This is a genomic window from Trichocoleus sp. DQ-A3 (genome assembly GCF_039961975.1).
In the GTDB taxonomy this organism is placed as follows: Bacteria; Cyanobacteriota; Cyanobacteriia; order Cyanobacteriales; family FACHB-T130; genus FACHB-T130.
On the sequence record NZ_JAMPKC010000025.1, the window covers coordinates 1 to 57,154 of the forward strand.

Annotated in this window: 55 protein-coding genes and 1 pseudogene; 31 read left to right on the plus strand and 25 right to left on the minus strand. The window is 47.3% G+C overall.

All coding sequences use genetic code 11. The features are described from left to right. Positions 1–152, minus strand: a pseudogene (locus tag NDI44_RS23685) (IS701 family transposase); the annotation flags it as partial. A gap of 526 nt (positions 153–678) precedes the next feature. On the opposite strand from NDI44_RS23685, the gene NDI44_RS23690 reads away from it, so the two are divergent. The 4 genes from NDI44_RS23690 (at position 679) to NDI44_RS23705 (ending at position 4,841) form a co-directional block, all read left to right on the plus strand. Continuing rightward, a complete protein-coding gene (locus NDI44_RS23690) occupies positions 679–1,566 on the plus strand; it encodes an MnmC family methyltransferase (protein ID WP_190414700.1) in 888 nt (295 codons plus the stop codon). Positions 1,567–1,929: 363 nt separating this feature from the next. After that, a complete protein-coding gene (locus NDI44_RS23695; protein WP_190414701.1) occupies positions 1,930–2,973 on the plus strand; it encodes a two-component system response regulator in 1,044 nt (347 codons plus the stop codon). A 152-nt stretch (positions 2,974–3,125) separates the two neighbouring features. After that, positions 3,126–4,505 carry a bifunctional UDP-N-acetylglucosamine diphosphorylase/glucosamine-1-phosphate N-acetyltransferase GlmU gene (glmU, locus tag NDI44_RS23700; RefSeq protein ID WP_190414702.1) on the plus strand — a complete coding sequence of 460 codons (1,380 nt, stop codon included), beginning with the start codon at positions 3,126–3,128 and terminating at the stop codon, positions 4,503–4,505. A 6-nt stretch (positions 4,506–4,511) separates the two neighbouring features. Continuing rightward, complete coding sequence (locus NDI44_RS23705) at positions 4,512–4,841, plus strand: YnfA family protein (protein WP_190414703.1); 330 nt, start codon at positions 4,512–4,514, stop codon at positions 4,839–4,841. 52 nt (positions 4,842–4,893) lie between these two features. Here the strand turns inward: NDI44_RS23705 and NDI44_RS23710 are convergent, their stop codons facing one another. Next, positions 4,894–5,853 (minus strand): isoaspartyl peptidase/L-asparaginase, encoded by a 960-nt coding sequence (locus NDI44_RS23710; RefSeq protein ID WP_190414704.1) that lies wholly within the window; start codon positions 5,851–5,853, stop codon positions 4,894–4,896. 107 nt (positions 5,854–5,960) lie between these two features. Continuing rightward, positions 5,961–6,122, minus strand: a complete 162-nt coding sequence (locus NDI44_RS23715) for a DUF2256 domain-containing protein (protein ID WP_190414705.1) — start codon at positions 6,120–6,122, stop codon at positions 5,961–5,963. 113 nt (positions 6,123–6,235) lie between these two features. On the opposite strand from NDI44_RS23715, the gene NDI44_RS23720 reads away from it, so the two are divergent. The 5 genes from NDI44_RS23720 (at position 6,236) to NDI44_RS23740 (ending at position 12,552) form a co-directional block, all read left to right on the plus strand. Beyond that, positions 6,236–7,069, plus strand: a complete 834-nt coding sequence (locus tag NDI44_RS23720) for an RNA methyltransferase (RefSeq protein WP_190414706.1) — start codon at positions 6,236–6,238, stop codon at positions 7,067–7,069. Between the two features lie 199 nt (positions 7,070–7,268). Further along, positions 7,269–9,077, plus strand: a complete 1,809-nt coding sequence (locus NDI44_RS23725; RefSeq protein ID WP_339380771.1) for a serine hydrolase — start codon at positions 7,269–7,271, stop codon at positions 9,075–9,077. A 1,117-nt stretch (positions 9,078–10,194) separates the two neighbouring features. Next, positions 10,195–11,652, plus strand: coding sequence for an ATP-dependent DNA helicase RecQ (locus tag NDI44_RS23730; RefSeq protein WP_190414765.1), 1,458 nt, complete (start codon positions 10,195–10,197; stop codon positions 11,650–11,652). A gap of 79 nt (positions 11,653–11,731) precedes the next feature. Continuing rightward, a complete protein-coding gene (locus NDI44_RS23735) occupies positions 11,732–12,274 on the plus strand; it encodes a GNAT family N-acetyltransferase (protein ID WP_190414709.1) in 543 nt (180 codons plus the stop codon). A 95-nt stretch (positions 12,275–12,369) separates the two neighbouring features. Further along, positions 12,370–12,552 carry a hypothetical protein gene (locus tag NDI44_RS23740; protein ID WP_190414710.1) on the plus strand — a complete coding sequence of 61 codons (183 nt, stop codon included), beginning with the start codon at positions 12,370–12,372 and terminating at the stop codon, positions 12,550–12,552. 64 nt (positions 12,553–12,616) lie between these two features. Here NDI44_RS23740 and NDI44_RS23745 read toward each other — a convergent pair whose 3' ends face one another. Both NDI44_RS23745 and petN read right to left on the minus strand, forming a co-directional pair. After that, positions 12,617–12,784 carry a hypothetical protein gene (locus tag NDI44_RS23745; RefSeq protein WP_190414711.1) on the minus strand — a complete coding sequence of 56 codons (168 nt, stop codon included), beginning with the start codon at positions 12,782–12,784 and terminating at the stop codon, positions 12,617–12,619. Positions 12,785–12,791: 7 nt separating this feature from the next. Next, on the minus strand, positions 12,792–12,881 hold the full coding sequence (petN, locus tag NDI44_RS23750; RefSeq protein ID WP_190414712.1) for a cytochrome b6-f complex subunit PetN: 90 nt from the start codon (positions 12,879–12,881) through the stop codon (positions 12,792–12,794). A gap of 149 nt (positions 12,882–13,030) precedes the next feature. On the opposite strand from petN, the gene NDI44_RS23755 reads away from it, so the two are divergent. After that, a complete protein-coding gene (locus NDI44_RS23755) occupies positions 13,031–13,474 on the plus strand; it encodes a hypothetical protein (protein ID WP_190414713.1) in 444 nt (147 codons plus the stop codon). Here the strand turns inward: NDI44_RS23755 and NDI44_RS23760 are convergent. After that, positions 13,461–14,138 (minus strand): SDR family oxidoreductase, encoded by a 678-nt coding sequence (locus tag NDI44_RS23760; RefSeq protein ID WP_190414714.1) that lies wholly within the window; start codon positions 14,136–14,138, stop codon positions 13,461–13,463. The genes NDI44_RS23755 and NDI44_RS23760 overlap by 14 nt on opposite strands. 101 nt (positions 14,139–14,239) lie before the next feature. Next, on the minus strand, positions 14,240–14,866 hold the full coding sequence (locus tag NDI44_RS23765; protein WP_190414715.1) for a class I SAM-dependent methyltransferase: 627 nt from the start codon (positions 14,864–14,866) through the stop codon (positions 14,240–14,242). A gap of 78 nt (positions 14,867–14,944) precedes the next feature. Here NDI44_RS23765 and NDI44_RS23770 point away from each other — a divergent pair, with 78 nt between their 5' ends. After that, positions 14,945–15,649, plus strand: coding sequence for a class I SAM-dependent methyltransferase (locus NDI44_RS23770; protein ID WP_190414716.1), 705 nt, complete (start codon positions 14,945–14,947; stop codon positions 15,647–15,649). A gap of 206 nt (positions 15,650–15,855) precedes the next feature. On the opposite strand, the gene NDI44_RS23775 is transcribed toward NDI44_RS23770, so the two are convergent. Together NDI44_RS23775 and NDI44_RS23780 are read right to left on the minus strand one after the other, a co-directional pair. After that, positions 15,856–16,968 (minus strand): acyltransferase, encoded by a 1,113-nt coding sequence (locus tag NDI44_RS23775; RefSeq protein WP_190414717.1) that lies wholly within the window; start codon positions 16,966–16,968, stop codon positions 15,856–15,858. A 296-nt stretch (positions 16,969–17,264) separates the two neighbouring features. Continuing rightward, positions 17,265–18,209, minus strand: coding sequence for an ABC transporter substrate-binding protein (locus tag NDI44_RS23780; protein WP_190414718.1), 945 nt, complete (start codon positions 18,207–18,209; stop codon positions 17,265–17,267). Positions 18,210–18,333: 124 nt separating this feature from the next. Between NDI44_RS23780 and NDI44_RS23785 the strand changes: the two genes are divergently transcribed. The 3 genes from NDI44_RS23785 to rpsD all read left to right on the plus strand — a co-directional run bounded on the left by NDI44_RS23785 (position 18,334) and on the right by rpsD (position 23,029). After that, positions 18,334–21,876, plus strand: a complete 3,543-nt coding sequence (locus NDI44_RS23785) for a PAS domain S-box protein (RefSeq protein ID WP_190414719.1) — start codon at positions 18,334–18,336, stop codon at positions 21,874–21,876. Next, positions 21,873–22,313, plus strand: a complete 441-nt coding sequence (locus NDI44_RS23790; protein ID WP_339380773.1) for a response regulator — start codon at positions 21,873–21,875, stop codon at positions 22,311–22,313. Before NDI44_RS23785 ends, NDI44_RS23790 begins: the two co-directional genes overlap by 4 nt. Before the next feature lie 107 nt (positions 22,314–22,420). After that, the gene (gene rpsD, locus NDI44_RS23795; RefSeq protein ID WP_190414721.1) at positions 22,421–23,029 is read left to right on the plus strand and encodes a 30S ribosomal protein S4; all 609 of its coding nucleotides are present in this window, start codon (positions 22,421–22,423) and stop codon (positions 23,027–23,029) included. A 61-nt stretch (positions 23,030–23,090) separates the two neighbouring features. On the opposite strand, the gene moaA is transcribed toward rpsD, so the two are convergent. Then, entirely contained in the window at positions 23,091–24,077 is a 987-nt protein-coding gene (moaA, locus tag NDI44_RS23800; protein ID WP_190414722.1) for a GTP 3',8-cyclase MoaA, read from the minus strand. A gap of 45 nt (positions 24,078–24,122) precedes the next feature. After that, positions 24,123–25,517, minus strand: coding sequence for an MFS transporter (locus NDI44_RS23805; protein WP_347276914.1), 1,395 nt, complete (start codon positions 25,515–25,517; stop codon positions 24,123–24,125). An 826-nt stretch (positions 25,518–26,343) separates the two neighbouring features. Here NDI44_RS23805 and NDI44_RS23810 point away from each other — a divergent pair. Together NDI44_RS23810 and NDI44_RS23815 are read left to right on the plus strand one after the other, a co-directional pair. Continuing rightward, positions 26,344–27,558, plus strand: coding sequence for a pentapeptide repeat-containing protein (locus NDI44_RS23810; RefSeq protein WP_190414724.1), 1,215 nt, complete (start codon positions 26,344–26,346; stop codon positions 27,556–27,558). Positions 27,559–28,379: 821 nt separating this feature from the next. Then, positions 28,380–29,594, plus strand: coding sequence for a pentapeptide repeat-containing protein (locus NDI44_RS23815; RefSeq protein ID WP_348235323.1), 1,215 nt, complete (start codon positions 28,380–28,382; stop codon positions 29,592–29,594). Positions 29,595–29,691: 97 nt separating this feature from the next. Here the strand turns inward: NDI44_RS23815 and NDI44_RS23820 are convergent, their stop codons facing one another. The 3 genes from NDI44_RS23820 to NDI44_RS23830 form a co-directional block, all read right to left on the minus strand. Continuing rightward, a complete protein-coding gene (locus NDI44_RS23820; RefSeq protein WP_190414726.1) occupies positions 29,692–29,913 on the minus strand; it encodes a hypothetical protein in 222 nt (73 codons plus the stop codon). Between the two features lie 94 nt (positions 29,914–30,007). Further along, a complete protein-coding gene (locus NDI44_RS23825; protein ID WP_190414766.1) occupies positions 30,008–31,504 on the minus strand; it encodes a DUF4157 domain-containing protein in 1,497 nt (498 codons plus the stop codon). A 498-nt stretch (positions 31,505–32,002) separates the two neighbouring features. Continuing rightward, a complete protein-coding gene (locus NDI44_RS23830; protein WP_190414727.1) occupies positions 32,003–32,335 on the minus strand; it encodes a hypothetical protein in 333 nt (110 codons plus the stop codon). Between the two features lie 124 nt (positions 32,336–32,459). Between NDI44_RS23830 and cbiD the strand changes: the two genes are divergently transcribed. Further along, positions 32,460–33,620 (plus strand): cobalt-precorrin-5B (C(1))-methyltransferase CbiD, encoded by a 1,161-nt coding sequence (gene cbiD / locus NDI44_RS23835; RefSeq protein WP_190414728.1) that lies wholly within the window; start codon positions 32,460–32,462, stop codon positions 33,618–33,620. A 238-nt stretch (positions 33,621–33,858) separates the two neighbouring features. Further along, on the plus strand, positions 33,859–35,406 hold the full coding sequence (guaA, locus tag NDI44_RS23840; RefSeq protein WP_199292247.1) for a glutamine-hydrolyzing GMP synthase: 1,548 nt from the start codon (positions 33,859–33,861) through the stop codon (positions 35,404–35,406). A gap of 200 nt (positions 35,407–35,606) precedes the next feature. Here guaA and NDI44_RS23845 read toward each other — a convergent pair whose 3' ends face one another. After that, positions 35,607–36,539, minus strand: a complete 933-nt coding sequence (locus tag NDI44_RS23845) for a cation diffusion facilitator family transporter (protein WP_190414767.1) — start codon at positions 36,537–36,539, stop codon at positions 35,607–35,609. Between the two features lie 145 nt (positions 36,540–36,684). Here NDI44_RS23845 and NDI44_RS23850 point away from each other — a divergent pair, with 145 nt between their 5' ends. Continuing rightward, positions 36,685–37,026 carry a hypothetical protein gene (locus tag NDI44_RS23850; protein WP_190414730.1) on the plus strand — a complete coding sequence of 114 codons (342 nt, stop codon included), beginning with the start codon at positions 36,685–36,687 and terminating at the stop codon, positions 37,024–37,026. Between the two features lie 247 nt (positions 37,027–37,273). Further along, positions 37,274–37,666 carry a hypothetical protein gene (locus NDI44_RS23855; RefSeq protein WP_190414731.1) on the plus strand — a complete coding sequence of 131 codons (393 nt, stop codon included), beginning with the start codon at positions 37,274–37,276 and terminating at the stop codon, positions 37,664–37,666. 421 nt (positions 37,667–38,087) lie between these two features. Here NDI44_RS23855 and NDI44_RS23860 read toward each other — a convergent pair whose 3' ends face one another. The 4 genes from NDI44_RS23860 to NDI44_RS23875 all read right to left on the minus strand — a co-directional run bounded on the left by NDI44_RS23860 (position 38,088) and on the right by NDI44_RS23875 (position 40,961). Further along, positions 38,088–38,330 carry a DUF4327 family protein gene (locus NDI44_RS23860; RefSeq protein ID WP_190414732.1) on the minus strand — a complete coding sequence of 81 codons (243 nt, stop codon included), beginning with the start codon at positions 38,328–38,330 and terminating at the stop codon, positions 38,088–38,090. Between the two features lie 295 nt (positions 38,331–38,625). Next, positions 38,626–40,296 carry a glycoside hydrolase family 3 N-terminal domain-containing protein gene (locus NDI44_RS23865; RefSeq protein WP_190414733.1) on the minus strand — a complete coding sequence of 557 codons (1,671 nt, stop codon included), beginning with the start codon at positions 40,294–40,296 and terminating at the stop codon, positions 38,626–38,628. 5 nt (positions 40,297–40,301) lie between these two features. Beyond that, on the minus strand, positions 40,302–40,703 hold the full coding sequence (gene rbfA / locus NDI44_RS23870; RefSeq protein WP_190414734.1) for a 30S ribosome-binding factor RbfA: 402 nt from the start codon (positions 40,701–40,703) through the stop codon (positions 40,302–40,304). Between the two features lie 51 nt (positions 40,704–40,754). Then, positions 40,755–40,961, minus strand: a complete 207-nt coding sequence (locus tag NDI44_RS23875; protein ID WP_190414768.1) for a DUF751 family protein — start codon at positions 40,959–40,961, stop codon at positions 40,755–40,757. Positions 40,962–41,323: 362 nt separating this feature from the next. On the opposite strand from NDI44_RS23875, the gene NDI44_RS23880 reads away from it, so the two are divergent. The 3 genes from NDI44_RS23880 to NDI44_RS23890 all read left to right on the plus strand — a co-directional run bounded on the left by NDI44_RS23880 (position 41,324) and on the right by NDI44_RS23890 (position 44,249). Beyond that, the gene (locus tag NDI44_RS23880) at positions 41,324–42,157 is read left to right on the plus strand and encodes a DNA adenine methylase (RefSeq protein WP_190414735.1); all 834 of its coding nucleotides are present in this window, start codon (positions 41,324–41,326) and stop codon (positions 42,155–42,157) included. Positions 42,158–42,315: 158 nt separating this feature from the next. Then, the gene (locus tag NDI44_RS23885) at positions 42,316–42,984 is read left to right on the plus strand and encodes an SOS response-associated peptidase (protein ID WP_190414736.1); all 669 of its coding nucleotides are present in this window, start codon (positions 42,316–42,318) and stop codon (positions 42,982–42,984) included. A gap of 173 nt (positions 42,985–43,157) precedes the next feature. Then, positions 43,158–44,249, plus strand: coding sequence for a DUF3616 domain-containing protein (locus NDI44_RS23890; RefSeq protein WP_190414737.1), 1,092 nt, complete (start codon positions 43,158–43,160; stop codon positions 44,247–44,249). A gap of 195 nt (positions 44,250–44,444) precedes the next feature. Here the strand turns inward: NDI44_RS23890 and NDI44_RS23895 are convergent, their stop codons facing one another. Further along, positions 44,445–45,485: an SGNH/GDSL hydrolase family protein gene (locus tag NDI44_RS23895; RefSeq protein WP_242037147.1), complete on the minus strand. Its 1,041-nt coding sequence runs from the start codon at positions 45,483–45,485 to the stop codon at positions 44,445–44,447. Positions 45,486–45,766: 281 nt separating this feature from the next. Here NDI44_RS23895 and NDI44_RS23900 point away from each other — a divergent pair, with 281 nt between their 5' ends. Then, entirely contained in the window at positions 45,767–45,964 is a 198-nt protein-coding gene (locus NDI44_RS23900) for a hypothetical protein (RefSeq protein ID WP_190414739.1), read from the plus strand. 201 nt (positions 45,965–46,165) lie between these two features. Here NDI44_RS23900 and NDI44_RS23905 read toward each other — a convergent pair whose 3' ends face one another. Beyond that, a complete protein-coding gene (locus NDI44_RS23905; protein ID WP_190414740.1) occupies positions 46,166–47,548 on the minus strand; it encodes a cytochrome P450 in 1,383 nt (460 codons plus the stop codon). A 217-nt stretch (positions 47,549–47,765) separates the two neighbouring features. Here NDI44_RS23905 and NDI44_RS23910 point away from each other — a divergent pair, with 217 nt between their 5' ends. Both NDI44_RS23910 and NDI44_RS23915 read left to right on the plus strand, forming a co-directional pair. Then, a complete protein-coding gene (locus tag NDI44_RS23910; RefSeq protein ID WP_190414741.1) occupies positions 47,766–48,398 on the plus strand; it encodes an AAA family ATPase in 633 nt (210 codons plus the stop codon). A 5-nt stretch (positions 48,399–48,403) separates the two neighbouring features. Next, a complete protein-coding gene (locus NDI44_RS23915) occupies positions 48,404–49,063 on the plus strand; it encodes a hypothetical protein (RefSeq protein ID WP_190414742.1) in 660 nt (219 codons plus the stop codon). Between the two features lie 305 nt (positions 49,064–49,368). On the opposite strand, the gene NDI44_RS23920 is transcribed toward NDI44_RS23915, so the two are convergent. After that, the gene (locus tag NDI44_RS23920; RefSeq protein WP_190414743.1) at positions 49,369–50,490 is read right to left on the minus strand and encodes a site-2 protease family protein; all 1,122 of its coding nucleotides are present in this window, start codon (positions 50,488–50,490) and stop codon (positions 49,369–49,371) included. Between the two features lie 270 nt (positions 50,491–50,760). Between NDI44_RS23920 and NDI44_RS23925 the strand changes: the two genes are divergently transcribed. The 3 genes from NDI44_RS23925 (at position 50,761) to NDI44_RS23935 (ending at position 52,667) form a co-directional block, all read left to right on the plus strand. Continuing rightward, complete coding sequence (locus tag NDI44_RS23925) at positions 50,761–51,258, plus strand: 2TM domain-containing protein (protein WP_190414744.1); 498 nt, start codon at positions 50,761–50,763, stop codon at positions 51,256–51,258. Between the two features lie 366 nt (positions 51,259–51,624). Beyond that, entirely contained in the window at positions 51,625–52,104 is a 480-nt protein-coding gene (locus tag NDI44_RS23930) for a hypothetical protein (RefSeq protein WP_190414745.1), read from the plus strand. A 131-nt stretch (positions 52,105–52,235) separates the two neighbouring features. Next, on the plus strand, positions 52,236–52,667 hold the full coding sequence (locus NDI44_RS23935) for a hypothetical protein (RefSeq protein ID WP_190414746.1): 432 nt from the start codon (positions 52,236–52,238) through the stop codon (positions 52,665–52,667). Positions 52,668–52,770: 103 nt separating this feature from the next. On the opposite strand, the gene NDI44_RS23940 is transcribed toward NDI44_RS23935, so the two are convergent. Beyond that, the gene (locus NDI44_RS23940; RefSeq protein ID WP_190414747.1) at positions 52,771–53,175 is read right to left on the minus strand and encodes a DoxX family protein; all 405 of its coding nucleotides are present in this window, start codon (positions 53,173–53,175) and stop codon (positions 52,771–52,773) included. A 201-nt stretch (positions 53,176–53,376) separates the two neighbouring features. Then, the gene (locus tag NDI44_RS23945) at positions 53,377–54,585 is read right to left on the minus strand and encodes a NupC/NupG family nucleoside CNT transporter (protein ID WP_190414769.1); all 1,209 of its coding nucleotides are present in this window, start codon (positions 54,583–54,585) and stop codon (positions 53,377–53,379) included. 157 nt (positions 54,586–54,742) lie between these two features. Here NDI44_RS23945 and NDI44_RS23950 point away from each other — a divergent pair, with 157 nt between their 5' ends. Together NDI44_RS23950 and NDI44_RS23955 are read left to right on the plus strand one after the other, a co-directional pair. Further along, positions 54,743–55,573, plus strand: a complete 831-nt coding sequence (locus NDI44_RS23950; protein ID WP_190414748.1) for an N-acetylmuramoyl-L-alanine amidase — start codon at positions 54,743–54,745, stop codon at positions 55,571–55,573. 144 nt (positions 55,574–55,717) lie between these two features. Then, positions 55,718–56,362 (plus strand): molybdenum cofactor guanylyltransferase, encoded by a 645-nt coding sequence (locus NDI44_RS23955; RefSeq protein ID WP_190414749.1) that lies wholly within the window; start codon positions 55,718–55,720, stop codon positions 56,360–56,362. Positions 56,363–56,434: 72 nt separating this feature from the next. Here NDI44_RS23955 and NDI44_RS23960 read toward each other — a convergent pair whose 3' ends face one another. Then, positions 56,435–57,082 carry a hypothetical protein gene (locus NDI44_RS23960; RefSeq protein ID WP_190414750.1) on the minus strand — a complete coding sequence of 216 codons (648 nt, stop codon included), beginning with the start codon at positions 57,080–57,082 and terminating at the stop codon, positions 56,435–56,437. Positions 57,083–57,154: the final 72 nt, after the last annotated feature.

Consider the following 57,154-nt stretch of genomic DNA (forward strand, 5'->3'; position numbering starts at 1 on the left):
TGAGACAGGTTTTTTCGTTCACTTTCCCCCAATAATCCGCTTATATAGTTCCTAAACTCCCGTTTTTGGGCTTGATGCGTCAATATATCATCAAAGCGTTTGCACCATCTATTGAAGCAAGGGGGCATGGCGGCGGGAGTTGTCTCTTTCATTTATCACACCATAACGTGAAATGGTTGCCATGCCTGTATTATACCTTTTTAGAGTCTTGTTTTTCGTTTAAGCACCGTTAGCTGAGTATTAGAACCAATAAAATAGATAGCAAGACACGAAATTATCGCTAAGCTGGAAAGGTTACATTTTGACCAAAACTAAACCAGTTTCACCCAATAAACTGCAACCCGTTGGTAATGCATTTAATCAGCGGTATGATAAACTTTTGATTTGCTTATTAGAAAGATTTCCCGAGCGGTTTTCAAGAATAAATGACCGAAAATTTCTCACTTTAGAGCTTCCATAGAGCAGCATCTTGGTAATCAGGGCTTCATGTTATCTCGTATTAAAGAGGCTGAAGTGATTGATGCATTATGTAAAAAGTGGGTTCAGGAGTGGGCAAGCGTAGCCGAAGTCGTGCAGTTTGCCTAAGAGTCACTCGTCATCTGGAAAAATTAAATTTAGTTTCAACTGAGCTTAAGCAGTTTTTGCAGTGCTTTATTAACCTGCCTTCCTCTCTAAAAAATGCAAGACATGGGCATCTTCACACCTCAACTCACCGCTGATGGCTCATTCACCTTCTTTTCAGAAGAGTTTGGCGAAACTTTTCATAGTCAGCAGGGTGCGAAGAAGGAAGCCGAACTTAAGTTTGTCGAACCGACTCAACTTAGGCAGAAAGCACAGCAACCAACATTACATTTGTTGGATATTTGTTATGGTCTGGGCTACAACACCGCGGCGGCTTTGGAAACGATTTGGGAAGTGAATCCAAATTGCCGAGTGGAGTGGGTGGGGCTGGAATTAGATGCATCGGTACCAAAAGCAGCGATCGCGCATCATCTTTTGAACCACTGGAATCCAGAAAACGCTCAAATTTTCCACCAGCTAGCCACTTCTGGCAAAGTTCAGACCGAACGCCTCAATGCTCAGCTAATAGTGGGAGATGCCAGAGCCACAATTCAGCATATATACCACTCAAACTTCCGGGCAGATGCGATTTTTCTCGATCCTTTTTCACCCCCCCGATGTCCGCAATTGTGGACGGTGGAATTCTTAAGCTGGGTTGCCAAGTGCTTAAAACCCGATGGGAGACTTGCTACTTATTCTTGTGCGGCGGCGGTGCGGGCTGCTTTAATCGCCGCTGGGTTACAAATTGGTGCGACATTCCCGGTGGGAAGGCGATCGCCTGGAACGGTCGCTAGTTTTACAAACCTAGATATAGCGGCGCTTTCAGTACAAGAACAAGAGCATTTGCACACCAAAGCTGCCATTCCCTACCGCGACCCTCATCTGTGCGAACCTGCTGATGCGATTTTGCAGCGTCGTCAAATCGATCAACAAGCCAGTGCTTTAGAGCCAACCTCTCATTGGAAAAAGCGTTGGTTATTTCAATCTCAGCTCAGAATTCAATAGCTCTACAAGCAAGTGCTTTAGAACAAACCTCTGCTTGCAAACAGTGCGGGTTATTACAGTCCGCGATCGGGATTGAATGGGATCGCCGCAATGGTCTAGGTCTCAAACGGCGGTGTATAATCGTAGCATTCTTTGCAATCGCTCAAGTGAAAGATTATTAACTTTTAAGAACTGCCTGACCGAACCCGGACAGATAAAGAATCTCCGAATTTTGTAGGTTATCAGAAGATTAAATCGATGCCTGATGCCAGAAGACGGAAGCTGCAATCAAGATGTCTGCTAAGTGCTGTTAATATCCGTGAAAAACCCGATTCCACGGTTAAGCTATTCGCTCATACTAAAAACAAATTTATGTTATAAATCATGCTCAATTTATCAACGGCTGCTTCTTCTCAAACAAGGTTGTCTTCAGTGAGCTTTCTAGGTTCGGAGTTGCCCAAAATTCTGGTGGTTGACGATCATCCCTCCAGTCGGATGACGGCGGTAGCACTGCTATCGGTGGAAGGCTACGAAGTTTTGGAGGCAGAAAGTGGGCCAGATGCATTGAAGCGTGTAGTCGAGTGCAACCCAGATTTAATTCTGCTGGATGTAATGATGCCGGGGATGGATGGGTTTGAGGTATGTCGGAAGTTAAAACAAGACGAACAAACCCGCCTGATCCCGGTCGTTTTTATCACGGCGCTAAATGATAGGCGATCGCGCATTCTGGGCATTGAAGCAGGTGGAGATGATTTTCTGACCAAACCCTTCGATCGCTTAGAACTCTCTGCCAGAGTCCGGTCTCTCGTCCAGCAAAAGCGTTTGAATGAAGACCTGGATCACGCCGAACAAGTCCTGTTCTCGATTGCCCGTAGTGTTGAAAGCCGCGATCCGGCGACAGGCGATCACTGCGAACGGCTGGTGGAAATGGGTAAAGCTTTTGGTGAATTTCTGAATCTTTCTCGCAACGAAGTTCGGGATTTGATGTGGGGCGGTTATCTCCATGACATCGGTAAAGTGGGCATTCCCGACGCCGTGCTGCTCAAAACCGGGAAACTCAACGACGAAGAATGGGTAATTATGAAGCAGCACGTCCTGATTGGTGAGAAAATTTGTCAGCCGCTGCGAACCATGCGGGGCGTCATTCCAATTATTCGCAATCACCACGAACGCTGGGATGGAACGGGTTATCCCGATGGTTTAGCTAATGAGGAGATTCCCTTTTTGGCGCAGGTTTTTCAAATTATTGATATTTACGATGCCCTGACAAGCGAACGTCCCTACAAACGCGCGTTTACATCAGCACAAGCCTTAGAAATTTTTGCAGAAGAAACGGCAAAAGGTTGGAGAAATCCTCAATTAGTAGAGAAGTTTACTGAGTTTATTCAATCAGCTCGCGTTGCTGAGGCGATGCCAGAAGCCGTGTAGGGGCAAGCTCGGATTGACTCAAAAATTTAGTCGGATGCTGGCGTCGGCTGACTGAGCCAATGTTTCACCCGGAAAGAACCACGAACGCTCTTTCATGGTTCATGCTTCATCCTTTATTCTTTTAGCTGGTCTGATAACGCGAAAAGCTGAATATGGTAGCAGTAGCAATTCTTGCAGCGGGACGTGGGACGCGGATGAAATCGGATCTGCCCAAGGTCCTACATTCCTTGGGAGGGCGATCGCTCGTCGAACGGGTTCTCCATAGTTTGTCTGAAGTCGAACCATCGCGGTGCCTCGTCATCGTTGGGTATCAAGGCGATCGCATCAAAGATGCCTTGATAGAAGTCATCGATCGATTGCCCCCACTTCCCAATCTGGAGTTTGTCGAACAAACCCAGCAGTTGGGCACGGGTCATGCCGTCCAGCAATTACTCCCCCATCTGGAAGGCTTCACCGGCGATTTGCTGGTTTTAAATGGGGATGTCCCTTTGTTGCGATCGCAAACGCTCAAAAATCTGCTGCAAACTCACCAAGAGCATCAGAACGCCGCCACCCTCCTTACCGCCCAAATGCCCAACCCCAAAGGCTATGGGCGGGTTTTTTGTAATGGTCAAAATCTGGTCAAAGAGATTGTAGAAGACCGGGACTGCTCGCCTGCTCAAAAGCAAAATCGCCGGATTAACGCAGGAGTTTACTGCTTCAATTGGCCTCAACTGGAAAAAGTATTGCCGCAACTGGTACCCAACAATGACCAGCAGGAATACTATCTAACCGATGCGGTTAAATTCATGGAGCCGGTGATGGCTGTGGATGTGGAGGATTACCAGGAAATTCTGGGAATTAACGACCGCAAACAACTGAGTAATGCTTACGAAATTTTACAAGAGCGAGTCAAGGATGCCTGGATGGCGGCGGGTGTGACTCTCGTGAGTCCAGACACGATCACCATTGATGACACGGTAGAGTTGCAACCGGATGTAGCGATCGAACCGCAAACTCATCTACGGGGAAATACCACGATCGCATCTGGGAGTCGCATTGGCCCTGGTAGCTTGATTGAAAATAGCCAGATTGGGGAAAATGTGACGGTGGTTTATTCTGTGGTGACTGACAGTGTGGTTAAAAAGGGCACCCGGATTGGCCCCTACGCTCATTTGCGCGGTCATGTAGAAGTCGGGGAATCTTGCCGCATCGGAAATTTTGTGGAACTGAAAAATAGCACCTTGGGCGATCGCACCAATGCGGCCCACCTGTCCTATTTAGGCGATGCCACTTTAGGAAATAAAGTGAACATCGGGGCGGGGACAATTACTGCTAATTATGACGGCGTGAAGAAGCATCGTACCAAAATCGGCGATCGCACGAAAACCGGCTCCAACAGCGTTCTGGTTGCGCCAGTGACACTGGGAGAAGACGTAACCGTTGCCGCCGGGTCTGTGGTCACGAAAGACGTTCTAGATGATTCTTTGGTAATTGCCCGTGCCCGTCAAGTCGTCAGAAAAGGCTGGCGCTTAAAACCCCAGCAGGAGTAAATCAAGATGCCAATTATCAAGTCTGTATTCTATTTCGTCTTAGCCGGGTTATGCGAAATAGGTGGAGGATATCTGATATGGCTTTGGCTGCGGGAAAATAAGAGTATTTGGTTTGCTTTCTTAGGAGCGATCGCAATGATTCTCTACGGAATCATTGCGACGCTGCAACCTGCCAATTTTGCGAGAGTTTATGCAGCTTATGGAGGTGTCTTCATCGTTCTTTCTATTCTTTGGGGATGGCAGGTAGATAAGATAGCTCCAGACAAATTTGACTTGTTAGGAGGTTGGATTGCTCTGCTTGGCACGCTGGTCGTTATGTATGCACCTAGGGGTTAATATTTTTACACCATAACTGCAAGTAGGCTGCAACCTGCCACCCTACTTGCACTTAAGAAATGAAGCCGGATAGGGTGTCACCCGTCCATTCCAAGGTATCGCCCATCTGTTCGCCAGTGTGGAAAGCAGCGAGGAGGACTTCGCTCGTTTTCCCAAATGCGATCGCTCCAGTTGCATCAATCCCAATTGCCCCAAAATCTCGCTGACGCCCACGCGCTTCGGTAAAGGAGCGCTCGAAGGCATCTGCAAGAGACAAACCATCCGTCACCCGCACCACAATCCGCGCTGCCAGACATTCATCAATAATGTCTTCTCCAATTCCCGTACAGCTAATTGCCGCTTGAGCGGTGGCGTAGTTCCCCGCAGGCATTGCGGAATCGCTGACTCGACCAATCCGCTCGAAACCCTTGCCTCCCGTCGAAGTGCCTGCGGCTAAATTTCCCTGACCGTCCAAAACCACGACTCCAATCGTGCCGCGTCCAGCCTCTGGGTCATCCACCAGCTCTTTTTCCGCTACCACCCCAGCGGCTTCTTTAATAAAATTCTCGCTCCGCTCTTGCAGCCACTCTTGCAAGCGAATCTCGATCATCGGATTGTAAATCGGAACCTGCAATTCCCGCACGAGTTCTGCCGACCCGTAATCTGATAGCACGCGATCGGGTGAAGCTTGTAAAGCTTGGGCCAGATCGATGGGATGTTGAATGCGGGATACATTAATCACGCCACTCAAGCGCTGAAATGCCCCATCCATCAGGGAGGCACTCATGCGAATTTGACCATCTGATTGCAGTACCGAACCTGTTCCCGCATTAAAGCGGGGATCGTCCTCCATCAAGTGGCAACCATGCACGACTGCTGCTTGGGCAGTTGCTCCTGCCAATAGTAGGGTATACACTTCTTCCACGACTTTGTAGAGTGATTTGCGGACTGCGTCAGCCCCCTCTTGACTTTTGAGGGCGCTACCGGCACCACCGTGAATAATCACCTTGGGTTGCACCTGATTGAGTGACATATTTCAATCCTTTGTAATTTTTAATAAATACCAAGACTCAGCCTTGATTTCAGATTTTAGATTTGTGATGTTTTCAATCCAGTATCGAAAATCTAAAAATTGGGCTTTTACGCGGACTCATTGGCTTGGTTGCGGCGGCGGCGACAGCGCTCCGAACAGTATTTCACATCATCCCAACAATCAGCCCATTTTTTGCGCCAGGTAAAGGGACGCTGACATACCGGGCAAATTTTGCTGGGTAAGTCGGACTTGGATCGAACGCGCTTCATGTTAATTTGACGGTACATTACCAATATTCAATTTTACGAAATAGATCGGAAGTCAGGTAATTATGTCCGCCCATAGAGAGATGCGCTTTTAGACTATTTTATTCTTTTTACTTATGGATGAGACTAGATTAGCTAAGGTGCGGATTGTATTGGTAGAGCCAGCAGGCCCGCTGAACGTAGGTTCTGTGGCTCGCGCGATGAAAAATATGGGGTTGCGGCAGTTGGTACTGGTGAATCCCCAATGCGATCGCCTCTCGAAAGAAGCAACGGATATGGCAGTTCATGCCATAGACGTACTGGAATCGGCTCAGGTAGTCGCGACGATCCCAGAGGCATTACAAGGGTGCGTGAAAGCGATCGCCACCACTACCCGCTCCCGAACGTTAGACACGCCGCTAGAAAATCCCAGAATCGCTTTACCTTGGTTGCTGGAAGAACCGCTGCCATCAGCCTTGCTCTTTGGCCCAGAAGATCGCGGGTTAAGTAATGTGGAATTAAACTATGCTCAGCGATTTGTACGCATTACCACGAATCCGGAGTATCCTTCATTAAATCTGGCTCAAGCAGTTGGGATTTGTTGTTACGAGCTTTACCAAAATTGGTCAGCACTCAGCAGTCAGTCGCAAACTACTGACAATCAACAGTACGGGCATGGCAGTACCGTGCCTCTCCCAACTGAAAACCCACAACTGACCATTGACCCTGCCTCATTAGAAGTTTTGGAGGGGTATTATCAACAGATGGAAGCCGTGTTATTAAAAATGGGTTATCTCTATCCCCACACCGCTGGCAGCCGTATGGAAAAATTCCGGCGTCTGTTCAATCGAGCCAATCCCAGCAAAGCAGAAGTGGCAATGCTCCGAGGCATTTTCAGCCAGATGGACTGGGCGCTACAATTTTTGCCACATTCTGTTGCTAATGAACCAGAACAGCAAGACGCACCATAAAATAAGCAAAAGTTGCTAGGAACGTTAACGTTAACGCTCTTTTGTCCGTTAGCGGTGTTGCGATACGCAAAAGCATTCGTTCCCTGATGCAAGTGATAGACCCTGGAAAAGTAAAGCCAAGGCTTAGCCGGTACAGTGGTTAGTCACTCTTTTTAACAGCTAACAATTAACAATAACCATAGTGGTGGAGGAGTTAGGAGTGACTCAGCAGTCTGAAACTCAGTCAGTTGTGTCAGCGGTATCAGGAGGAAGTACGTTTAAAGATAATGGGCAAAGCCCAAATAGTTCATCCTCACCGAACCAACACAATCGTTCTGACATCCGCGAACGTCGGCGGGAGCAACAAAAAAGACAACCCGCGTCGCGGAATCGACGCGACGCACTCAAAACTATACCCTTGAGCGTGAGCCGTGAAGTGGCTGCGACGCCGCGAGGAAAGAATCAAAGTTCAGCAAGGATGGGTTTCGGTTTGAAAAATGCGCCCCTAGACACAGAACCAAAAAAATCTTCCCCGTCCCTACGTACTCGAAACTCCTCCCGCGCCAGTCTGTCACTGCGACAGGTGCAGTCAAATTCTGCTCCCAATCGTTCCTTAAGATCCACCACGCCAATGAGGAAATCACTCTCGCGATTCGCTTCCGATGTGAATCGGGGAAGGCAGGGGATAGAAGCACCTGCACCCCAAACAAGCCGCCGCGATCGCTCGCGTCAAGGCGGTTCAATCCCCAATCAAAGTCTGCGCGAGGCAGTGCGCCCTTACCCCGTCCCGTCACAGGGGAATGTGAGGCGCTTCCAGAAACGCCCTCCTGCCCAGCCAGCTCAGCCCACAGGCACGCATAAGAGCGGGGGAACTTTACCTCAGCGCCGGACGCGATCGCCCGGACGCCCGGTTTCTCCCTGGCTGTACGGTGCCCGTCTGCTCATCTTGGGAGTGGGAATTGGTGCGATCGCGGGAACTGTTTTATCTGCTTGGGACCCGGCAACCCGCCAGCTAGCAGGCGCTGCTAACAAGGAGTCTCTCCATCAGCAGTCAGCAGTCGGGGCGATTGGTCAAGCGCCGGGACAAAAATCACCAGCTCAAGCTGACGCGGCGATGGGTACGGCGGCGGGTACTTCTGTTCTGACGCTGAATCAAGAAATCCCAGCGCTGAAAGCACACGTACAGGCGCTGGTGACACAAAATTCCAAATTAAATCCAGGCGTCTTTTTAGTAGAGTTGGAGACGGGTGCCTATCTCGACTTTTCGGGTAGCGAAATCTTCCCAGCTGCTAGCACCATTAAAGTGCCAATTCTCGTCGCCTTTTTCCAAGATGTGGATGCTGGAAAAATTCGTCTGGATGAACCGTTAACGTTAGAGAAAAATCTGATGGGTTCTGGTTCCGGCGATTTGCAGTACAAAAAGCCAGGGACAAAGTACACCGCCCTAGAGGTGGCAACGAAGATGATTGCGATTAGTGACAACACCGCTACCAATATGCTGATTCAGCGTTTGGGCGGTGCTGAGGCGCTGAATCAGCGGTTCCAATCTTGGGGATTGACGTCAACTGTTATCCACAACGCCCTACCGGACTTGGAAGGAACGAACACTACGAGTCCTAAGGAGTTGGCAACAGTGATGGCAATGGTCAATCAAGGCAATGTGGTCTCGGTGCCATCGCGCGATCGCATCTTGCATATCATGCAACAAACGGTGACAGATTCGTTGCTGCCACGGGGACTGGGGAAAGGCGCTAACATCGCCCACAAAACCGGCGATATTGGCTCTCTAATCGCGGACGTTGGCTTGATTGATATGCCCACTGGCAAGCGCTACATTGCCGCTGTGATGGTGCAACGCCCCCACAATGACGCTAAGGCCTCAGAGTTGATTCGCCAGATATCTCGTACCGCTTATCAACACTTCAACCAACCGGCGACACCACCCAGTTCGACGGAAGCGCCTTCAGGCATCTCTAGCCCAATTCCCAAGCCGATTACGGCGGGAAATCCTACCAGTTTTATTAATTAGCTGAAGTTAAGCAGAGTGGTGAAAATAAACTGAATTTGTTGGGGCTGGTAATGGGTAATTGATAATCAGAAATTGTCAATAGTTAGCGATTAATTGCAACTGACCACCGACTTTGAGGGAAGCACAACAAACTGTGCTTCCCTCAAAGTCTTAATTGCCTTTTTTACATGAAAAATGTAGTCATGTTTAACTAGGTTTCGTAGGGAGAGATAAAAGAGCGATCGCTCTGAAGAATTACCGCTTTTTCACCGGACACTCTTCTTAATTTATCTGTGTCGCTCTAACCGCTCAATCACAATATCTTTCCCTATCATATAAAGGATTAATGAAAATAAAAGAAATTGCCCAAATTGTAAAACTGGATCTAAACGCCAACCTTGCAAAAATAAAATTATCCCGGAAATTAGCAGCAAACTTCTTATAATTACAGATACAAATTTATCTAATTTTAAAACTGAGTCACTCAAGTTATTTGTTCGTCTCGATGCTGCACTTCTAATTAAACTTAGGTAGGTGATAGCCAGAATAATATATAGTAGTCCTAAAATCGATGCTGAATTTAAACCAAAATTTATCATTTCATTAACTCCTTTATTATTTTAAATAAAATCAATATAAATTATCTTTAATAATTATGCAAATAATGACCCCTGTTAAAAGAAATTGTTCAAATTGAAGGATTGGATCTATACGCCAACCTTGAGACAATAACATTAAGCCACACCAGAACATTATTATTGGTAAAAGTAAAACTTGAATACCATAAAAAATTACCGATAAAGGCCTCATCTGTCTTGAACGTTCAATTATTAAAATTATAGTCATTATTGGATAAATAAAAGCAATAACCCAATACACTAAACCGAGTATCGAGGCTAAATTTAAACCGTAGTTAACCATTGAGGGCACTCCTTTTTAAGAAAAAACTAAAACAAACTACGTTATATTGCGCTAAAGCTTAATATATCTTATTGCTAAGATCAGCCACTAGAATCAATCCTATTTGAGCTGTAGATGCTAGCCTTTCAGATTCCCAATTTCGAGAAAGAAGTCGGGGATCTCTTATTCATGAATCATTTAGGATTGCTATAGAAGCGATAGCATCTACATACGAATGATGAATAATTCCGAAACAAAATCCTGGGAAGAAGTCCGCATCGCCTTCAAAAAAATCTGGGGATATGATGATTTTCGACCTCCACAAGGAGAAATTATTCGCAGCTTGTTGCAAAAGCAAGATGCTCTAATTGTGATGCCAACGGGCGGGGGAAAGTCGATTTGTTTTCAACTCCCGGCGCTACTGCAAACGGGACTAACGTTAGTGATTTCGCCCTTGGTGGCGCTAATGGAAAATCAAGTGCAGGAATTGCGCGATCGCAATTTACCCGCTGCCTTGTTGCATAGCGAAGTGCCAACTCCCCAACGACGGCAAACGCTGCAAACTCTCGAACATTTGAGATTATTGTACTTATCCCCAGAAACGCTGCTGAGTGCCCAAGTTTGGGAAAAGTTGTGTCAACCAAAACTAAAAATTAACGGCTTAATTCTCGATGAAGCGCATTGCTTAGTGCAGTGGGGAGAGACATTTCGACCAACTTATCGACGGCTGGGAGCAGTGCGACCGGCGCTGCTAAAATTAAAGCCATCTGGGACAAAAATCGCGATCGCTGCTTTCACTGCCACTGCCGATCCCGCAGCGCAGCAAACCATCCAACAAGTCTTACAACTCCAACAGCCAGCGGTTTTCAAAAATAGCCCCTATCGGCAAAATCTACACCTGAAAGTGCAAACCATTTGGACACCTAGAGGACGCCGCCAAGGGTTATTGAAGTTTATTCAGGAAAGACCCAAACAAGCAGGGTTAGTCTACGTCCGCACCAGGCGAGATAGCGAAGAATTAACTCAGTTACTAAGCGATCGCGGTTGTGCAACAGCAGCTTATCACGCGGGGCTGAGTCCAGAGGAACGCCGCTCAATTGAAGCAAGCTGGCTGAGTGATGAAATGCCTTTTGTCGTGTGTACCTGCGCCTTCGGGATGGGGATTAACAAAAGCAATGTTAGGTGGGTTGTTCATTTTCACTCGCCTTTACTACTTTCCGAGTACGTGCAGGAAGTAGGGAGAGCTGGACGAGATGGTAAATTATCTGAAGCTTTAACCTTGGTGAGCGAACGGACGGGGTGGCTGAACCCGGAGGATAAGCAAAGACGGGAATTTTTTGCGGGAAAGATGCGATCGCAATATCAAGAAGCTCAGCAACTCGCATCCAAACTCCCACCAAAAGGGGAAGTAACCGCCGTAACCAAACAGTTTCGAGACGGTGCTATAGCGCTTGCTCTCCTCCACAGTGCTGGACAATTGGAGTGGCAAGATCCCTTCAATTATGTTCGGCGTTCGGTTGGAAAATCTCGCTCTTTTGGGGAACTCAGTAGCCAGCAGCAGCAAGTTCAGTCCCAGATGGCTCAATACCTGAACACACGACAGTGCCGTTGGCAGTTTTTGTTACAGGCTTTTGGCTTCACCCAAGAGGCAGCTGGCTGGCGGTGCGGACACTGCGATAATTGCGCTCGACGCTAATCTTCGGAGTCCGTATCAGTCGTTAACCCCCTGCGAGCAACGTTGAAGATGAAGTAGGTTTTCACTTCGGAATGGAGCCATGTTTATTCAAACTCATCGTCTGCTGCTGCGGGAATTTACGGAAGCCGACTGGTCTGCCGTTTTAGCTTATCAATCCACGCCAGCATATCAACGCTTTTATCCAGAGGTCGGGCGCACTGAGGCAGACGCTCGCGCCTTCGTTAATCGCTTCCTCCAGTGGCAGCAAGAAACGCCCCGATGGAGGTATCAATGGGCAGTCGTCCGGAGACAGGACGGACTGATTGGTAATTGCGGTATTCGCAAAAGCGATCGCGATGCCTCAGAAGCAGAAATTGGGTGTGAATTGGCTCCCGAACACTGGGGGCGAAATTATCCTGTTGAAATGAGTCGTCCGCTACTGCAATTTGGCTTTACAGAGCTTGGACTGCATCGCATTTATGCACACTGTATCGCTGAAAATAGAGGGGCGGTGTCATTAGTGCAGAAGCTTGGAATGACCGAAGAAGGTCGGTTGCGAGAGAATGTCAGCATCCGGGGACGGTGGCATGACACGCTCGTATACGGGATCTTGAAGCAGGAATGGGCGGCGATGGTTGAATAACACCGGAACACGGACTCAGTTAAACTTCTTGACGCAAAAGTTTTTTCTTCTTCTTCATGGCTAGAGCCAAGGGCTTGAAACCCTGTCTGCTGAGGATGCCAACTTCTTTTTTACTGAGTCCTCAGTCCTCAGTCCTCAGTCCTCAGTCCTCAGTCCTCAGTCCTCAGTCCTCAGTCCTCAGTCCTCAGTCCTCAGTCCTCAGTCCTCAGTCCTCAGTCCTCAGTCCTCAGTCCTCAGTCCTCAGTCCTCAGTCCTCAGCCCTCAGTCCTCACTCCTGAAGAGTTTTTCGCTCAAAAGGCAAAAGGCAAAAGTAAAAATTTTTACTTTTGCCTTTTATAGACCCTAGACTTTAGTTGAGCGACGACGAGAGGGCTTATTTTCTCGCCTCTCCCGATCTTGGCGACGGCGATCGCGCCATTCGATCAGCGTCAGATAGATAATACCCCCAGAAACCAATATCAACAGGCCGAAGGTAGAAAAAGCCAGAACAGTCAGAACAGAAGTTTCCACAATGCTTCTAGAAGCCGTTACGACCCCAAATGACCATTGAAATCGACCAAGTAAACAGAACCAAAACTGAAACCCAACCCAGCGTCAAAATATCCATAGTTGTATGTAAAGATAAATGCCCAATCATCACTCCAGCGCCTATCATAATTCAATTTGAGGCATCTATGGCAGACCTCGGCGAATGACGAGGTTGCCAAAAAAACCTTTAACTGAACTAGGAGCGATTTTCACAGGATATTGCACGAGATGGTTGATCGGCTTGAGCGAATAGAATCTATCAAGGCAGGAACTGTTGCTGCTTTGTCTTTTTTCCTGGGTTATGGCATTGCTACCCTGAGCAATATTCTCGTGCTGTCGGAGCAGTTTGAGACACTTGCCAATCTAAAAGTCACGAATGGCGTTCACTTTCTAGTGAGTATGGCGATCGCTCTTTTGAGCGGTTTTCTGTTTGGCGTCACCTACCGCTATATTATTCGAGAAGACCCCAATCCACACCTCAGGACTGGCGCAGTGTTTGCCTTTGGGTTGGTGCGGGGATTAGGGCAAGTGGAGGCTGGGTTAAATTTCCCCGATGCCTTCTGGTCTTTTGGGATTCTGGGAGGAGAGAGTATTTTGCTATTTGCGATCGCTCGTCTCCTCCTCGACTGGACAATTCAGCTAGGCTGGGTAAAACCGTTTAAGTCAAGCTAAATTCCGCAAACTCTGGTTGCCCATACATCATATTTCGGTCAACCGCTGAGAGGATTTTCTGGTTCGCAGCATCAGAAATAAGACACTGGCAAGTCAACTGCGCGACATCCGCGCGATGAATCGTCCCCGCAACTCGCGGATCTTCCGTCAAAACTCCATTGCCAGTTGCCGGTTCAGACTTCAATCCGCCGGGGCGGATAATAGTGTAAGTCAATCCGCTGTCAATCAGATACTTCTCGGCTTTCTCCTTTTCAATTAACACTGGCTTCAGCGTTTCTAAAGCTTGTGGAGGGATAGCCCCGACACTATCTCCACTTCCAATCGAAGAAATGAGAATAAACTTTTTTACCCCTGCTTTCACAGCAGCGTCAATAAGATTTTTGTTCCCCAAAAAATCAGCTCTTTCGCCGTCTTTGGGTAAACCGCCGATGGTGCTAATCGCAGCATGAATCGGTTCATCTCCTAAGATTGCCTGCTCAACTTCGGCAACATTTAAAGCGTCTCCCATCACTCCTTTAATTCCCATCGCTTCCAATTCGGCAGCAGATGCTGGCGATCGCAACAATGCCTTCACCTTCTGGTTTTCCTGTATTAAGTAGTTGGCAATTTCTCGACCAACGCCCCGACTGGCACCCGCTAGAAAAATATAGGATTCACTTGTCATCTTAAATTTCTTACTGTCCTAACTTGATATTTCATATTTTGCCGTAATTAGGGCGAAGAAAAAATGTAAAATTCCCAAACCTATTCTTCAATTTTGCATTTTTAATTTTTAATTTTTAATCTTCTCCTTGCCACCATCACCAGCCAAGATTGAGCCTCACAGGGCAATCCTGGGGGACGATAGTAGTGGTGGAGAATCTCAAAATCAGCTTGTTCTAGACAAGGTGCTAAAGTTTCATATTCCCACCCGGAAACAAAGCGATAGCCGGTTGGACGAACGCTATATCCCTCGCTATCTCCACGACAAATAGAAATAATAATTGCGCCGCCAGGAACCAGCGTTTGATGCAAATCCTTCAATACCTTCACCATTTGGGAATGAGGAACGTGAAGTAGCGATGCATTCGCAAAAATCCCATCAAAGGTTTCTGGCGGCAGATCGAGATTGAAAAACGACTGCTGCCAAACCTCACAATCCGCAGCCTGTCGTGCCATTTCCACAAACGCAGGCGTTGCATCCAAGCCAATCACAGTATGCCCTTGGCGTTTGAATACCAGCAAATCTCGTCCGGGACCACAGCCTAGATCGAGGATTTTACCCGGATTTTTAGGCATCGCCGCTACCAAGGCATCACGATTTTGGGAAACATCGTGATCCCAAGTGCCCTCCCGAAACGATTCTGCTGTCGCTTGGTACTCTGCAATAGTCAGTTGCTCGTGTTCCTGCATCCTTCGCCTTGCTCAAACTTACTAGAATCTTACTATTCTCTATTTCCTCGTATTCTCTGTACCTCTGTGGTTTAAATTATGTTTCCTGGAGAAGTATTCGCTAACACCGCCGATTTTGACACTGGGATTCGCCATCTGTTGCCACGCTATGACGAAATGCTGGATGCGATTGCCTTTTGTCTACCCTCTACAACCAAAGCCATCCTGGAACTCGGCTGCGGTACCGGCGAACTCAGTTTAAAAATCCTCAACCGCTGTCCTGATGCCCAACTGGTTGCCGTAGATTACTCTCCTCGGATGATTCAGTTTGCACAAAAGAAAATCCACGCAGCAGGCTATGCAGACAGGTGGACAGGAATTGAAGCCGACTTCGGAGACTGGGCAAATCATGCGCGATCGCTAGGAGAAAGTTTTGATGCCTGTGTCTCATCCCTGGCAATTCACCATCTCTCCGACGAAATGAAGTTGAAATTATTTCAGCGGATTGGTGAAAGCCTCAACCCAGGCGGCGTCTTTTGGAACGCAGATCCCATCCTGCCAGAATCACCAGAGATGCAGGAAATTTACCAAGCGGCGCGGGAAGAATGGACATTGCAGCAAGGAACAACGCTGGCAGAAATTCGCGACAAAATTGGTAAGAGCAATCCTCAAGGTTACTCTAGTCAAGATCAATTAGCGACTCTAACCTCCCACTTAGAAATGCTGACAAATTCTGGGTTTACTACAGTGGCTATTCCTTGGAAATATTACGGTTTAGCCGTATTTGGCGGCTTTCTAGGATAAGCTTTTAACCCCAATTTATCGTTGGAAATCCTTATCTAACCCTGTGAATGTGAGAAAAAAATATGGTAAATCATGCCAATTCGGCAGCATTTTACCTTCTCGTCTTCGTGGTTTTAAAAACAATTTTTGAACTACGAAGACACAAATCACGCGAAGAAAACCCTCGTCTTTCAACTCGCACATTGAGTGCGGTAGCAATCCCAATCCTACTGCTGTAATGCTTGAGTGCCTTTCTCTGCCAAAATTGCTGAAGATAGGGCTGAACGTTTACTTAAGGAAAATAGGTAAGGAAATTTTATCTTTTTTGTTAGCTCATACAACAGGATTGGTAATATTAGACTAAAAATAGTTACCAGAATGATATGTAAAACCACATGATTGATGTGAAGACCTTTTTGGAGGAATATTCGAGTCGCTCCCATTGCTAACATATGAGCTAAATAAATGGGCATCGATAAAAAACCCAGGTAGCGAATAATATCTAATTTTTTGGTTTCTGCTAAGTAGAAAGATATGCCTAGGGTAACTATGATTCCTCCAGATGCCATAAAAAATCTAGTTCCTGGTTGTTCGCTTAAACCAAATTGTAAAAGTGTCATTTGAAAGATGACAAATATCAGCGCGATCGCGCCAATTTGTTGCTTGTTCAATTTATACAAGGTACTCGGAATGTTTTTCAAGTCATTCTGCAACCAGCGTGCCACAATTGCCCCAATGACGAAAAATACAAACATACTCATGAATTTAGTCAGAATTTCGCTAGGTGCATAGGGATTTAGCAAGTAAAGTAAAATAGAAAGAGAAAACAATACATATAAATTGATAAATTTTTGAGCGATCGCAAAGACTAAATAAGACGCAAATAAAACATATAAAAACCAAAGAGTAATTAAAGGAATGGGGTTAAAAGCCATGTAAAATGGTAAATTTTTAAACTGCAATTTAATGGGATTATTCGTGTAGGTTGACATCAAAACCAAAATACTACCTTGGATAACAGACCAAAGTAAGTAGGGATACACAATTGTATTGAATTTATCCCCCCAGAATTTCTTGTTACCCTTTAATAAGCTTTTTTCTACAAATAAACCGGAAAGAAAAAAGAAAAGTGGCATATGAAAGCTAGAAATAAAATTAAAAGAGTAATCATGAAATAAATCATGCATTCCCATTCCAGCATTTTTTAAATTGGTCAAAACATGGACATAGACAACTAAAATGATGCCAATGCCTTTAGCATAATCAATCCAGTCAAGTCTACTGCTTGATAACGGTTCCGGCTTGCTTGGTAAAATTTGTAATTCTTCGACAGGCTTCATAATCTTGGTAGTTCCCCTTAATTGCAGTGCTGCATGATTAGTGGAACCAGCGATGCCTGTTTTATAAAGTCAAGGATATAGCTTCCGTAAAGACTACAGAAATCCGATATTTCCGTTGTCATGCTACGTGCAACTACTTTGCAAGTTCCGCAGCGAGTCAGACGAAAAAATCAACCCTTAGCTAGATTTGGGCAGACACACCTTCAGGTAGCAGCACTTCTAAACTACTATCTTCATCTGGATAGTAGAGAGAGGTCAGCCCAAAGATAGATTTTTTTGCGAAGGAAGTATGTAACTTATAACGTGGAACGAGCCAATAAGCACTCCCAGCCAGTACCCTCGTATCCAAAATGGAAGCTTTCGGGATGCAGAATTTCGGCTAAGATTTCCAGGGAATCTACCAAACGGGGGCCGGGACGGTTGAAGTAGGCGTTGCCATCGGTGATGTAAACCCTGCCGGTTTGTACCGCTTGCAAGCTTTGCCATTCGGGACGTTGGAGTAGCGGCATTGCCTCAGCACGAGTGCGGTTTAAATCGAAGCCACAGGGCATGAAGATGATGGCGGTGGGGTTAGAGGTGGCGATCGCTTCCCACTTCAACCACGGCGAATGTTCACCCTCAACACCGAACAGAGATTGACCTCCAGCCATTTTGACTAATTCAGGAATCCAATTTCCCGCTGCCATCAGGGGATCGATCCACTCGATACAGGCAACTGTAGGACGGGCGCTGTCAGGAAGTGCTTGCGTCTTTTGCACGCAAGCGTCGATGCGAGACTGTAACCCAGCTAGCACGGGTGGCGCAGCGATACCCAAGGCATCAGCGACTCGTTGAATATCTGCCCAGACATCGCTTAAAAAATTAGGCTGTAAGGAAATAATCTGCGGCTGAGAGTGCGTGAGCGTAGCAACCGCTTGCTCGACTTCTGAGAGGCTGACAGCACAGACTTCACACTGAGCTTGAGTCAAAATATGGGTGGGTTGCAGCTGTTCCAGAACGTCGGTTTTGACTTGGTAAACGCTCAACGCAGATTGCAACAAATCTGTAACGCGATCGTGAATTTCCGGACTGGTGCCTTCGGGGTTAAATTTGGGCTGGGTGCAGACGGGCAAATTTTGGATTTCTGGCGGATAGTCGCATTCATGCGATCGCCCGACAATCGCCTGAGTTAGCCCCAAGATCGCTAAAATTTCCGTAGCGCTGGGAATCAGAGAGACAATTTTTAGGTTTGAATGAGTCACTTTTCCAACTCCTTTAGCAGCCTCGATCGAGAACTCATCATCAATTCTTGCTATCAAACAGTTCCAGGATGGCGCTGACGCCGTTAAAGAAAACAGCTCCTTTGGTTAGGGCTAAACCACGAATATGCCTCAATCTCATTCTCGTCTACTTTCTTTCCTGCAAATCGCGTCTCCAGCTGCGATCGCGATCGCGTTTCCACTTGGCTGTTTGGTGATGCTCGATTGGCTGTTCGAGCTTCCTTTCCTCAAGAATGTATTTCCACAGCACTCCCACAGCGACATCGGACTGGCAATCCTTGGAGTGATGAACGCGGTGGTTTTTGGCATCCTGGTTTGGTGGAATGCGAAAACATTAAAAACCATAGACTCCCAACGGCAACAAGCAGAAGAAGAACTGCGCCAACTCAATGCAGAACTGGAGGAGCGAGTCGAGCAGAGTACGGCACAATTGAGGCAAGCCAACGAACAATTGGCAAGCGAAATTGCCGAACGCAAGCAAGCAGAGGAGACACTCTCTCACCGCCAGCAGGAATTCAAAGCCGTGCTTGAAAATGCGCCCGATGCGATGATGCGTCTTGACAGACAAATGCGTTATGTATATGTCAATTCATTTGTCGAGCGGAGCACGGCAATGCCAGCGCAGGCATTCATCGGCAAGACTCCCGAACAAGCCGGCTCACCAAAAGAGTTGTGCCAGCTTTGGGAAGATACCCTGCGGATGGTTTTTGAAACAGGTCAAGAACAAGCGATTGAATTCCAGACTGTCACGGTAAACGGATTCCGCAACTTTCAATCGCGTGTGGTTCCGGAGTTTAACCAGCAAGGTGAAATCGAAACTGCCTTGGTTGTGAGCCGCGACATCAGCGATCTCAAACGCGCCGAGGCAGCTCTCCAAAAAGAACGAGAATTCTTAAAAGTATTGCTAGATAACGTAGAAGCCGGAATCGTTGCTTGTGATGCCAACGGTGTCCTGACTCTGTTTAATCAGGCTTCACGAGCCTTTCATGGCTTGCCAGAACAACCGCTTCCGGCTGAGCAGTGGGCAGAATACTACGATTTATATCTGTCCGACGGCAAAACGCCTATGAAGCGGGAAGATATCCCGCTGTTTCGAGCGTTACAAGGGGAGCATGTCCGCGATGTAGAAATGGCGATCGCCCCAAATTCAGGCAAATTTCGCACCTTACTAGCGAGCGGACAAGCATTTTTTGATTCGCAGGGAACAAAGCTGGGTGCGGTTGTTGCCATGCACGATATTACTGAGCGCAAACGAGTAGAGGAGGCACTGCGAGAAAGCGAGGAACGGCTACAGGCGATCGTAGATAATTCCACAGCGCTGATTTATCTAACGGATACTCAACACAGAATTCTGCTGATCAACCGCAGGTGTGAAGATTTGTTTGACCTGAATAAAGAGCAGACGATTGGTAAAAGCTTGTACGATATCTGGTCGAATGCGATCGCCGATGCCTTTGTCAAGAATAACCAAAAGGTACTCGCAGCCCAAATTCCGATAGAAATTGAAGAAGTTGCCCCTCACGACGATGAGTTACACACCTACATTTCAATCAAGTTTCCCCTTTATGACGCTAGTGGCGTTGTTTATGCCGTTTGTGGAATTTCCACCGACATCACCGAACGCAAGCAGATAGAGGAACACATTCGCACCCTGAACGCCGATCTTGAGGAGCGAGTGAACGAGCGGACAGCAGAGCTAAGGCTGATCAACCAAGCATTGCAAAGTGAAATCAGCGAGCGTCAGCGCGCAGAAGAAGAACGCGCCCAACTCTTGCTCCGCGAACAGGAAGCTCGTGAATTAGCCGAAGCAAGCGAACAGCGCTATCGCTTTCTCGCTGAATCCATCCCGCAGATAGTCTGGACTGTAGACTCAGATAGTGATTTCGATTACGTCAATCAGCGCTGGGTTGATTACAGCGGATTAACCCTCTCACAAAGCCAGGGTGACGGATGGTTCTCTGTCCTACATCCGGACGATCGGCTGGTGTCGATACAGCGGTGCCATCAATCTGCGGAGGCGGGCGAGAGTTACGAAATCGAAAATCGCTTCAAACGGGCTGCGGACGGACAATATCGCTGGCACCTAACTCGCGCAGTGCCGATGAAAGATCCTACCGGACGAATCGTTAAGTGGTTCGGCACCTGCACAGACATCGACGACCAGAAACATACGGCGGAGGCGCTGCGAGAAAGCGAGGCGCGGTTGCAGGCGATTCTAGATAACATTCCGGCAGTTATCTATCTCAAGGACACTGAGGGCAAGTTTATTTTTATTAATCACCAGTTTGAAATTCTTTTTCATATTGATGGAGAAAAGGTTAAAAGCAAGACTGATTACGATCTCTTCCCCAAAGAAATGGCGGATGTATTTCGGGCGAACGATCGAAAGGTACTCGAAGCCAGAACTGCTGTGGAGTGGGAAGAAGTTGTGCCTCAAGATGACGGACTACACACGTACATTTCGACTAAGTTTCCCCTGTGCGACGCGGCTGGAGTTCCTTATGGAGTTTGCGGCATCTCCACCGACATCACCAAACGCAAACGAGCCGAGGAGGCATTACAAGAAAGCGAAGCTCGGTTTAGGCGCGTCGTTGAATCCAACATGATTGGGATTCTCTTCTGGGATGTGTCAGGTAACGTTACAGAAGCCAACAACGCCTTCTTAGAGATGGTCGGGTACACGCGGGAGGATCTGCTTTTAGGGAAAGTGGATTGGAAAAAGATGACTCCTGTGGAATATAACTATCTCGATGAAAAGGGCATCCAGGAGCTAGCCGTGACTGGGATTTGTAGCCCCTTTGAGAAGGAATATCTTCGTAAAGATGGCAGCCGTATCCCTATTTTGATCGGCGGTGCGACCCTGGAAGGACATCAAGATAAAGGTGTGTGCTTTGTCATTGACATCACTGAGCGTAAGCGGATGGAGGAGGCTCTCTTCAAACAAGCACAGGAACTCGCTCGTTCTAATGCGGAACTGGAACAATTCGCTTATGTAGCTTCCCATGACTTGCAGGAACCGCTGCGAATGGTTGCCAGCTACACCCAGCTTCTGTCTCGGCGCTACAAAGGGAGACTGGATGAGGACGCCGACGATTTTATTGATTTTGCCGTCGATGGTGCGAACCGGATGCAACGGCTGATTCAAGATTTGTTGGAGTATTCGCGCCTGGGAACGCGAAGTCGGGAATTTGAGATGGTGGATTGCGATCGCTCTTTTGAGGAAGCGATCGCCAATCTGCAAATTGCGATCGCCGAAAATAATGCCACCATTACCCGCGATCCCCTACCCTCGGTGAGGGGGGATGCGACTCAAATCGGGCAGCTGTTACAGAACTTAATTGGGAATGGAATCAAGTTTCGTAAAGATGCCCCCCCCCAGGTTCACGTTTCCGCTCAAACAAGCGAAAATGAATGGGTCTTCTCAGTCCGCGATAACGGTATTGGGATTGCCCCAGCTCATCAAGCACGAATTTTTGTCATTTTTCAACGTTTGCACGCACGCGAAACCTATCCTGGTAACGGAATTGGTTTAGCTATCTGCAAAAAAATCGTCGATCGACACGGTGGGCGGATCTGGGTGGATTCTGAATGGGGACAGGGAAGTGTATTCTACTTTACAATTCCCAGAACAGGAGAGAACCCAAGGTGAATCTGGGTAATAGACCCGTAGAAATCCTGCTAGTTGAAGACAATGAGGGTGATATTCGGCTCACCCAAGAAGCATTTAGAGACAGTCAGGTTGGGAATCACCTGAATGTTGTCCGGGATGGTGTTGAAGCGATCGCTTTCCTCAAAAGAGAAGAAAAGTATGCCAATGCCGTTCGTCCCGATATTATCCTCCTTGACCTCAATTTACCGAAGCGCAACGGTATTGAAGTGTTGGCAGAAATCAAGCAGGATGACCAGCTTAAAAGGATTCCTGTCATTGTTCTGACCTCCTCCCAAGCCGAACCAGATATTCTCAGCAGCTACGATTTACATGCCAACTGTTTCATCAGTAAGCCGATTGACCTAGATCGGTTCCTGCGGGTGGTGCAGTCAATCGAGGACTTCTGGCTCACCATCGTCAAACTCCCCCCAGAATAGAAAAAGCGAACCAAAAAATATTTTTCTGCTCACTTTAAATTTCTCCTAGATTGGGCTTACAATGATAGTTTTGGTTAAAGTCTGAAGGGTACACAAGAGGAAGCTATATGTCCCGATATCGAGGCCCACGCCTCAGAATTGTGCGTCGCTTGGGCGATCTGCCCGGTTTAACTCGCAAATCAGCCCGCCGTGCATATCCACCAGGACAGCATGGTCAAGCCCGGAAGAAGCGCTCAGAGTATGCTGTCCGCCTAGAGGAAAAGCAGAAACTCCGCTTCAATTATGGCTTAAGTGAAAAGCAGCTGCTGCGTTACGTGCGGAAGGCACGTCGCGCCACGGGTTCCACGGGTCAAGCACTGCTGCAACTGTTGGAAATGCGTCTGGATAACACCGTTTTCCGGATGGGGATGGCTCCCACGATTCCTGGGGCGCGTCAGCTAGTCAATCACGGTCATGTGTTGGTGAATGGTCGTGCGGTGAATATTCCCAGCTATCAGTGCCGTCCGGGAGAGGTCATCAGTGTCCGCGATAAGGAAGGATCTCGCCGGTTAGTGCAACAGAACCTGGAATATCCAGGTTTGGCAAATATGCCCAGCCATCTAGAGTTTGACAAAACCAAGATGACTGGCAGAGTCAACGGCGTGATTGAGCGCGAATGGATCGCGCTGCAAATCAACGAACTGCTGGTGGTTGAGTACTACTCACGCCAAGCTTAAGATAGTTTTGAGTTTTGAGTTTTGAATAATTCAGGACTCATTCAAAACTCAAAATTATTTTTTAGCCCCCAATTTGCGACATGGTGCGGCTATACGCACCAGTCGTGCCAGCATCTCTCTGCTTATAGTTAATCTCTGGTTTCATTAACAGCAATTGCTGCACTTGATTGCGGAGTTCGGCTGTATTAACACTGGCGCGGAGGGCGGTTTTTAGGTCAATTTGACCCGTCTCATTCAGCAGACAGGGACGCAACCAGCCATCCGCAGATAGACGCATCCGGTTACAGCGATCGCAAAAACACTCGGACATCTGACTAATAAATCCTAGCGTCCCTTTGGCTCCGGGAATCTGGAAGACATCGGCGGGACCGTTACCCCGAACAAAAGATTCTGTCAAGCCAAAGATGTCGTGGATGCGTTGGCGCAAATCGGCGGATGCCACCCAACCATTTCCGACAAATAATTGATCGTTGCCAATTGGCATAAACTCAATAAACCGGACGTGCCATTGCCGGTCAATTGTTAACGCAGCCAGATCCAGCACTTCTTGGTCGTTCACGCCGGGAATGACCACCACATTCAGCTTCAGGGGATCGAACCCGACGCGATGGGCGGCTTGAATTCCGTCCCAAACTTTCTGCCACTGAGAACGACCGCGATTGCCGATAATTTTGTCAAAGGTTTCGGAATTGAGCGAATCCAGACTGATATTCAGGCGTCGCAACCCGGCGTCGTAGAGTTGTTGGGCGATTGGGGCGAGTAAAAACCCGTTGGTAGTCATTGAGAGGTCTTGCGTTTCCGGCAGGGACGCGATCGCCTCCACCAACTCCACCACCCGCGGACGCAGTAGCGGTTCGCCCCCAGTTAGACGAAATCGAGTAAATCCTACCGGGATAAATACCTCTTCGATCAGGGTGAGCAATTCTTCATCAGTTAACAGCTGTTGCTGCAAAATGTAGTCAAGCTCAGCACCCTCCGGCATACAGTACTGACACCGGAAATTGCAGCGGTCAATTAAGCTAATCCGAAGGTAGTCTACCTGATTCATGTTTTTTTTGGGGTTGATGAGAACACCAACCCCTAACCCCTACCCTTATTCTGATCCATTTGTCAGTGGATCTACAGTAATTGGGGCCCGAAGCGGTACAAGTTGCAGTTTCGGCGAAATGAGCGATCGCCAAACCTTCCGAATCGGATGACTGCGATGCTCCTTGACAAAGACTAAAGGCAGGATAGCCACAAGTCGTAAAACAGCAGACAGAGCAAACACGGTTGGCAAGCCACCGAAATTGTCCAACTCAGCCAGAAATCCCCCGACAGTCGTTCCCAGTGCGCCACTGACACCCGCAACCGCCGCAGCGATCGCAAAGTAAGCAGATTGATGGCGTCCTGCTGCCACAGCCATTTGCAAATTGTTGGTACACAAGTCAATCGCTGCCCAGGTGCCACCCATGAACAGGTGTAAAAGCGGGAACCAAACCCAAACCGAAACTGGGTCAGCTCCCAGCCCCAGCCAGAGTAAAGGTGTCAGTGCTGCCAACACCCCCACAAATACCAGAAGTGGACGATTCCCAATTCGGTCTGCCAGCTTCCCCCATACCACCATCATTACCAAGGTAGCCGCCGCCGTTAAGCTGCTATAGAGCGTTACCCAGCTGACATCGATATTCAGGTTGTCCAGCAGATAGAGACCGAAGAAAGGAGTGCAGATATTAACCGCAAATGCCCAAAAGCTAAAGTAAAGCAGAAACCTGACAAAATTGCCATTTTTGAGCAGAGCGATCGCAGTTCCCCAACGCTCAGTTTCCCCTGCCTCGTCAGCAGTGCCGTGCTGCGTCTGGGGATTCACATCCACCATGAAAAACTGACAGCCCAAACTAATTAACCCAATGATCACTCCCAAGAACAAGACCACACCGTATCCCTGAAGCGGCCCGCCAGGCCAAACCGACACGGCTAGACCGAGCAGGGGTACGGAGAGCAGAGTGGTCAAGCTGATAGCACTGTTGCGAAAGCCAAAATATCGCCCCCGCAACTGTTCCGGAACCAACGCCGCCATCCAGCTGAGCCAGTTAGCACTGCCCAAGCTGCCAATGATATTGGTTGCCAAGACGATTGCTAATGTCCAGCTGACCAGGTTGGGCGAATTCGTTGGGTGCCAGCAACTCCAACCAATTCCCGCCACTAAAATTAGCCACAGCAGCCGCGACGGGCCGTAGATCCAGACATTAAACCAGTGGCGACTGATGGTTCGTTCTGACAGATACGCTCCCAGTGGTTGCAGCAAATTCACCAGCATGGGGACGGACGACAACATCCCAATCTCCATTGGGCTTGCACCTAATTGGAGTAAGAAATTACTGAGCAGGACGCCGCCGGTAATGCCGCCAAACACGACAGCAAAGACAGCATCCCAAGTAGACGCTTTTAGGCTAGACCGAATTACCGGTTTGGAAAGTTTGGAAGGTGAATTGGAAGAAACTACCAGCGGGGAAGCGGCGGGAGTTTCTAAAACCTCCAAAGCTGGAAGAGATACGGTTTCAGCTGGGACTTGCAACGGTAAACTCCTCGACTGGTTTAGATAGGCTGGAATAGGGAACCACTGACTTTGTCTCTATTAAAGAACCCTCTTGCCGACAGCACGGACGACAGCCTTGTCTGTCTTGGCTCGAAGATGGACGTTTTAGAAGGATAGACTGAGAATTCTAGGTTGGGCAGCTTCCCGCAGTCAGATAACTTTCTCAATCCTTTGAAACAAACATTCAAAATAATTAAATCTCTCTGCCGCTAGTTAATAAATGGTAGCAATTGTGTATCAGACCAGTGGACGTAAAACCAATACATCTTCACTTAACCTTTCCCCTAGAAAACGCTGATTTCGTGGTTTCCCCTGGCCTTGTAAGGAAGGATTCAGGGGTTAGATTTGTCTGAGTGGAGGAAAAATTGAGCGCCAAACTTTTCTCCCTTAAACATCCCTTTCCCACTTTTTCTACCCAAAGACGGACTGGCGAGTAACAGCACTTGAAATCTCGGTTCTCTTCGTCAGAGTAGAGTCGCTGCCTCTTCTAGGGTTCCCAAGAAACCTCAGTGAATATCTACAAGCCGGTTAATGAATTGCTCGAACTGCCATTGTCCAAAGCCTTTTCTTTCAGAAAACGGCGATTTCAGTAGTCTTTTGAGAATTTGTAACCAGTATCATCTCTATATCAGGGCGCAGGAGAACCGATTTAAACCGCCAAGACATCGTTGGTACCCTTTAGGGGTGCCTAACCAAAAATCATCGCATCTGCCAAAAGAGAGGGGAGCTGAAGTGCATGGCAAACAAGCAACAGCGAGCTTTACTCAAGCAAGGAGTAGAAGCTTGGAATAAGTGGCGTAAATTGAGTCCGGGAATCCCGCCAAATTTAATTGGAGTCGATTTACGCCAGGAAGATTTGGGTGGAGTTAACCTGGCGGGGGCGTCTCTGTGCAGTGCTGACCTGAGTGGAGCCAATCTGATGCAGGCATCTCTGCATCGAACAGACCTTCGGGGTGCGGATTTGAGGGGAGCATCCCTGAGTAAAGCGGACTTGTCAGAGGCAGATATCACTGAAGCTAATCTCAGCGAAGCCTACCTCTTTGAGGCGAACCTGAGCCGAGTAAACCTTGAAGGTGCAGATATGCACTGGGTCTACCTGGGTAAAGCTGATTTGTCTGGGGCGAATTTGGTTGGGGCGAACCTTAGAGAGGTAGATATGCGGGGAGCCAATCTAATCGGGGCGAACCTCCGCGAGGCGGATTTGTTTAAAGCGAATCTAATTGGGGCGGATTTACAAGGAGCCGATCTGCGCGGGACGAATTTGGGTGAGGCTAACTTAATGGGGGCAAGGTTGCTCAAGACTAACTTTGAGAATGCAAACCTAGAGGGTTGTTTAGTTTATGGGATTTCGTCTTGGGGGTTAAAGTTGGAAGGAGCCAACCAGTCAAATTTGGTGATTACTCCGCCAGATTATCCAGCGATCGCACTGGATAATCTGGAAGTGGCGACATTTATGTACTTGTTGCTGAATCACCAGAAAATCCGCGAGGTTTTTCCCTCAATAGCCTCCAATATCGTGCCGATCTTGGGCAGCTTCAAAGCAGATGGGCGGAAAGATTTATTGGAGGGGCTTCGCAATGCCCTTCGCCAACATGACTATTTGCCTTTGTCGGTGGAGTTGGAAAAAGCAGCGACGCCTGAACTCGCAGAGGCAATCTCCACCGTAGTTGGGATGGCGAAGTTTATGATTGTGGATTTCACGGACGCTAGCAGCATCCCCCAAGAATTACTGAAAATTCTCCAGGGTATCCCTTTGGTGCCGGTGCAACCGTTAGTACAAGTGGATAGCGTGGATAGCAAAGAGATAGCTGTGTTGAAGGAGTTTCAGGAATATCCTTACGCTCAACCCATTTACCAGTATCAGAATCTTGAAGATGCGATCGCTTCTGTAGAAGAAAAAATTATTGCCCCTGCTGAGGCAAAGGCGAATGATTTACTGAGCGGACGTTAGGGATGCCAATCCCTTACCTCTACGATGGCTGACGCTGATTTGATTGTTTGCTGAAATCGCCATCTTGCTTAGAATGTCTTCCGTAACTACGGAAACGGGGTTCGTAGCTAAAACTACAAACTACCGTCTCTATTGGCATGGCACACCTGGTAAGTTTTTCCGGAATTTGCGGGCGCGTGTCGAAAAAAACTGGCAAGGCTCTTGACAAAGCTCTGCTTACTTCGGCGGAAACTGAGTTTTAATTTTACCGAGTAGTTTTTCTAGAATTGCGTACCGAGCGGATGAGCGATCGCGAAGCCGATAACAAAGCGATTAAACTGACAAATGTTTTTCACCTTATCTAAGAGCGGCTAAAAAGCAATCACAGTATGCTTTTTAGCCTAAATAAAACCCTTGGCAGTATCGCTAAATGCGATCGCTTTTCCCCTCTTCTTCTGGTGTGCCCCCGTAATCTCACGTAGTTCAAAACAAAAGCCTTTTTTGTTGTTTTACATATTATGTCATTCTTGTCTGTATGCTTAGTAACATTTATGGCGAATTTTATCTTTAAGCTCAGTAAATATACTACTTGTTTAAAGATTGTGTAAATATGTACTCTTAATGGTAGTCAGACTCAAGGCGTATTCCTTAAGATATAGATCATCAAATTAAACCATTTACGTGTAATTACGTAGTTACTTAATTTGTTAAATCCAAAATCACAAAAATTAGCTGCCTGCAAAAGCGTAAAGTCGCTGGTCGCAATCACTTGAAGTATGTTTGGATATCTGAGTTCAAGTCCTGAATGTTTCTGAATTTAGAGAGGATTTATGGAAAGCTATATGGTAAAAAACAACATAGATTTTAAAACAAACCCGACAGGAATTGAAATTGAAACCCGGTTGAAAAATCGGACAAATAAGCAACAATTGGATCTGCTCAGACAAGGAGTGAAAGCCTGGAATGAGGAAAGACAACAGAATCCTCAAATCCGACCAGACCTAAAGATGGCTAACCTTAAACGAGTCAACCTCAGCACAGCCAATCTCAGCGGGGCAGACCTCTCCTTAGTCAACTTCAGCGGGGCTAATCTGACCTCGGCTAACCTGAGCGGAGCCAACCTTAGCAGAGCCAACCTCAGCGGGGCAGACTTGAGATGGGCAGACCTCAGCGGCGCACTCCTAGATGGGACAGACCTCAATGGCGCACTCTTAAGTGCTGCCAATCTCAGCAAGGCAAAATTCAACAAAACCAACTTAAAAAGGGCAGTCCTCAGCGGAAGCAACTTGAGCAATTCAGAAATCAGTGAAGCCAACTTCAGTGGGGCAGACCTGAGATGGGCAAACCTGAGACGAGCAGTCGTCAGCGTGGCAGACTTCCGCAAGACAGACCTGAGATGGGCAAACTTGAGTGAGGCTCAGGTGGTGCGGACAAATCTAGAGGGAGCCAACCTTGAGGAGTGTTCAATTTATGGGATTTCCACTTTGGGATTAAAACTGAAGGGAGCCAAGCAGTTGAGCCTAGTCATCACTACTTTTGGCGAACCCGCGATCGCAGTGGACAATCTGGAAGTTGCCGAGTTTATCAGTCGGCTGCTCAACACTCAAAAAATCCCCCATTTTAATAACACTATCTCTTCTAAAGTCATACTGGTTCTGGGTCGCTGCACCCAGGAGCGCAAGCCAATCTTGGATGCACTTCGCAAATATAACTATTTGCCGGTGGTTATAGACTGCGAGACATCGACAAGTAAAGACCTGACGGAAACCATCTCGACGCTGGCTCAAATTTCGCGGTTCATCATTGCCGATCTCACCGATCCTAGAAGTATTCCTCAAGAATTGCACGCCATTATTCCCAATCTGCAATCGGTGCCGGTGCAGCCATTGCTACATACTTCAGCCCAGAAAGAATACGCGATGTTTGAAGATTTCCAACGCTATCCTTGGGTGTTGGAAACATATTGGTATAACGCTTTTGAGGAAGCGATCGCCTCTTTTAAGAACAAAGTCATTGTCCCTGCTGAAGCGAAGGCAAGGGCTTTATTAGGCGGTTGATTGAGATCGGTGGCAACTTGCGATAACAATCATTGATCGATCGTTATCTTCTACCTGATACCTTACCCCTGCACGATGATTGCAGGGGTTTTACTGCCTATGATGCTTGTTGACGCAGTTTTTCGACATACTGCTCAAACTCTTGCTCAGAAACATAATCTATTTCCCCGTCTCCCAAAGTAATCTTTGAAAGATACTGCATTGCACGCTTAAACTCGCCAGTATCCCACTCATAGGCAAGAACATCCATGCCCCCGTCTTCCGTCTCGATAGCTTTAACGGGTCGATCTCCTACAATGCAGTAGAGTGGTAAGTCCATAATATGATGATCCGCTAGTTAACTTGATTCGCTGCTTGTACCGATTCTATTGAGTGCATACCGACATTACTTTGAGTTATCCAGTCAATGTCAATCATCCACCCGCGTTAGCTAAAGCCTGATCGTAAAGTGCTTTTGCTTCTGCATTAAGCTGATCAATTTTTGCTTTTTCTTCTGAGCTTAAAGCCCGATCGGCTGTTTGAGCTGCTGCCTCTATTTTCCGAACCTCTTCGTATATTTTATGCCCTGCACCTGACTTAACCTCTAGAATTTGGGTTAGATGGAGTTGCAATTCCGCAATATGACCATTTGATAGCTGAACGTTTAGAAGAATATCGCGATAGCCAGCTGGGGTAGGTTGTGCAAAGCGATTCTTTTCTCGCACCAGCGTTAAATTTCTATTGCAGACATCTAGCCCACCCATTAAGCCAGGAAATGACTTGTAAACTATAGAACCGCGTGCAATATCTACTAATTTAGAAACATCCCCCTTGTAATCAGCCATTGTTTTCTCCATTGCTCGTTCTCGCCCTTTTAAGGCTTGAGGTAGCTTTGCCACCCCAGAGGTCTCACTGGCAATTTGAGTGACTTTTTCGTACAGTTCCGGTTGAGCTTCTTCTGCTTGTTTGTAGAGTTTGTCTAAATCTCCTGCCACATCTCCACTAAATCCTGCTGTTGACTGTGCAGGACTTTGATCGCCTTGGCGCTGAATAACGGACTTTTGCTGCGGTTGCAGCGATCGCTGTACTGCACTACCATTCTGCTGAACAACGTGCGTCAACTCGTGGGCAATCAACTCCTGCCCACCCCGGCTTCCCGGCTCATACGCTCCCGCCCGGAAGAAAATATCTTGCCCAGTCGTAAATGCCTTTGCCTGGATTGAGCGATTCAACTGGTTAGATTGAGCATCCGTATGAATCTTCACCCCGCTGAAGTCAGCCCCAAACGCCTGCTCCATCGGTTCGCGAATACTCTGCGCCAGTGGCTGTCCGCTTCCTCGTGCCTGTTGGATGCTTGCTTCAAGATCCGGTGAGGCGGGTTTCCCATCCTCACTAGACTGACACTGTATCATCGGCTTCATCTGGAGTTCTTTTTCTTCTTCCTCTTCTGGCATCACCTCGCGTTGCAGGGTGGGTACATCCAACTTTCTCATCAATTTGTTTTGATGATTCGGGATTCCCTGTTGATGCATCGCGTTGGAGCTTTGCACCATGCCCGCTTTTATGGTTTGAGCCAACTGACTTTCGGGCTGGCTAATATCCCTTCCATAACTCGGCATCGGTGCATGAAGCCGCTGCACCACTTCTGCTGCTGTCTTGTCTGCTTCCTGTTCGTATTTATCCCCTGGCTCTCCAATCGTGAGTTTCGGTTGAATCGGTGGCGGTGTTGAGCTGTTAGGAGCAGATATAGAGATATTGGCGAAATTGTGACCAAAGCGCTGGGCACTTTCCAGTTGTGCCTGTAGGTTTGGTGTTTCGTGAGTTTGGGGTTTCTCCTGAACCGGGAAAGGGCGCGGCTTAAACTGGTTGTTGACGGGTACGAAAGTAGAATTTTGCGGAGCTTTTTGGGGGTCGTGCGATCGCGTTGCCATAGTCACAAATAACTTCTTTTATTTAGTTCAGTTAAGGAATAATTGAGAGCCATCAGGCTCATAGATAGAACCTAAGCGAGAACTCACGCTGTAAGTAGAGTATATTTACGGATTTTCTAATTTCGGAGAGTTAGATATAGCAACACAATGTAATAAATCGACTGTTGGAGAAGAAATCTATACCACCCAAATGTTGAGTTGAGAACCGTTTTTCCTAGTCAATTCGTTAAGGCGATCGCTTTAATGACCAATAACAAGCGAATGGATTCTGAAAAGACTGCCATTGCTGAATTCACGTGTACTGATGAAGTGACTCCTGAACCGGACAAAGCAGTAAGGTGAGGCGTTAACTTTGTCCGCTCCAAAAAAATATGCTTTTCTATCTTGGCTCACAACTGGGATGATTGAGCGGTTCTCACTTGTATTTAATACATCGGGAGGTTAACACAGCTAGCTCTGTGTTAACCTCCCGATGTACTGAACGCTCATTGACAACGGCTATAACGCAAAGTTGTTCTGAGCCGATTCCAGAACGGTTTGCGTCGCCACATCCAGAAATTCAATCGAAAGATTCTTGCCTAGTGCTACGGCTCGCTTCATTCCAGTCAGTAAGCACTTGACTCCGTCCCTTTTCACGGCGTTGACTGACAGCAGATCTACTACGACAGTGTCAGTTGCCAACTCCAAGGCTTGCTCTAGAGACTTGCTGAAAGCGGGGCTGGTGATACTATCTAGACAACCGCTGGGTCTTAGCACCACTGTGCTAGGGCGAATTTCCTGGCAGCTAACTTGAGCGCGGGGCTTGGTGACTGAGTTCATAATGGCTTTCATGGGATTTTCTAAAACGTGTCGTCAATCAAAGAACACAACCTATCTACAAACACATTCCAATAAAATCCCGAAGGTTCTGATGTCAAATGTCACGCTTGTCAGTGTTTGCGATCGCTATTAAACAATGATCTGTCCCCAACCCCGGTCTGGATATACATTGCCCGTGTTTGCCTGTGCCGCTGCTGTTGCCGCCTTGCGCTGGTTGCAGCAAGGAGCGTCACCGTTGGACGCCGTGCCAGTAGATTTAATTGAACCCGCCGAAACGGTGTTGATTCCGATTGAGCAGGTTGCCGGTATCGGTGAAGGGATGGCGTTAGCGATCGCTCGTAGCGATCCTGGCGATAACCTTGACCTTACCCGCAACACGCCAGTCTGGGCGCTGGTAGAAATTAAAAATCAAGGATTAAAAATTAATAATGAACAAAAAGAGTTTTTAGATCCTCCGCCCTCAGTCACGATCAAAGGCGGTGAAGGGATCGGGCGTTTGGTGAGTGCTGACGATCAACCTGCTATTTATCGTTATGCTCAGCGGCTGATCCGAGAGAATTTGGAGCGGATGCTGGAACCTGACGAGAAAATCCAGGTGACGATTATTTTGCCAGAAGGGCGTAAACTCGCTCAACGCACCTCAAATGAAGCCTTTGGGGTTGTGGAAGGACTCTCCTTACTCGGAACAAGCGGCATTTCCCAACCGCTGAGTGCCCCCGGACAACTGGAGGCTTTCCGCGAGGAACTGCAACAGAAGGCTAACTGTTTTGATTGTTTGGTGTTTTGTATCGGGGAAAATGGCTTAGATTTAGCCCAGCGGTTGGGAATCAATCCAGAAAGAATGATTAAGACAGCGAATTGGCTGGGACCATTGCTAGCATCATCAGGAGTGCAAAAAGTCAAGAATATCTTATTATTTGGCTACCACGGAAAATTGATGAAACTTGCGGGTGGGATTTTTCACACTCATCATCACTTGGCAGATGGACGTCAGGAAATTTTGACCGCTCATTGTGCGAATCTCGGTTTACCAACGCCGGTATTGCAGGCAGTTTTGAAGAGTGCCACTGCTGAAGACGCCTTGAAATACCTGCGCCAATTGGATGCAGCAGGTAGTACCGATTGGGTGGGGCAAGTTTATGGCGCGATCGCTCAAAGCATTGACAAGCGATCGCACGATTACATCCGCACTCACAGCGAACAACTCGTTACGGTCGGTTCCGTCCTGTTTGACCGCGATCGCCAAATTATCGTTAAAAGTAAAACAGGTACCTCGTTACTGTATCAAGTGTGTTAGTTTTATATGAATACACATCAACTTAATAAATAGCAATAAAGAAGTTTTTTATCTGCCGCTATTGTCAGTGGCGTAATCGAATCATGGAAGACTGGCTAATAGCAATAAACAATTAGCCAGTTTTTAATCCATTAAAGACTATCTGTACATCTGTACTCTACCTACTCAGGATAAGCCGGTGACTCTCCAGACTGAAACACCGCCTCAAATCGAGTATTTGGGGCAACTAAATCGCCAAATGATTGTGATTCTTGACTTCGGCTCTCAGTATTCTGAACTGATTGCCCGTCGGATTCGGGAAACACAAGTTTACTCGGAAGTTCTTTCCTATCGCACCACTGCCGAACAGCTACGACAGCTAAATCCCAAGGGGATTATCTTCTCTGGTGGCCCAAGTTCAGTGTATGACACGGGTGCCCCCCATTGCGATCCGGAAATATGGAACCTGGGGATTCCCGTCCTGGGAGTCTGTTACGGGATGCAGATAATGGTGCAGCAATTGGGTGGGGAAGTCACCAAAGCTGACCGGGGTGAGTATGGCAAGGCGTCGCTATTGATTGACGATCCCACAGATTTGCTCACCAATGTGGAAGATGGCACGACCATGTGGATGAGCCACGGGGACTCTGTAACCAAGATGCCGTCGGGGTTTGAAGTGTTGGCACACACGATAAATACGCCAGCCGCAGCGATCGCTCATCACGAGAAAAAGCTCTACGGAGTTCAATTCCACCCTGAAGTCGTTCACTCAATTGGGGGAATTGCCTTAATCCGTAACTTTGTCTATCACATCTGCGACTGCGAACCGACTTGGACAACCGCGGCGTTTGTTGAGGAGTCGATTCGAGAGATTCGGGCAAAAGTCGGCGATAAGCGGGTGTTGCTAGCACTTTCTGGCGGCGTTGATTCTTCCACGCTTGCCTTTTTGCTGCACAAGGCAATTGGCGACCAACTGACGTGCGTATTTATCGACCAAGGCTTCATGCGTAAGTATGAACCAGAACGGTTGGTGAAGCTGTTCCACGAGCAATTTCACATTTCTGTCGAGTATGTGCAAGCACGCGATCGCTTCCTCAATCAAATTGAAGGAATTAGCGATCCTGAAGAAAAGCGTCGCCGCATCGGGCACGAATTTATCCGCGTATTTGAAGAAGAATCTCGACGCCTTGGCCCCTTTGACTACCTTGCCCAAGGTACTCTCTACCCCGACGTGATTGAATCAGCCGACACGAACGTCGATCCCAAAAGTGGCGAACGGGTGGCAGTGAAAATTAAGAGTCATCACAACGTCGGCGGCTTGCCCAAAGACTTGCGCTTCAAGTTGATCGAACCTTTGCGAAAATTGTTCAAAGATGAAGTGCGAAAAGTCGGTCGCTCGATTGGATTGCCAGAGGAAATTGTACAGCGGCAACCCTTCCCTGGTCCCGGACTGGCGATTCGCATTTTGGGCGAAGTGACGGCAGAACGGTTAAATATCCTGCGGGATGCTGACTTAATTGTTCGTCAGGAAATTAATCGCCAGGGGATGTACCACGACTTCTGGCAAGCTTTTGCCGTGTTGCTGCCGATCCGCAGCGTAGGCGTAATGGGCGATCAGCGCACCTACGCTTACCCGATTGTCTTGCGCTTTGTTTCTAGCGAAGATGGCATGACGGCAGACTGGGCGCGTGTTCCCTACGATTTGTTGGAAACGATTTCCACCCGAATTGTGAATGAAGTTCGGGGTGTGAATCGAGTGGTTTACGATATTACTTCTAAGCCACCTGGAACTATCGAGTGGGAATAATAAAGTAGTAAGAATTTTTAACGCAAAGGTACCCAAAGGTTAGCGCCAAGGTACGCAAAGTTTAAGAGACGGAGTGAAAGCTCTGTCTCTTTTTGGCTTGAAAGAGCGGTTCAACTGGATTTTGAAATAAATTATGTTTTCTTTAACTTTTGTGGAAAACTCGTAAAATTCTGTGGAAAAGTCCCCTCATCTGTGGAAAACTACCTAGATTTTGATTCTGCTTCGTAGGTAATTTGATCGGATTGGTAAGCAGGTGGCTCGATGTGAATCAAAATTCGGACGGGGCTAAATCTTTCTTTTAGGCGGTTCTCGACTTCTTCTGTAATTTGGTGGGCAGTTTCTACATCGGTGACGTCTACAATCAAGTGCATTTCGATGAATACCTGACGCCCAACAACGCCTCTAGAAGCAATTTCGTGACAATTAATCACTCCTGGAACTTGGATGACGATCCCATGAATGGCTTCGGGCGCGATCGCCATCTCATCGACTAGCCAGGGCAAATTATCTTTAATCACGTTCCAACCACTGCGAAACACTAACAAGGCAACGGGAAAGGAGAGAATAATATCCAACCACTGAAGTTGCGGCAGATTCAATACCTGTCCTTGCCAGACGCCAATCAACCCACCCAAAACAGCAATTGTCACCCAGACATCGCTCATGGTGTGCTGGGCATCTGCAATTAAAATGGGGCTGCCTACCTGCTGCCCAACATGGCGTTCGTAGAACGTGACAAAAATATTCACGCCCAGCACAATCAGCAGCAACCACAGCTCTGAGGGGGAAATGATGACGGGTTTACCACCACCGCTGAGAATTCGCTCAATTGCCCCTTGCAGAATTTCAAAGCAGGCAATTCCTAAGAAGGCGGCAATTCCTAACGCTCCCACGCCCTCAAATTTCTGGTGTCCGTAAGGATGATCCCGATCGGGTTGGGGCGAAGAAAATCGGCTGGCAATTAATCCCAAAATGTTGTTGGCGCTATCGGTAACGCTATGCAAGGCATCCGCTAGCAAGCTGAGAGAACCCGTCCATGACCCCAGCACTGCCTTCAACATCATGACGAACAGATTGAGCAGTAGGGTAATGATTAAAACCTTACGCACTGCCGAGCGGTTATCTGCTACCACAGAATTTTCCTCACTCGCCATTTAGAGTTCAATGGCATTCAGTCTAAAGCTTGTGGCTTCACCTTGCATCTATCCTCTTGTAAATGCTGTCTGTTCTAAGTTATGAGTGATAAGTTGATTCACAATTCAAAACTCTTGATTGCTCATGTCTTCTTCAAAACTCATCCTCAACTTAGTTGAAGGTTCTGTTTCCTTCAGCTTTACGCCCCAGGCAGCCCAAGATTTACAAGGCGCGATCGCTCAATTGATGCAGAGTCTCAAAGTCATTGCAGGTGGCGGTGGCAAAACCAATCCCCAAAAACCAATGGAATATCGATACACGGGGGATGTCTTTCTAGAGATTTTCTGCAATCCTAATATCTGGCCGACTCCCTTTGCCGCTAAAGTTTTGATCTCCCTCCGAGATGACCGCATTCGCCTGACTACGGAGGCAGAACTCACTCGCTTAATTGAGGATGTTAATCAGTATTTAGAACAGATGGGCTAAAACTGGGCGGGCAAATGGTTTCTTTAGATTCTTTCTTAGGACGGATGCTACTATCCTAAGAAGTCTGCAAAATGTCCCTTTGTGTGTGCTAAATGGTAGCATTAAGACGCCAGATCCTGCGTTTGTTTACTCGCTTGGCGGAAAGCCGAAAGCTAGAAACTTAAAAGTGAGTGGTGCCGAGCGGTTATTTATCGAAAGCGATCGCTAAGGGCTGTCTAACCTTCATTCAATCTGACTGATTTATCTAATGAACTCTAATAATCTGCTGGAGTTAGTACAAAAAGGATTTCGCGTTACTTTGGGTGCAACCGCTTCTCTAGTTGAGAGCGTACAAGACACTCAAAAGCGAGAGCAAAATCTTGAGCTGTTAAAGTCAGACGTCAATCTGGTGGTTCAACAACTAGCAGAAAAAGGAGAGATTACGGAGCTTGAAGCCCGCACTTTCCTGAATTCTCTAATGGCGCAAGCCAATGATGCAGCTAGCACACAATCTTCTGGAACTCCGAGCCGCCCTGCGACAACGCCGGTGACAACGGTTGCCCAGCCAGATACGCAATTGGAGCTAGAGGAGCTAACTGCACAAATTGCTGCAATGCGAACTGAGTTAGAAAAGCTGCGCGACCCCAACTCAGGGATTTAGGTCGGGGATTGCTAGCAGCTTTATCAAAGCATTTATTAGGCTTGCTCCTAGTAGCCTATCCGAAGGTTTGTGCTGAGCAAAACGAAGGAGTTGAAGTGTTGTCACGCATCTCGGTTTGAGCAGAGATCCTGCAAAGAGATTTGCGCGATCGCAGCGCGATTGTTGATGACAACGTTACGCCAACGCTCCACAACGTTTTGCTCAGAATGGTATCTTCACTTTTTGGATAGGTCTAAGAAGCGAACTTAATTATTCGCACTAGAAAGAATCAGAATATTCTCCAAACCAGGCTAATTAAGAATCAACAGGTGAAAGAATAAAAGCAGTCTTTCCTTAAGTTGAGACAAGCGTGGAATCAAGCTTGTCCTGAGTTTCACTGTTTCCAGTGGAACTGTAGGATTGTCTTAAAGGTAAAAAAATATCAATCGTTGTCCCATTGTTCTTGCCCCATCAGATCGCCGATGCGATCGCGGAGTAAGATATTGCATCTTTCTAATTCACACTCAACACAAACCCACTCCCGTGCAGGGATGTACTGGCACAGAACGTAGATGGGTTGCTGACGAGTCACAATTCCTTTCTCCACCAATTGACGGGCTTCTTCTTGAAGAACGTCGATGGAGTATTGCACAGATGATTTAGGCGGCATTATATCAGCAGTCATGGTCTCAGCCTCGAAACTAACGAGCTACGACTATAACTTAATATAATCCAATACTGCTTAGCGCGGAAATAATTTTTGAACAGTATATCAAGTTACAAATGAATTTATTCGTTTAATAAGGATTTCAAAAGTCAGGGAACTTTGACATAAAAATATATCCTTATGCTGATGAAATTGTCGAAGAACGGGTCTATTTATAATTAAGCCTGTATTTTCAAATTGAAGACACCGTAAATAATCGGTGATAACGGTTATGACATTGATTAACAAAATTAATCAATGTGCTGCACAGTTGCTAAATGCTTAGAGCTGGGGCACCGAACAAAACTTCAAGGGCGATCGCCTGAGCTGCTGGCATCTGCCCGTAAGAAAACACACAAGGGATATGCGGGGGCAGGTGTGGGAGAAACTGTTCCAGAAGATAAGGACTGCCGTAAATCACTAGCGCTTGGAGTTCGGCATTTCCTAAGAGTTTTTTAAACAAGTCCTGAGCCAACGGTGTCAAGCCAGCACTGCCTCGGAAAGGATTCCCACGGATGAACAGCTGGAGTAGGGTTGGTTGGGCGTTTAAACCCGATTTATGATAAAACACCCAGCCAGGAATTAAGGTGGTGTGGGGATCGAGTAGTTGGAGTTGATAGCCGTGCTGTTTTGGCAGAGCCACAGCCGGTGCTTGTTTATCGAGAAAATCACAATTCAGGGTGTCATCCACCACGATTAAGTTGCGTAAGTTGCCCTGACTGGGAAGTAAAGGAATTTCGCCATGAACGACGAGTGCCTCTCGCACGATGTTGGCAGATGTGGCGAGGGCGTGTGGTTGAGCTAGTTGGAGGAGATGGGGAGGGAATGGGGAAGGCGCTGGTTGGACTTCAGGCGCGATCGCCCTTGCCTCTACAGGCGGCTGTGCTGTGCCTTGTTGGACTCGGCGCTTGGCTGTCCAGATACGCTCAACAGAGGCACGAATTCGCGCCTCTGAAATGCGTCCCTGTGCTACCGCGTCGCACACCGCTTGGATCGCACCCGCAGGATCGACTGGCATCAGCAAAATATCTGCACCGGCTTCGACAGCTAAGACTGGAGCTTCATTTGCTCCATAGCGGTTGGCGATCGCTCCCATCACCAATGCATCGGTAACAATTAATCCTTCAAATCCCAGCTGTTGCCGCAGCAGTTGAGTCAAAATCGGTTCGGAAAGGGTGGCAGGGCGTTCGGCATCCCAAGCCGGGATCAGGAGATGGGCACTCATTACGGCATCTACACCGGAGGCTGTACCCGTACCGATTGCTTCTTGAAACGGCAGTAACTCAATCTCAGCAAGTCGTGCCGGGGAATGGGGCAAGACGGGCAAATCTAGATGGGAATCCACCACCGTATCGCCATGTCCGGGAAAATGCTTAGCAGTCGTTAACACCGGATAAGCTTTCGCCCCCCGGATGAAAGCAGACGCTAGTTGAGTCACTTCCTCTGGGTTTTCGCCAAACGCCCGGACGTTAATCACTGGATTATTGGGATTGTTATTCACATCCACAACTGGCGCAAGCACCCAGTTGATGCCAATCGCGAGGGCTTCCGAGGCGATGATGCCTCCCATTTGTTCGGCGTATTTCAAGGCAAGAGAGGCATCTTTCCGGAATACTGCCCCGATTGCCATCGGTGGCGGAAACCAAGTTGCCCCAGAAAAGCGTTGTCCGACGCCTTCTTCAATATCAGCCGCGATCAGCAAGGGGGTTTTTGCCCAGTCTTGGAGTTGTTGCGATCGCAGTGCTAATTCTCCAGCACTGCCTCCCAACAAAATGACCCCCCCGACGCCCAAATCCTGCACCCAGTGTTGCAGAACTGCCGCCGGGGGTTCCCAATCTGGATACTGAATTTGGTGGTCGAACAGGTAGCCTGACGCCCGTACCACGACCATTTGCGCTACCTGTTCTGCTAGAGAGAGCGATTCCCACTCCGGCAGCAATGCCACAGATTTCAATCTTCTGCCTCAACGATGTCTTCTTCTTCCACTCTCGCAGCCGGACGGTCTTGATTAAGCTGATTCAACAAAGACAAAATGCGATCGCCCCTTTCCAGAGAACGATCTTCCTGAAACAGTAACTCTGGTGTCCGACGCAGCCGCAACCGTTGACCGAGTTCGCTGCGGACAAAGCCAGTTGCTGCTCTTAACCCAGCCATCGTTTCTACCTTTGCTTCCTCGGTGCCATAGATGCTGACGAAGATTTTAGCGTGTTGTAGGTCGCCTGACACATCCACATCGGTGACGCTGACCATGCCAGCACCCACGCGATCATCTTTGATTTCGGTTAGCAGCATTTGGCTGATTTCGCGTTTAATCAATGCGGCAACGCGAGAAACGCGGCGACTTGTAGCCATAATCATCTGCTGCCTTTAAGACAGTGTGAGCAATGCTTTTACTCATCCTACCTAAATCGGACTCACTCCCAGCATCGCCCGTAGGGTTAGGGTAATAAAAGTTAAGGCTGCCACCAGAAAGCCCATCAAAGCGATCGCGCTGGTTCGATTTTGGAGTAGCGGTTTCAACCACCCAAAGGTATAAAAGAATACCCCTAGGATAATGGTGACAAAGTAGCGGGGGTAGCGAGAGATATTTTCCCAAAAGCCATCAAACATATTATTTAAAGTAGCCGACACAAAAAGCGGCGATAAGTCACTGCATCTTAACTGGTAACATTTGTCTGCGAGTTCGACAAGCTCGGCATCGTCCCTAAATGGGGTTTCGTCGAGAGATGGTTCACCAAGCGTCCGGTGGTAGCAGGTTACTACCCACTATATTTGTGCAACCGCGACATATTGACTCATAACACATTGCCCGATAACACACGGACTCATAAGAGCGATCGGGTGTTTTGGTCGCGGTGATAGTCATTTTTTTCCTCTTGTCGAACCCGCTAGGTATTCTAAATTAAATCATATCCCCCCACTTCCACAACAACTGTTACAAACGCTTTAATTTTTTTAGATAGCTAGAAGCAATGTCAACTCAGACGACACAACAAGAAATAGCGCGTCCTTTTCTAAAATGGGCTGGTGGTAAAAGCCAGCTAATTCAGCAATATATTCCCTATTTTCCCCCAAAATTTACAACTTACTATGAGCCATTTTTGGGTGGCGGCGCTCTTTTCTTTCATTTATTGCCAAAAGTATCTATTTTGACGGATATTAATGCCGATTTGGTCAATGTTTTCCGATGTGTAAGGGATGAAGTAGAACCGCTAATTGAATTCTTGCAACAGCATCAAATGAATCATAGTAAGGAGTATTATTACTGCGTGCGATTGATGCAACCTAACACCCCTCTAGAAAGAGCTGCTCGATTTATTTACCTCAACAAAACTTGCTTTAACGGATTATATCGAGAAAACTCAAAAGGGGAATTTAATGTTCCCATTGGGAAATACAAAAATCCAAAGATTTGTAATCCAGCTTTACTTAGGGCAGTTTCCGCTGCGCTTCAGAGTGCCCTGATTGATGTTAGACCTTTTGAAGCTGTCTTGCAATCTGCAAAGACCGCTGAAGATTTTGTTTTCTTTGACCCACCTTATTATCCTCTAAGCCCTACTAGTAACTTTACCGCCTATAGCCGTAATTCTTTTAATGAAGCTGACCAAATTCGGCTTAGGGATGTCTTTGCAGAGCTTGCGAATCGTGGTGTCAAAGTGATGCTTTCTAATTCTGACTGCCTGTTTATCCGAGAAATTTACAGCAATTTTAATATTTATGAGATATCAGCTTCCAGAATGATTAATTCCAATGCTAGAAAACGGGGCAAAATATCTGAATTGTTGATCGCATCTTATGCAAAATAACTGTTTACCCATAAAATAACGTAAAGTATTTGCCGTACAATTTTATTGAATTATTGGTATTTGTTATAATAGGATGTATATATTATTCGACCGTTGAGTGTTAATTGCTCGATTGAAATAAGCTTGCAAATTTGTAATTTACCGCGTGGGATAGAAGTATGTGTGGAAGATTTACCCAAAGTAAGTCCGCTGAGACAATCGCCCAAGCATTCCAGGTAAATGATGTTCCTCTTTTGATGCCTCGTTATAATATTGCGCCCACCCAGCCAGTACAGACAGTTTTACAAAATACCGAACAGTCTCAACGACAGTTCAAAATGCTGCATTGGGGGCTAATTCCCCGTTGGGCAAAAGATCCAAAAATGGGAGCAAAACTGATTAATGCACGGGCGGAAACGGTAGCCGAAAAACCGGCTTTTCGGGCAGCTTTTAAACAACGACGTTGCTTAGTAGTCGCGGATGGTTTTTATGAGTGGAAGCAGCAAGACGGGAAAAAGCAGCCATTTTATTGTCGCGTGAATGATGGACAACCTTTCGGCTTTGCTGGTTTGTGGGAGCATTGGGAAGGAGAGGATGGTGAGGAAATAGATTCTTGCACGATTTTGACAACAGAACCCAATGAGGTAATGCGCCCGATTCACAACCGAATGCCAGTCATTCTCGATCCAAAAGATTATGATTTGTGGTTGGATTCACAGGTGCAAAAGCCGGAGTTATTACAGCCTTTGTTGCGTCCATATTCAGCAGAAGAAATGGCAACTTATCCAGTCAGCACAAAGGTAAATAAACCAATGAATGATACAGCGGAGTTGATCAATAGCCTTTAAGCGATCGCACTCTCAAGATAGTCGGGTGAGCATCGATCGCCTTACCTTCCAGTTTGCCTCCTCAAATACTTCCAAAACTTCTGTCTTCCGGTAGAGGGTAAAAACCAGTCAAGCGTGAGCTATGCTGGCAGTGATTTCTATCGAGTCCAAACCGTTTTAGGAAAGCAGCCGTTATGCCAGAAAGTTTCTTGCTCAGCCGCGTACTCATTCGCTTCAACGGCAAAGCTGATGAACCTCTTAGTCAAGATTTATCAGCGGCTGCTTTGACACCTGATGGCAGTTTGTGGGTAGGTTCTGATGAAACGAGAACGATTGAGCGCTTATCCCCTGTCGAGCCATATATCTTCAGCAAACATCAGCAATTTTTTGTAAAAGATTTCATCGATTTAGCCGATCCGGAAGGCGAAATCGATATTGAGGGAATGGATTATACAAACCATTATCTTTGGTTCATCGGTTCCCACAGTACAAAGCGTAAAAAAATAAAGGGCAAAGACCTTGAGAAGGATCTTGATAAACTAGCAACCATAAAGTTTGAACCAAACCGTTATTTACTTGCCCGGATTCCTGTAGTAAAAGGTGAATTAGTTAAATCAGTTTCTCACCCAGAGCAGCCAGATAAAAAACTGACAGCAGCCTGTCTGCAAAAAATAGGAAATAGTAACGTTCTGATAGAAGCACTCAAACAAGATCGGCACCTAGGGGCATTTCTAACAACTTCTATCCCCTCTAAAGAAAATGGATTTGATATCGAAGGCTTAGCGATTCGGGGAGATAGGATTTTTATCGGCTTGCGAGGCCCTGTACTGAGAGGGTGGGCAATTATTTTAGAGGTTGAAGTTGCAGAAACAGAGCCAGGAATTTTAACGCTGAAGAAAATTGGCAAAGATGGGAAGCAATACAAAAAACATTTTGTAGAGTTGAATGGGTTAGGTGTCCGGGAACTATGTCTGGAGGGTGAAGACTTGATCGTTCTAGCGGGACCCACGATGGATTTAGAAGGTGCGCTGAGAGTCTTCCGCCTGAAAAATGCCTTACAACGTGATGAAAACAGCATCTCTTGGCAGAAAGAGGGAGATTTGGAAGTGTTGTTTGATCTGCCTTTCAGATTTGGTTCCGATCATGCGGAAGGGTTGGCACTGTTTCCCTGTTTAGGACAACCAAATTCTCTAATGGTGGTTTATGATTCTCCGGATGAGAATAGAGTCGTGAAGCCGAATGGTATTTTTGCAGATGTCTTCAGTTTGAAGTCTCTACCTTGTTAACTCTCAGGGACACGGCATTGCCGTGTCCTTACAAACAATATGTATTGCACGTTCATTGAGAACCTCACTAATCGCTAAATGTGTTGGAGATTATTAGCCCTTAGCAAAAGAGAAAAATGCGAACTGACAAGTTAGCGATGCTAACGCGATCGCTTCCTTCGCATACCAGCCACTTAGGAAAGGGGAAATCGCTTCTTAGGATTTGTTTTTCATCCTATGAATGCGCGTCACGATTAACCCACCACCGACAGCCCCCAATATAATCCCGCCTATTGCAATAGTAGGTTCAACAGAGGTTCCAGAGACAGGGGTTGGAGAGACAGTGGTTTGAGAGCTAGAAACTGCGCGAGATTCGAGCGTAGATTTTAGCGCTGGGAATGCTAACTCTACAAATAACTTATGGGCGGCAGTCGTGGGATGAATGCTGTCCCAAAATAAATATTCGTTTGGATTGTTACATATTTTGGCTCTGCTGATACAGGCGTTGGTTACATTCGTGAAACCGAATTTTTTTGGATTGTTGGTGACTTGATTGTAAAGAGAATTGACATCAAGATAGGTGATTTTGATATCAGAGTTGAGTTGCTGACGCAAACCGTTGAGGGATGCGGCTAATCCAGAATTATGCTTCTTTGTTAAAACGTTGAGGGAGCCGGAACGTTGAGTTGTGCGCGTGCCGGGAAGCTTTCCTAAATCTGGTAAGTTAACAACTACGATATTTTTTGCGCCTGCTGCGGAGAGGGACTTCACCGCGCTCGCTAAATTGTTGATTGGCACGGTAGAGTCGGTAGCGCCTCTTAGGTAATCATTCGCACCAGCCCAGACAACATACAGAGCCTTAGGATTAGCCGCGGAATGGGTTGCCTTAAAGCTCTCGATCTGCGTCAGCAATCCAGGGGGAATCTGCTTAGAATTGCCTGTAGTCGCGCCTCCGTAGGCGAAATTCGTCTCTGTACTGGATTTTAATTTCAGCTTAGAGGCGAGATAATCTGTCCAAACCGGGCCATTGGAATAGCGTCCTTGAAAGTAGGGTGGGCTTGGGGGATATTGCCCGTTGGTAGCCTCTAATACATTGCCAACATCGGAGAGGCTATCTCCAAAAACATAAATTTGATTAAAATTCTGTGCCGAAGCCGGATTCGGAACTCCCAAAACGCTGAAGAGCGTGAGAAGCGCAAGGACGCGCCGAGGCTTTGCGATCGCTGCTTTAGCAGTAGCCATCCACAACTTTTTCATGAACATCCCCAGAAACTCCGATTAGAGCTATCACCAGCCGCTTTCTCCTTGTAGCAAAGTTTCTGGAAGATGGCTGAGCGAGTAGCGATCGCTTGACAAACTGTGCTTGTCATTTGCAATTCATCCATAAACGCGATCGCGCTTATGCTTGGGGCCTTTCAAGTCTTTACCCTAACTCATGTTTCAAAAATGTAACTTTAGCTACTTTTTACTGAAAATGTCATTAAAATATCACTTATACGGTCTTACCGCGTACCCGTTCTATCAGCAGAGGTTGTCTTATGCCAGAACTTATCTGTACTGTTCCCGTTCCCAAAACCCCGCAAGAATTGGAACAAGCCGTTGAGCAATACATCACTAGCGATATCAGCGGTACTGAACTCATTTGTAAGTGGCAAGCCATCCGCGATGCTTCCCTAGATCAAGACTTTTGCGTGCCTACTGATAGCGACCAAGTTGCAGGCGGAGACAGCTATTAAGTTACATCTATTGACACGGATTGGGCGCTTAGGAGTATGGGTTGATTAACCCCCCATTTCCGGCGTAGGGGTATGGCATCGCCATACCCCTACAGATTGGGACTTTTGTAAGTTATTTAGTCCATGTTCATTGGCAATAAATCGATAAAAACTCCCCCAGATGATCTGAGGGAGTTTGATTTTAAGTTTTCAAAAACCGAATTACACCGAGACTGGAGTATTTACAAGCTTCTTTAGCCGAGGAGTTGCAACCATTTTCATTCCTTCCGGTGCGGCTAAAGTCAAACCCCGACGTACTGGAATCACCGGACGCTTATTAACGAGCGACACTTGAAAATGCGACACAATTGTCGCGAGAACCAATTTCATTTCATACATGGCAAATGCCATCCCGATACAGCGACGATTTCCGCCACCAAAAGGCAAATACTCGTATGGAGAAAATTGCCGTTCTAAAAAGCGCTCTGGCTTGAATTGCTTCGGCTGCGGAAAAGTTTCCTCCCGATGGTGGGCTAAATAGATACTGGGGACGATAACCGTTCCTGGGGGCAATTTGTAGCCGGATATCTCAATGGGCGATCGCACAACCCGAACAAAGGTATTCGCAGCAATTGGATAGATACGAAGCGTTTCAGAGCAAACCGCTGTTAGATAGGGTAGTTTGGCAATGGCACTTGGATCTGGATCGGCGTCAACCGAGTCCAACTCAGCGAGCAGTTTGTCGCGCACCTGCGGTAATTGGTCAACCCAGTACAAAGCCCACGTCAGCGCAGAAGCGGTGGTTTCATGTCCGGCGACTAGCAGAGTCATTAACTCATCGCGTAACTCTATATCCGTCATCGGTTGACCCGCTTCATCGCGAGCAGACATCATCAAACTGAGGATATCTTGCCGATTCGGGTTAGCTTCCGCTCGACGTTCTGCAATCTGAGCGTAAATCAGTTCGTCAATTTGTTTGATTTGGCGCAGCATCCGACCCCAAGGACTCCAATCGCCTAAATCTTGTTTAAGAAACTCAAAAAAGAAGGCGCTGGAGTTGAAGCGGGAAGTCATTAAGTCCAGGGTTGAACCGATTAAGCTGCGTAGTTGTTCCAAACGCGACCCCTCATCTAGTCCAAACACCACCCGTAAGATGACGCGCAGGGTGATTTCTTGCATCGACGCACGGATGTTGAAGGGTTTGCCAACCGTCCATTGATTCATCACCTGCTCGGCGATTTCAGAGATAATCTGACCGTAAGCCCGCATCCGTTCGCCGTGAAAGGGAGGGGTTAACATCTGTCGTTGGCGCTGATGGCGATCGCCATCCAGCAGTAGCAGAGAATTTTCTCCCATTAAAAACTCTAACCCGCTGTTCCCTCGCCCAGCGTCTAACTGACTAGAATCAGCAGTGAAAATCGTTTGTAGGTCTTGGGGTTGGCTGAAATAGACAATCGGAGTCCCCTGGCTTCCCTGGATGGTGAAGGTGTCACCATAAGCTTTTGCATAATCATCCAGGTACTTGATGGGCTGAAAAATAAATTTCATTAACCGCAGCGATCGCGGAGTGTTTGGCCCCTTAGGCAGGTTATGAGTGAGTTCCATTGAGGCGTTTTGTGTTCAGAGCTATTCGATTCTATTGTGGCGAGTTTGGAGGGCGGAGTGTTGGCTTTCAACCCGATGTCCTCAGAGGGCGATCGCTTGCTTCTTATCGTAGCGATTGACAAAGATTGCGCCAGTCAAGCGCTGCGCTAAGGCACAAAAAGCTCCCCTCGATCCCATTAAGCGGTATATTCGGTGGAGTCAGCATCACAAGCGAGCAGTGCCAAGAATAATTGCGATTCTCAACGGAAAGGGAGGGGTCGGTAAAACCACTACAGCAGTCAATCTGGCTGCAACCTTCTCGGAAGAAAAACGGGTTCTTCTGGTCGATGCAGATATTCAGGGTTCGGCGACTTGGTGGGTTGAGCGTAGCGAGAAAGGAATGGGCTTCGATCTCGCTCAAGAGACAGATCCAAAACTTTTAGGTCGTTTACGTAAGATAGAAGGCTACGATTTAGTAGTGGTGGATACGCCTCCAGCATTGCGATCGGAAGCATTAGCGGCGGTAGTAGCGATCGCTGATTATCTGGTTTTACCCACGCCTTGTGCGCCGATGGATCTGGCTGTACTCATTGAGACAGTAAGGGAAACCGTCATGCCAGTTGGAATCGCCCATCGGGTACTTCTGACAAAGGTGGATGCGCGAAGTTTGGGGGAAGCACTGGAGGCTCAAAACACACTTCAAGAGCTAGGAATTCCTGCTTGCCATAGCTTTGTCCGTGCCTACAAAGCCCACGAACGAGCGGCTCTTGAGGGGGTGCCGATTCATCAATGGGCGGGGAAAAAGGCGCGGGAGGCGGAAGCAGACTATCGCCGCGTGGCTAATGAAATACAGCGTGATTGGAGAAACTAAAAATAATGGCTAAAAAACGTATCTCAGACTTACTACACGAAGAAGCACAAAAATCCCCAGATTCAGAAACTGAACCTGTTCTAGAGGCGACCGTTGAGGAAGTTATAGAAGTGGAGGCGGAAATAATAGAGGATTCATCAACAGATACGCCTGATAAAACTCCTGCTAAAAACTCAAATCCAACGAAGGCTGACTTAGAAGCAAGTGTGACAGAGTTAAAAACAGCTCTGGATCAAGCACGCCAAAGGGAGGAAGCTCTACAGAAGCAAATCACCGATTTGCAATCGAATTTGGATGAGCAAAAATCACTGATGGCTGACTTGAAAGGTGTTGTGAAGGAAACACGCAAAGTGGAAACCTCTTTACACCAGCAAATTGCCAATTTGCAGGCGGATTTGGATGAGCAAAAAAAATTGCTAAACAAGCATCAAAAAGCTCAAGAGCAAGCCAAACAGTTGAAAACAGAGCTAGAGCAAGCCAAAAAAGCAGCGATGCAACTTGCAGAAGCAAACTCTAAGCTAATTGAAGAAGCCAATGCTCTACACAAAGCGCCGCAAGCTGCTCAACCACAGAAGCACAAAACATCTGAGCGGGTATCTAACATCTTCTCTGAACCTCCAACCGATGAGCCTGCTGATTTTGCCTCAAAAAGTTGGTTGCTGTAAATACTCTTAGTAAAGAGGGCGAATAGAATTCGCATCTATACAGACTAAACCCACCTATGCGGGTTTCAAAAGTTCGCGTTAGCGTAGCGTGTGCGTTAGCGCATAGGCGGATTTTGTTGAATAGAAGCGAAGCAACTTCTGCCCCCCGTCTTCTTGAAGGGGGGTAAGGGGGTTGGCGTAGCCGCGATTTCTAATCGCCAGGAATATTTGCAAGATTGGGATGTATAGCAGTAGGGGCGGGTTATTAACCCGCCCCTACATCTAAGCGCACTTGTTATTTAGCTGAATTCAAAATCCGAAATTGATTAAGCAGGATTTGCTTGCGCTCTTCTCTGGAGTAAGTTGAGAATCGAAGCTTTTTCCAGAAGTCCTACTAGCACGCCGTTTTCACGAATCACGGGTAGTTGAGTGAGTTTTTCTTGTTCTAGCAGTGTCACCACTTCTAGTAAAGATTGATCGGATTTGACGGTTGTGGAGAATTCGACGGGTTTTGTTAGCTGTGCGACTGATATTTCAGTCCACTGGGAGGTTGGGACAGCTTTGAGATCGTCAACTGCGATCGCTCCCACTAATTGTCCTTCCTCATTGGTAACCAAGAACCGCGACGCTTCGTTTTTGCCAATGATGTACTCGTTAACAAACTCTCTCAGGGAAAGCGATTTAGACACAATTGGGCTATCACTCATAACTGCGTCTTCTGCGGTCAAAGCGGCTAGTTGTTCCTGCACTCTAGCAGCCTGGGTTGCTCGACCCGCGTTTTGCAGCAAGAACCAACCGATTAACAAGTTCCAGAAGTTAAGACCGCCGCCTAATAGTAGAGGAACCAGACCAGAAGCGATCGCTATCCAACCAATGACTTGACCGGCGCGACCCGCAAACACGACACCTTTATAAGGATTGCCGGTGATCTTCCAAACCAACGCCTTGAGGATATTCCCACCATCCAGGGGCAAGCCAGGAATCAGGTTAAACAGCGCCAGCACTAAGTTGACGTAACCCAGCACTCCGAGGATTGCTCCAAACGGCCCGGAAATGCTCGTGGTAAAGCCAATCGCGCTAATTAGACCAAACAGCGCCAAACTGACTAAAGGCCCTGCGATCGCCAGCCAGAATGCTCCTGCTGGGGTCTTTGATTCTTTTTCTAAGCTGGCGAGACCACCAAACAGAAATAAGTTGATGGATTTAACTTCAATTCCCTGCTTGATGGCAACAAAACTGTGTCCCAGTTCGTGCGCCAAGACGGATGCAAACAACAGCAGCGCCGCAATTAATCCCAGTAGCCAGGGTAATCCCCCGCCGAGTCCGGGAAATTGAGCCGCTAGTCCACTGCCATAACTCACCGTCACCCAAGCCAGGACAAAGAACCAGGTTGGATGTACGTTGAAGGGAATTCCGAATAAATTGCCGACGCGAATCGTGCCGTTCATTACGCCACCTCTGATTTAACATCTGAGAGGCTTATATTGAACCTCTCTCTTGCACCTCTTTATCGTAACGAAATGTAAAAAGCATTTTAATCTTTCAGCTACCGTACTATCCGTCTGTATAAGGTTCGGTTTTGGAATAGCCTAGTGTGAGGCATTCTTACTTTTGCCTCGGCATAATAGAATCAGTACTGCTCTTGAAAGGCTGACTTCTGCATCACGTCCTTGGGGCAGAAAAGCTCTCCCAACCTCGACGACCGCAGGTGTTTCCCTATGCCCGTCTCCGAAACTCAAATCACCCGCTCTTACAATCAAGAAGAGATTCAGCAAATTCTCCAGATTGCGATCGCGCGTCAAACTGACGACACAGAATTTACCCGCGAACAGCTACTGGAAATCGCCTCTGAATTAGAAATCTCTCCAGAGTGCCTTCAGGTGGCAGAACAGCAGTGGCAAGCCAAACAGGGAGAAATCCAAAAGCGACAGGATTTTAATCTCTACCGGCGCACCAAATTACAGAAACAAGCTGGCAAGTATACAGTTATCAATTCGTTTTTGATGCTGCTGAATATCGTGAATGCCGGTCAGCTTTCTTGGTCTTTATATATCGCCTTATTCTGGGGATTAGCTCTGGGGCTTAATGCTTTGAATACCTTTCAATCTGGAGGCGAAGATTACGAAAAAGCCTTTCAGAAATGGTATCGTCAGTACCAATTGAAACAATCACTGACTACTGTTTGGGATAAGGTTCTCAAAGCTTGGCAGACTTAAAACAGATTCCCCTCGCGAAGAGAAATTTGCGGCTACGCAAAGGAAGGGGGTTGAAAATCAGTCTTGATGAGCAGAATTTTGTCTAGAGACGTTGTACCTAACCTCTTTAGATGCGGTAATGCACGCTTGGCAGATATGCCAAAGGCGCGATCGCGTACAGCCCTTTGGGCATGAAAACAGCGAAGCGAAGCGTTAGCCTAGCGCTGACTTGTCAGTGCTCATTTTCTCCCAGTCAGCATATCTCCTACAGGAACAGCTTTCGTTTGCCTTAAAATAATCCTGTCGGCTTGGTTAAACTAACCAGACTTTTACGGCTAGACAAGTTACGGCTAGACAAGTTCTCTCTGCATTCTCCCTGCATTAGATATGGTTCAGTACACTCTCGCACAAAGCCCAGAAGTCATCCTGACTGTTTCAGGCAAAGATTCAAAAAAAGCCCGTGAGAAAGCGATGGAGCAGCTCATGGAACTCATGGATGCAGACAAGCTACCCACCGATCTTGAAGATGGATTTAGTCCGGAACAACTGATTGAAGTCAAAGAGCTAGAAGCGGATGGGACTAGCGATGAAGACGCCGTAACCCAAGCTGTACAAGTTCTGAGCAACCTTGCCACACTGAAGCTGAAGGTGCAGGAGTCACGCGCCGAGGCGCTGAAGGTTCGCGCTCAAGTAGATATCCTGTTTTCAGAAAAGTCGGTGAGTGAAGAGGAAATCGCGCAACTCAAGGACGGTTTTAAGGTTCTCAAAACCTTTGCTCAAGTGAATCTGCGCTACCACGAGGCTCGCTCGAAAGCAGAGCAAGCTCGGAGCGTGTTAGATCAAGCTTTAAAATCTCCTGAAAGTTAATTTCTCTGCTTAGGCGCATCCGCTGCGCGATCGCGTCAGCGAAAATTCAGACTTGATAAGCGATCGCGTTGTTGAGTTTTTCTCTCATTCGCAGCGCCAAATGCATCTGTAACCACCCAAGAAGATAAGCAATGATTCAATTTGGTAAAACTCCTTCTGATTCCGGAGAAAAAAGCTGGCGAAACCAGCTGGCTCAGTTTGTCAAAGCTAATCAGCAAGAATTGGCAGCATTATCTTGGGGTTTGTGGTTAGAAAATGGAGACACTCAAGGTTATCTAGGGATCGATGTGCAACCAAAGCCGCATTTCGTCTATTGTCCAAAAGAGGCGATAGAAACACTCAATAATAAAGTCGAAAACCAGCTTCAGGAGATGGTAGGAGTTGTGGAGGCTCATAACCCTGAAGTGGAGGTTCTGATCATTGGAATTGGTGAGGGGCAAATAAAGCTAGTTCAGTTTCAACCAGAACCTCCACCTCCCGCTTGCTTTGAGAAAATCGCCGCAGATGTTAATACATTGCTAGAGCGATTAGAGCAGCAGATGGGCGAGCAGATACAAGGTTAAATCCTAAAAAGCGATCGCGTCAGCGTATGCATTCTTAGTGCTACTCGCACGCTTGCTAGTGAAGGGAAACGCGATCGCATCTTTCATCAACCACGTTAGTGAGCTAATCAGAACGCTTAGATGCCATCTGTTCGTCTAAACTCACTGGCCCAGACCCAATATAGTACACCATCAGTAATCCACCGATAATTGCTAAATTTTTCATGAAGGCATTTATTTGCATTGGGTTGGCAGCAAAATTGGTGTGAAAAATTAGCGTAGCCGGAATTATGAAGATAATTAGCGCGATCGCTCCCCAACGCGCTTTGTAACCTAGCACTACTGATAATCCACCAGCCAATTCAAGAATAATTGCCGCAACTAGCAACAGTCCCGTTAGCGCTAACGGGATGCCGTTTTTAGCCATAAACTGTTGTGTGCCACTAAAGCCCGTAATCTTATCAAAGCCGGATTTCAAAAAAATGGCGGCTAAGAAAGCTCGTGCTATGAGGGGGATGTATTTTTCCATATTGACCTGCGATCGCTTCGCTTTTAACTTACAACAACATCCGGGCGAGAAGCAAAGTAACGGGATAAGCGATCGCCTTCACCACCGCCGATGATATCCTTTGCTGGGACTACCCGAACCTCTAGCTATAGCGAATTAACATAACAATAGTGCTTCTAGAGAATTAGTGCTTCTAGAGAATTCTTCAACTGAATGCCTTGCTCACAATAATATTCCCGCGATCGCAGCAGTCATAAAACCCGCGAACAAACCGCCTATCATCGCCCTGACACCCATTCTCGCTAAATCTTTCTGACGGTTCGGTGCCATCCCGCCAATCCCGCCGATCGTGATTCCAATCGAGCCAATATTGGCAAAGTTGCACAAAGCGTAGGTTGAGATAATTACCGCCCGTTCGGATATCGCCTTCTGCTCAATCAGCGTCTTCAGATCCAGATAGGCGATAAAATCATTCAAAATTGTCTTTTTACCTAACAACACTCCCACCTGAGCGCAGTCAGCCCAAGGCACTCCGAGCAGCCACGCAACGGGAGCCATTACAAAAGACAACATCCACTCCAACGACAGCAAAGGCACGCCAAGAAGCCCCCCCAACCATCCCAGGAGCGCATTGACGAAAGCCAGTAACCCCAAAAAGGCAATAATCATCGCCGCGACATTCACTGCCAGTTTCGTCCCGTCAATTGCTCCTCCAGCTGCTGCGTCAATCGCATTCACAAAGGTACTCTCCACTTCTATCCCTGCCTTGCCAACCGTCTTGGGGACTTCCGTTTCTGGATAAAGCAATTTTGAGGCAACCAGCGAAGTCGGGGCAGTCATGAAGAAAGCGGCAATCAGATGTGCCGGTGGAATCCCAAAGGAGAGATATGCCCCTAATACGCCACCCGCAATTGTCCCAAAGCCCGCGGTCATTACTGCATGAAGTTCTGATTGCGTCATCGTCGCCACATAAGGCTTCACCAGTAACGGTGACTCAGTTGGCCCTAAAAAGACGTTCCCCGCACACGATAAAGACTCAGCCCCTGATGTTCCCATCGTCTTCATCATGACCCACGCCATCCCATTCACCACTCGCTGCACAATGCCGTAGTGGTATAGCACCGTGATGAAGGAAGAAAAAAAGATAATCGTCGGCAGCACTTTAAAAGCAAAAAAGTGTTCGACAAAGTTATCTCCAAAGACAAATTTGGCACCCACATCAGAGAATTCTAAAAAGCGGCTAACGACATCGCCGAGAAACTTAAATACAGCTAAACCGCCGGGAGTTTTCAGAATCAGCAGTGCAAAAATAAACTCTAACCCAAGCCCCCAAAATACCGGACGCCAACGCACAGCACGCCGGTTCACTGAGAAGGCATAAGATAATCCCACAAAAACAGCCAATCCCAGTGCTGAAATCACCCGCTCCATCGACTCTCTCAGGGCTAAGTTACAATACGGCGTATCATAGCCTGGATGTGTGGGCAAGAAAGTATCGGCTGAGCCTGCGGATTCTATCTTTGTGAGGATGGATCGCAATAAATCACTACAACATTCAAGGCGATTAGAATTCTGGAGAGATCGTAAAATGGTACGAATTTTTCTTTCCGCTGGACATGGTGCGGGCGATCCGGGCGCACTAGCTGGAGGCACTACAGAAGACAGAGAAATGCGGCTTACCCGCGATGCTGCGGTTAAGGAAATGCGATCGCGCGGTTTAGAGGTTTCCTCGGTTCCCGATTCCCTGAGTTTGAAGGAAACGATTACTTGGATCAACGCCTACTCCCGCCGTGGCGACGTCGCTTTAGAAATTCACGCCGATTCCGTCGGCAACACTAATATCCGGGGTGCCAGCGTCTTCTATACTGACGGCAACGAGCAACGCGAAGGCGATGCCCAGTTACTGCTGCAATCCTTACTGAAGGCAGTTCCCAGTTTGCCATCTCGTGGGGTTAAATCGGATATCGCCACAGGTGTCGGGAGTTTGGGTTTCTGCCGTCAAGTGGATATTCCCTCTGTGCTGATGGAGTTGGGGTTTATTACCAATCCAAGCGATCGCTCTTTATTTCAAACGAAGCGCCTAGACTTCGCCCGTGGATTGGCTGACGGTCTAGAAGCTTGGAGTCGGAAGGAAGCTCAGAGGCAGGGCTTAACGCCTCCCCCTCCTCCTAGCTACCCCGTTATTAGTGTCAAAATCAACGCCCAGCTATATCAAAATCAAGGAATTTTGGTGAATGGGAATGCTTGTATTCCAGTTGTTTTCCTAAAGTCTTTAGGAATCGATCCGAGTAAAGTCGCAGACTTCCGCACCACTACTCACCGGAATCTCGAATATATCAAAGCGGTAGATTTGCAGCCATTTAAAGTATCCGTTAAATGGGACAATCTAACCCGCACAGTCGTTTTAACAACCTATTAATTTGCTTTCAATTTATTGGGTCATGGGTAATTTATAATCGGTTAAATTTTTGAGTTTTGAATAAATCACTCATGACTCACCGCTTATGCGCGATCGCTCTAAAATTACCGATTCCCGATTCCCCGATTGTTTAATGAATATTCAATGAACCCATCCTCGGCTGTATCGCTGACAGCAATTGTTTTGGCAGGTGGAAAAAGTTCTCGTATGGGGCGGGATAAAGCCTTGATTTCTGTTAACGGCGTTCCCCTGATTCGGCGGGTTTGTGAAATTGCCCAAGCGTGTGCTTCAAAAGTGTATGTAGTAACGCCGTGGATCGAACGATACCAAGATATTGTACCCAGCACCTGTCAATTAATTCAAGAAGTCGGGACAGGAGAACCCCGCCCTTTTTCTACAGAGGAGAAACCCCACGGGCCACTGATTGGCTTTGCCCAAGGACTCGCGCCAGTGCAAACAGAATGGGTGCTGTTACTTGCCTGCGATTTACCCAATTTAAAAGAGGAAATTTTGCTCAATTGGGTACAGCATTTACCTGAGGTGCCAGAAGATTGTATTGCCTTTCTTCCCCGACATCCCAAAGGCTGGGAACCGTTATGCGGTTTTTATCGCCGCTGCTGTTTGCCTAGCTTGACTGAATTCATTCATAAAGGGGGCAGATCCTTTCAGCAATGGTTGTCTCAACATCCCGTAAAAGAACTGCTCCTAACCGAGCGATCGCTCTTATTTAATTGCAACACACCGGCTGACTTGGGAGAGGTAATGGGTAATAAGAGTTTTGAATTTTGAGTTGTAGAGACGCGATAAACTTTTTACCTTTTACTCATTACCCACTACCGATTACCCATTACCGATTACCATTTAAGGATTAACCGGCGCAGCCGGAACAACCGGTTCTGCTTCCAAATTGGGCAAAGGTGACAACTGAGGAAGAGGTGCCTGTGGCGGCGTAAAGTCAGGCGTCGGCTTTGCGGGTGGCGGTGGCGCAAAGGTGGGAGATAAGTTGCGGGGCAAATTATCTGCGGAAATGCAGGTATCCAGCGCTTTAGTGGCAGAAATCTCTAACTGACGATTCAAGCCAACAACGCATTCAGCAAAGCGGATGGGTAGGAGGCTACGACGACAGGATTCGAGGACCTCAAGCAATGGCGGGTTTTTGGTATCTTGGAAAATATTAATCACGCACCTGCCTAACTCGATGGGACGTCGCACCCTGAGACAGGCAGCTAGAGCATCTTGTGAGGCAATCTGAGTTTCTCGGTTAATATTAAACACGCAAGCGGATAAATCTGTGGGTTTAAGGGCATCCGAACAGCTTGAGGCAGAGAGTTCTGTAGAGATACCAACCGCCCTTAATTCAGCAGCGCAGTATTGAAAGGGGCTGAAATGGGTGGCGGTGGCAGGAACGGTCTCAACAGCGATCGCCAAAAATCCTGCGGTAAGGGCTAGCCCAGTCGTGGATAATCGTCGGGAACGAGACAAGGCACGTTCGCTACTTTTGTTTTGCATGATAGTTCTACATAAGTAGGTCACAAGCTATCCTACTTGGACATTGGTAGCAGTTTGCACCTTTGCACTCAG

Excerpts from the sequence above, each read along its gene's own strand:
- NDI44_RS23690 (WP_190414700.1), top strand. The coding sequence starts at position 679 with ATGCAAGACATGGGCATCTTCACACCTCAACTCACCGCTGATGGCTCA.
- NDI44_RS23695 (WP_190414701.1), top strand. The coding sequence starts at position 1,930 with ATGCTCAATTTATCAACGGCTGCTTCTTCTCAAACAAGGTTGTCTTCA.
- glmU (WP_190414702.1), top strand. The coding sequence starts at position 3,126 with ATGGTAGCAGTAGCAATTCTTGCAGCGGGACGTGGGACGCGGATGAAA.
- NDI44_RS23705 (WP_190414703.1), top strand. The coding sequence starts at position 4,512 with ATGCCAATTATCAAGTCTGTATTCTATTTCGTCTTAGCCGGGTTATGC.
- NDI44_RS23710 (WP_190414704.1), bottom strand. The coding sequence starts at position 5,853 with ATGTCACTCAATCAGGTGCAACCCAAGGTGATTATTCACGGTGGTGCC.
- NDI44_RS23715 (WP_190414705.1), bottom strand. The coding sequence starts at position 6,122 with ATGAAGCGCGTTCGATCCAAGTCCGACTTACCCAGCAAAATTTGCCCG.
- NDI44_RS23720 (WP_190414706.1), top strand. The coding sequence starts at position 6,236 with ATGGATGAGACTAGATTAGCTAAGGTGCGGATTGTATTGGTAGAGCCA.
- NDI44_RS23730 (WP_190414765.1), top strand. The coding sequence starts at position 10,195 with ATGAATAATTCCGAAACAAAATCCTGGGAAGAAGTCCGCATCGCCTTC.
- NDI44_RS23735 (WP_190414709.1), top strand. The coding sequence starts at position 11,732 with ATGTTTATTCAAACTCATCGTCTGCTGCTGCGGGAATTTACGGAAGCC.
- NDI44_RS23740 (WP_190414710.1), top strand. The coding sequence starts at position 12,370 with ATGCCAACTTCTTTTTTACTGAGTCCTCAGTCCTCAGTCCTCAGTCCT.
- petN (WP_190414712.1), bottom strand. The coding sequence starts at position 12,881 with ATGGATATTTTGACGCTGGGTTGGGTTTCAGTTTTGGTTCTGTTTACT.
- NDI44_RS23755 (WP_190414713.1), top strand. The coding sequence starts at position 13,031 with ATGGTTGATCGGCTTGAGCGAATAGAATCTATCAAGGCAGGAACTGTT.
- NDI44_RS23760 (WP_190414714.1), bottom strand. The coding sequence starts at position 14,138 with ATGACAAGTGAATCCTATATTTTTCTAGCGGGTGCCAGTCGGGGCGTT.
- NDI44_RS23765 (WP_190414715.1), bottom strand. The coding sequence starts at position 14,866 with ATGCAGGAACACGAGCAACTGACTATTGCAGAGTACCAAGCGACAGCA.
- NDI44_RS23770 (WP_190414716.1), top strand. The coding sequence starts at position 14,945 with ATGTTTCCTGGAGAAGTATTCGCTAACACCGCCGATTTTGACACTGGG.
- NDI44_RS23775 (WP_190414717.1), bottom strand. The coding sequence starts at position 16,968 with ATGAAGCCTGTCGAAGAATTACAAATTTTACCAAGCAAGCCGGAACCG.
- NDI44_RS23785 (WP_190414719.1), top strand. The coding sequence starts at position 18,334 with ATGCCTCAATCTCATTCTCGTCTACTTTCTTTCCTGCAAATCGCGTCT.
- rpsD (WP_190414721.1), top strand. The coding sequence starts at position 22,421 with ATGTCCCGATATCGAGGCCCACGCCTCAGAATTGTGCGTCGCTTGGGC.
- moaA (WP_190414722.1), bottom strand. The coding sequence starts at position 24,077 with ATGAATCAGGTAGACTACCTTCGGATTAGCTTAATTGACCGCTGCAAT.
- NDI44_RS23810 (WP_190414724.1), top strand. The coding sequence starts at position 26,344 with ATGGCAAACAAGCAACAGCGAGCTTTACTCAAGCAAGGAGTAGAAGCT.
- NDI44_RS23815 (WP_348235323.1), top strand. The coding sequence starts at position 28,380 with ATGGTAAAAAACAACATAGATTTTAAAACAAACCCGACAGGAATTGAA.
- NDI44_RS23820 (WP_190414726.1), bottom strand. The coding sequence starts at position 29,913 with ATGGACTTACCACTCTACTGCATTGTAGGAGATCGACCCGTTAAAGCT.
- NDI44_RS23825 (WP_190414766.1), bottom strand. The coding sequence starts at position 31,504 with ATGGCAACGCGATCGCACGACCCCCAAAAAGCTCCGCAAAATTCTACT.
- NDI44_RS23830 (WP_190414727.1), bottom strand. The coding sequence starts at position 32,335 with ATGAAAGCCATTATGAACTCAGTCACCAAGCCCCGCGCTCAAGTTAGC.
- cbiD (WP_190414728.1), top strand. The coding sequence starts at position 32,460 with ATGATCTGTCCCCAACCCCGGTCTGGATATACATTGCCCGTGTTTGCC.
- guaA (WP_199292247.1), top strand. The coding sequence starts at position 33,859 with ATGATTGTGATTCTTGACTTCGGCTCTCAGTATTCTGAACTGATTGCC.
- NDI44_RS23850 (WP_190414730.1), top strand. The coding sequence starts at position 36,685 with ATGTCTTCTTCAAAACTCATCCTCAACTTAGTTGAAGGTTCTGTTTCC.
- NDI44_RS23855 (WP_190414731.1), top strand. The coding sequence starts at position 37,274 with ATGAACTCTAATAATCTGCTGGAGTTAGTACAAAAAGGATTTCGCGTT.
- NDI44_RS23860 (WP_190414732.1), bottom strand. The coding sequence starts at position 38,330 with ATGACTGCTGATATAATGCCGCCTAAATCATCTGTGCAATACTCCATC.
- rbfA (WP_190414734.1), bottom strand. The coding sequence starts at position 40,703 with ATGGCTACAAGTCGCCGCGTTTCTCGCGTTGCCGCATTGATTAAACGC.
- NDI44_RS23875 (WP_190414768.1), bottom strand. The coding sequence starts at position 40,961 with ATGTTTGATGGCTTTTGGGAAAATATCTCTCGCTACCCCCGCTACTTT.
- NDI44_RS23880 (WP_190414735.1), top strand. The coding sequence starts at position 41,324 with ATGTCAACTCAGACGACACAACAAGAAATAGCGCGTCCTTTTCTAAAA.
- NDI44_RS23885 (WP_190414736.1), top strand. The coding sequence starts at position 42,316 with ATGTGTGGAAGATTTACCCAAAGTAAGTCCGCTGAGACAATCGCCCAA.
- NDI44_RS23890 (WP_190414737.1), top strand. The coding sequence starts at position 43,158 with ATGCCAGAAAGTTTCTTGCTCAGCCGCGTACTCATTCGCTTCAACGGC.
- NDI44_RS23895 (WP_242037147.1), bottom strand. The coding sequence starts at position 45,485 with ATGAAAAAGTTGTGGATGGCTACTGCTAAAGCAGCGATCGCAAAGCCT.
- NDI44_RS23900 (WP_190414739.1), top strand. The coding sequence starts at position 45,767 with ATGCCAGAACTTATCTGTACTGTTCCCGTTCCCAAAACCCCGCAAGAA.
- NDI44_RS23905 (WP_190414740.1), bottom strand. The coding sequence starts at position 47,548 with ATGGAACTCACTCATAACCTGCCTAAGGGGCCAAACACTCCGCGATCG.
- NDI44_RS23915 (WP_190414742.1), top strand. The coding sequence starts at position 48,404 with ATGGCTAAAAAACGTATCTCAGACTTACTACACGAAGAAGCACAAAAA.
- NDI44_RS23920 (WP_190414743.1), bottom strand. The coding sequence starts at position 50,490 with ATGAACGGCACGATTCGCGTCGGCAATTTATTCGGAATTCCCTTCAAC.
- NDI44_RS23925 (WP_190414744.1), top strand. The coding sequence starts at position 50,761 with ATGCCCGTCTCCGAAACTCAAATCACCCGCTCTTACAATCAAGAAGAG.
- NDI44_RS23930 (WP_190414745.1), top strand. The coding sequence starts at position 51,625 with ATGGTTCAGTACACTCTCGCACAAAGCCCAGAAGTCATCCTGACTGTT.
- NDI44_RS23935 (WP_190414746.1), top strand. The coding sequence starts at position 52,236 with ATGATTCAATTTGGTAAAACTCCTTCTGATTCCGGAGAAAAAAGCTGG.
- NDI44_RS23940 (WP_190414747.1), bottom strand. The coding sequence starts at position 53,175 with ATGGAAAAATACATCCCCCTCATAGCACGAGCTTTCTTAGCCGCCATT.
- NDI44_RS23945 (WP_190414769.1), bottom strand. The coding sequence starts at position 54,585 with ATGGAGCGGGTGATTTCAGCACTGGGATTGGCTGTTTTTGTGGGATTA.
- NDI44_RS23950 (WP_190414748.1), top strand. The coding sequence starts at position 54,743 with ATGGTACGAATTTTTCTTTCCGCTGGACATGGTGCGGGCGATCCGGGC.
- NDI44_RS23955 (WP_190414749.1), top strand. The coding sequence starts at position 55,718 with ATGAACCCATCCTCGGCTGTATCGCTGACAGCAATTGTTTTGGCAGGT.
- NDI44_RS23960 (WP_190414750.1), bottom strand. The coding sequence starts at position 57,082 with ATGCAAAACAAAAGTAGCGAACGTGCCTTGTCTCGTTCCCGACGATTA.